Source organism: Agromyces litoreus (assembly GCF_040496015.1).
Lineage (GTDB): Bacteria > Actinomycetota > Actinomycetes > Actinomycetales > Microbacteriaceae > Agromyces > Agromyces litoreus.
In genome coordinates this window covers 1-56,976 of sequence record NZ_JBEPKA010000002.1, presented here as the reverse complement: position 1 = coordinate 56,976, position 56,976 = coordinate 1, and the positions used below count along the sequence as shown (strand labels likewise).

Sequence of the window (56,976 nt, the reverse complement as noted above, 5' to 3'; positions counted from 1 at the left end):
CGGGGCTCTGGTCGATCATGCGGCGCTGCTGCACGACGTCCTGCAGGCCGTAGGCGAGCCACGCGGTCGAGGGCAGCCCGTCGCGGCCGGCGCGGCCCGTCTCCTGGTAGTAGCCCTCGACCGACTTCGGCAGGTCGACGTGCGCGACGAACCGCACGTCGGGCTTGTCGATGCCCATGCCGAACGCGATGGTGGCCACCACCACGACGCCCTCCTCACGGAGGAAGCGCTCCTGCGTGCGGCGGCGGGTCTCGGCGTCGAGTCCCGCGTGATACGGCATCGCGTCGACGCCGTTCGCCGCGAGGAAGCCGGCCAGCTTCTCGGTGCTCGCGCGGGACAGCGCGTACACGATGCCCGCGACCGGGTCGCCGTTCGCGTCGCGCCCCTCGGTCCGGACGAAGTCGAGCAGCTGACGGCGCACGTCGAGCTTCGGCGCGATGCGGTACTGGATGTTCGGCCGGTCGAAGCTCGAGACGAAGTGCCGCGCGTCGCCGAGCGAGAGCCGATCGGTGATCTCGCGATGCGTGGCCTCGGTCGCGGTCGCCGTGAGCGCGATGCGCGGCACGTCGGGCCAGCGCTCGGCGAGCTCGGCGAGCGCGAGGTAGTCGGGCCGGAAGTCGTGGCCCCACTGGGCCACGCAGTGCGCCTCGTCGATCGCGAACAGCGCGATCGTGCCGCGCTCGAGGAACCGCTTGGTCTGCTCGGAGCCGAGCCGCTCCGGAGCGACGTACAGCAGGTCGAGCTCGCCCGCGAGGTACGCCCGCTCGACCGCGGCCCGCTCGGCGGCGGTCTGCGAGGAGTTCAGGTACCCCGCGCGCACGCCGTTCCGCACGAGCGCGTCGACCTGGTCGTGCATCAGGGCGATGAGCGGCGAGACGACGACACCCGTGCCCTCGCGCAGGAGCGCGGGGATCTGGTAGCAGAGGCTCTTGCCGCCACCGGTGGGCATGAGCACGACGGCATCGCCACCGTGCGCCACGTGGTCGATGACCTCGCCCTGCTCGCCGCGGAACGCGTCGTACCCGTAGACCTCGCGCAGCGCCTCCGCGGCGGTGCGGAAGCTCGGCCGGGCCGCGGCAGGCGCGGGGGCCGCGGATCCGCGCGATGCGGCGGGGCCGGTGACCGCGGGGTCATCCGGCGCGGGGGGCGCCCAGTCGTCCTCCGGCGGCTCCAGCTGCTCGGGATCCCACGGCACGTCCTCCTCCCAGGGGGGAAGGACGCCGGGCTCCGCGTCATCGCTCCAGGTCACCCGACGACCCTACCCGCGCGCAGGGACACGGGTGCCCGTGCCGGCGTGCGAACGGCGCCCTCCGAGCTGTGGAGGACGGCCGGGACGGCGGTGCGAGTGTCCTGTGAACCCGCGGCCCGCGGCATCCGCCCGGTCTAGTCTCGCGGGCATGACCCAGATCGACGGCACCCGCGCCCTCGTGGTCGGCGCCACCGGGGCGCTCGGCACGCTCATCGCCGAGCGGCTCGCGGAGCGCGGCGCCCGGCTCGCGCTGCAGGGGCGGGACGCGTCCCGCCTGGCGGAGTCGCCGGGGGCCGTCGAGACGATCGCGATCGACCTCACCGACGAGACGGCACCCGAGGAGATCGTCGAGCGGGCGCGCGAGGCGCTCGGCGGACTCGACCTGATCGTGCTCGCCGCGGGCGTCGTCGGCTTCGACACCGCCGAGGAGACCGGGCCGCAGGATCTCGAGACGTTGTTCACCGTGAACGCCCTCGCGCCGATGCGCATCATCTCGGCGAGCGTGCCGGCGCTGCGCGGCTCGGCCGCCGACGGCCGCGGGCCGGTGGTGCTCGCCCTCACGGGCATCGTCGCCGAGCTTCCGACCGCGGGCCTGGCGAGCTACTCGGCCTCGAAGGCCGCCCTGGCCGCGTACCTCACCGCCGCCGGGCGCGAGCTGCGTCGCACCGGCATCCGACTGCTCGACGCGCATCCCGGGCACATCGAGACCGGACTCGCCGACCGGCCGCTCTTCGGCGTCGCCCCCCGGTTCCCGCAGGGTCACGACCCCGCCGCGGTCGCCGACCGCCTGGTCCGCGCGATCGAGGACGACGAGACGTCGCTGCCTCCTGCCGCGTTCAGCGGCACCTGAACCACGATTGCGGGCACGGGCGCCGCTGCGCCCGCGCCCGCCGTCGGATCCGCGCGCCCGTCAGGCCCGGTCGGCGCCGTCCGTCCCGTTCGGGTCGGCTGCGGGCCCGTCCGGGTCGGACGGCCGGCCGGCGGCCGGTGCTCCGCCGTCGGGCGACGCGCCCGTGGGCGGCACCTCCCCGGCGTCCGGGGTCGGCGCCGGGCGCCGGACCAGCAGGAACGCGACGGCGGCCACCGCGAGGACGACGACGAGTCCGCCCCCGATCCACAGGAGGTCTCCCGCCAGGGCGGTCGACCCGCCGTCGGCGGACGCCGCGGCATCCGAGTCGTCCGACGCCTCGCCGGACCCCGTCGTGGCGCAGGCCGGCTCGTCGGTGCCCTCGGCGGTCGGCTGGCCGTCGGCCGGCTCCCAGTCGAAGGCGAAGTCGCCCGAGATCGGGTGGCCGTCGGCGGAGACGACCCGCCACACCACGGTGTACTCCCCGGCCGGGCCGAGCTGGGCCGGGACGCTCGCGACGGCGCCCGAGATGCTCGCGCAGTCGGTCGCGTAGTGACGCCCGTCGGGCCCGACGACGTCTATCGCGCCGGCGCCCTCGGCGACCAGGAGCGCGTCGTTCGTCTCGAGCCACACCGTGCCGGGCTGCTCCGTGACGGCCTCCTCGCCGTCGGGCGACACCGCGACGACGGTGTTGTGGGCGAACGCGGGCAGCGCCGGGCCCGCCACCGCGGCCGCGACGGCGAGCGCCGCCCCGGCCGCGGCGAGCGGCAGCCTCCGTGCGGTGGCCATCGCTAGGCCTTCGTCCCGCGACGTGCGGCGACGGCGACCACGAGGCCCGCCGCGCCGACCGCGATGCCGGTGATCCCGAGCACTCGGCCGAGCACGTCGACCGATCCCTGCGTGGACGCGGTGGCCTCCGCCGCCTCGGCGTGCTCGTCGGCGTGCTCGTCGCCGTGCTCGTCGGACTCCTCGGCGGCGCCGTGACCGTGGCCGTCGCCAGTCGACTCCGTCACCTCGATGGCGGGCGCGGGGTGCTCCGGCTCGACGCCGTCGGCGCCGGCCGACTCGTTCCAGTTCGTCGAGCCCTCCTCGCAGGTCTGCAGCACGGGGAACTCGAGGCGCTCGCCCGCGGCGTCCTCGGGCAGGAGCACCTGGACCGAGAACGTCTCGCGGAAGCCGTCGGGCTGGGGCGTGTCGGCCGTGTACACGACCTGGCCGACACGCTCGGCGACGACGTCGCCGTGTGCACCCTCGACGGGCTCGTCGAGGTCGACCATGACCTTCTCGACCTCCCACCCGGTCTTGAGGGTGGGCGTCACCGACAGGATCGACTCGGGGATGTCGATGGTGTACGACGTGGTCGACGAGCCGTCGCAGCCGTGGCCCGAGGCGAACTCGAGCACGGCGTACGAGCCTGCCGCGGTGGCGCTCGGGTTGACGACGACGTGGGCCTGGGCCGCGACGGGCGCGGCGAGGGCGAGCAGGGTGCCGGCGCCGAGGGCGGTCGCGGCGGCGGCAGTGGTACGGGTGAGGGATCGCATCAGGTCTCTTCTTCTCGATGGTGCGCGGACGCGCTGCCGGTTCGTCACGGCAGTGGTTCGGCGCCTCGGCGCGAATGGTTCGGGATCGTGACCGCTCAGGCGGCCGCGAGCCCGACCGGCGGCCCGCGATGCCGCAACGTGGAGAGGAAGACGAGCGAGAGGTCGGGCGGCCCGGTGCGACGGACGGCCGGCAGGCGACGGGTCGCGCGATACGGGACCGGGACGCCGGCGAGCACGGCGACGAGCAGGCGGATGCCGCGGGCGAACGCGTCGCCGAGCGTGGCGAGCGAGTCGAGCGAGCGAGCGAGCACGGCGAGGAACACGACGGTCAGGAGCGCGGCGGCCACGTGCGCCACGGGCATGCCGGCATGGCCGTGGTCGACCGCGACGAACGCGCCGATCGGGATGGTGCCGCCCGCGTGCAGGGCGTGCGGGTCGACGGAGGGCGCGGTCGCACCGAGCGGGGAGCCGACGGCGTACAGCAGGTGCAGGGCGGCCTGCGCGACGAGGGCCGCGGCGGTCGCGCGGCGCGGCGTGGTGCGTCGGCCGACCAGGAGCATGGTGACCGGCGTCGCGAAGGCGAGGGCCAGCACGATCGCGAGCACCCCGGGCGGGCTCCCACCGCCGACCGTGTGGGCGAGGGATGCCGCGAGCACGGCGAACGCGGCGATCGCCGCGCCGCGCATCGCGCGGGCACCCCGGGAAGTCACCCCACCAGCGTACCCGCGCGGTGAGACGGGGAACGGCCCCGGGCGGAGCGCCCGGGGCCGTTGCCGATGGATCGTGCGGCTCAGCCCACGTTCAGCGTGAACGACGTGGTCGTCCCGGTCGAGGGCACGAACACGTCGAACGTCGTCGGCCCGCTCGCACCGGCCGGCACCGTGATCACGACGCTCGCCTGTCCGACCTCGTCGTAGTTCGGCGTGTAGGACGTGTCGATCGGCGCGGAACCGACCTCCACGCCGCCGACGGACACGATCGCGACGTCGGCGTCGACCTCGTCGCGCGTGAAGTCGAGCGAGGAGAGCTCGACCGTGACCGAGGCGCCGGCCGAGACCGACGTGCCGCCCGGCAGGTGCACGCCGACCGCGCGCTGCATCACGTCGGGCGTCGCGGTGCCGAAGGCGTCGAACCAGTCGACCATCGACTCGAGGTCGATCTTGCCGCTGTCGGCCTTGTTCATGCCGTCGTCCAGGGTGAAGAAGTTGTCACCGCCGGAGGCGAGGAACGAGTTGACGCCGACCGAGTAGGTCGCGGCCGGGTCGATCGGCACGCCCGAGAGCCACATCTCGGTGATGTGCGAACCCTGCGCCGCAGCCGGGTCGTAGGTGTAGGTGAACTCCTCGTTGACGCCGAGCTTCAGGAAGGGACGGCTCGCACCGGCGGGCTGCCACTGCTCCTCGAGCACCGCCTTGATCTGCTCACCGGTCAGGTCCATGCTCACCAGGGTGTTCGCGAAGGGCTGCACGTTGGCGGCCTCGCGGTAGGTGACGTCACCGGCATCCAGGTCGGCGCGCAGGCCACCCGGGTTCATGAACGTGATCTGCACGTTCCGCGTGCCGTCGACGTTGAGCGCCCACTCCTGGACGTCGGCCACGAAGTTGCCGAGCACCGACTCGCCGCCGCGGTTCTCCGGGAACGGGATCAGCGACGGGTCGTCGCGGACGGCCCGGCCGAGCGCGCTGCTCGCGTCGCCGAGCACGACGTTGCCGAGTTCGTCGGCCACGGCCGTGGCCTCGGCGACGATCGGCACGAGCGCCGGGTCCGGCTCGTAGTTGTAGAAGCGGTTGCGGTCCGCGTCGGTGTACGACATGTCGTAGATCGTGTTCTTCATCCGCGCGATCTTGCCGCTCTTGACGTTGTACGTGATCTCCATGTTGGAGAACTTCTCGCCGTACTGGCCGCTCGAGATGACGGGGCGACCGTCGATCACGTGGTTGTAGGCGAGGTGCGTGTGACCGGAGACGATCGCGTCGATGTTGTCGTTCGCACCGAGCACGATCTTGCCGAAGCGGGAGTCGGGGTCGGTCGCCGACTCGACGCTGGTGGTCGCCGCACCCTCGTGCACGAGGAGGACCACGATGTCGGCCTCGCCGTTCGCGGCGTCGCCGTCGCTGAGCTGGTCGGCGACGCGGTTCGCCGCGTCGACCGGTGCGCCGACGTCGATGCTCGCGATCCCCGCGGGGCTCACCAGCGAGGGGAGCTCGTCGGTCACGGCGCCGACGAAGCCGATGCGGACGCCGTCGAACTCCTTGACCCAGTACTCCGGCAGCGCGGGGTCGGTGGTGCCCTTGTCGTAGATGTTCGCGCCGAGGTACTCCCAGTCGGCGAGCGGCATCACGCGGTCCGTCAGGTCGGACATGCCCTGGTCGAACTCGTGGTTGCCGACCGCGCTCACGTCGAGGCCCGCCTCGTTGAACGAGATGATCGTGGGCACGTCGTTCTGGATGAACGAGGTGAACGTCGAGGCGCCGATGAGGTCGCCCGCGGCCGCGAAGACGGTGTTCGGGTTGTCGGCCCGCAGCTCGTTGACCGCGGTCGACAGGCGCGCGATGCCGGCGGCGGCGCCGTTCTCCTCGATGCGGCCGTGGAAGTCGTTGACCGTGGCGAGGTTGATCTCGACGAAGGCCTTCGCCTTCGCCTTCGGCGGGAAGCCGTCCGGCGGGATGGCCTGCGCGGATGCCGCACCGCCGAAGGCGAGGGCGGCCGCGGTGACGCCGGCGAGTGCGCCGGCCGCCGCGCGACCGCGCGACCGACGTGGGGACGTGGCGCGCGGGTCCGCGCCGGGGGAACGTTGCTGCATTGCGTGATCTCCTCTGCCTGACGGATGCGGGAGATCGGCCCTGCGCTCCCCCGGCGTCGCACGTGCACGCCCCGGGTTGCAGGCGGACACTGCTCCGCAGCCTAGGATCCGAGCAGCGCGATCGGAAGGGTCTTGACCGATCCGTCACCGCCCGTTCAACGATTCGGCCCGATTTCGCTCGGATGAGCAGGGCTCCGTGCTCATCTGAGCACGCGTCGGTCGGTCGACGTAGGCTGGCGCCCATGCTCACCGCCGCCCTGGCGCTCACCGGCGCGCTCGTGTACGGCGCGGCCGATTTCCTGGGCGGCCTCGCCGCGAAGCGGATGAGCACCCTGCTCGTCACCGCGCTCGCAGCGGTCTCCGGCCTCGTCCTGATGATCGTCGCACTGCCCGTCCTCGGCGGGGCGTGGACCCAGGTCGACGTCGCCTGGGGCGCGGTCTCCGGGGTGATCGGCGCGGTCGCGATCGCCCTGCTGTACGCGTGCCTCGCGATCGGCCCGATGAGCATCCTCTCGCCGCTGACCGCCCTCATGTCGGCCGTGACGCCGATGCTCTGGGGCACGCTGGTCGGCGCGGAGCGGTTCGGGGCACTGGGGGCCTGGGGGCTCGGTGCCGCGCTGGTGGCCGTCGTGCTCGTCGGATTCGTGCCCGAGCGCGGTGCGGTCCGGCCGAGCGCGCGCGGGCTCCTGCTCGCGGTCGGCTCGGGGCTCGCGATCGGCGGGTACTACATCGCGATCTCGCACACCTCGGAGGCCTCGGGCGTCGTGCCCCTCGTCGCGAACCGGGTCGTCTCGGCCGCGCTGCTGTTCGCCGCGTTCGGCGTGGTCGCGCTCGTCGCGGCCCGCAGGCGGATCGTCGCGACGCCGGAGTCGGCGCTCGCCCGGTCCTCGGACGCGGTGACCGACCATGCGACCGCGGGACCCGGCGGACCGATCCGGGTCGGCGGCTCCCCCGTCGTTCCGCCGCCGGCTCAGGGCGCCGGCCCGCGCTCGGACGAGCGCACGCCGCGCGCATCGCCGCGTTCCGGCCTCGTGCTCGCGCTCGCGTGCGGCCTGGTCGACGCGACCGCGAACGTGCTGCTGCTGCTCGCCATCCGCTCGGGCGACCTCGCGGTCGCGGCGGTGCTCGGCGCGATGTACCCGGCGGGCACGATCCTGCTGGCGGCGCTCGTGCTGCGCGAGCGGATCGCCCCGGTGCAGTGGGCCGGACTCGCGCTCGCGCTGGTGGCCGCGGGCATGCTCGCGCTCGCCTGAGCAGCCGTCGCCGGCCGGCTACAGCCGCACGAGTCCCGTGATGCGCACGACCGCGGTGCCCTCCTCGGCGGAGGCGGCGAGGTCGACCTCGCCCCGGATGCGCCAGTCGTGGTGCCCGGCGGGGTCGTCGATCACCTGCTCGACGCGCCAGGTGCCGTTCGCGGCATCCGACTCGTCGATCGTCACGAGCCGCGGCGAGCGCGCGGGCCCGCCCGTCGGGATCTCGTCGTGCTCGTCGTAGTACGCGTCGAGCGCGGCCGGCCAGTCGACGTCGGGGTCGAGCTCGGCGAGCTCCTCGTCGCGCTCGAGCGCGGCGAGCTGCACCCTGCGGAACAGCTCGTTCCGCACGAGCACGGTGAACGCGCGGCGGTTCGTCACGACCGACGGCGGCGCCGGCGGCACGACCGGCGCCTCGTCCTCCGGGAGGTGCGCGCCGGGGTCGACGAGCTCGGCCCACTCGTCGACGAGGCTCGAGTCGACCTGGCGCACCAGCTCGCCGAGCCACTCGATGAGGTCGAGCAGCTCCTCGTCCTTGTGCTCGTCGGGCACGGTCTGCCGGATCGCGCGGAACGCGTCGGAGAGGTAGCGCAGCACGAGCCCCTCGCTGCGCTGCAGCTGGTAGAAGGACACGTACTCGCCGAACGACATGGACCGCTCGAACATGTCGCGCACCACGGCCTTCGGGCTGAGCTCGAAGTCGCGCACCCACGGCTGGCTCGAGGCGAACGTCTCGAACGCGTGCGCGAGCAGCTCGTCGAGCGGCTTCGGCCAGGTCACCTGCTCGAGCAGCTCCATCCGCTCGTCGTACTCGATGCCGTCGGCCTTCATGGCCGCGACCGCCTCGCCGCGCGCCTTGTACTGCTGCTGCGACAGGATCGGGCGCGGGTCGTCGAGCGTCGACTCGATGATCGACACGACGTCGAGGGAGTAGTGCCCGGTGCCCTGCTCGCTGGTCTGCGGGTCGAGCAGCTCGATCGCGGCGAGCGCGAACGGCGAGAGCGGCTGATTCAGCGCGAAGTTCGGCTGCAGGTCGACCATGAGCCGGAGCTCCACACCGAGCGCGGTGCTCGGCGCCTCGAGGATCTCGACGACGTCGGCGTCGCGCAGCGTGCGGAGGATCCCGAGCGCCCGGCGGGCCAACTCGAACTGCCGGGCGCGCGGCTCGTGGTTGTCGAAGACGAGCGAGCGGATGCCGCCGACCGCGTCGCCGCCGCGCCCGATCACGTTGATGAGCATCGCCGCCGAGAGCGTCAGCTGCGGCACGAGCGGCTCCGGCTCGGCGTCGACCAGGCGCTCGAAGGACCCCTCGCCCCAGGTGACGAACCCGGCCTGCGGCTTCTTGCGGACGATCTTCTTCAGCTTCTTCGGGTCGTCGCCCGCCTTGCGGATCGCGGTCTCGTTCTCGATCTCGTGGTCGGGCGCGAGCACGACGACGGTGCCGGCGGTGTCGTAGCCGGCCCGGCCCGCCCGCCCCGCGATCTGGTGGAACTCGCGCGCGCTGAGCTGCCGCATCCGCTGCCCGTCGTACTTCGACAGCGCCGTGATGAGCACCGAGCGGATCGGCACGTTGATGCCGACGCCGAGGGTGTCGGTGCCGCAGATGACGCGGAGCAGGCCACGCTGCGCGAGCGTCTCGACGAGGCGGCGGTAGCGCGGCAGCATGCCGGCATGGTGCACGCCGATGCCCGCCCGGACCAGGCGCGAGAGGATCTTGCCGAACCCGGTCGTGAAGCGGAACCCGCCGATCGCCTCGGCGATCTCGTCGCGCTGCTCGCGCGTGACCACCCGGATCGACGAGAGCGCCTGCGCGCGCTCCATCGCGGCGGCCTGCGAGAAGTGCACGATGTAGACGGGTGCCTGCTTCGTCTCGAGGAGCTCCTCGACGGTCTCCTGGACCGGCGTCTTCGCGTAGGAGAAGTGCAGGGGAACGGGGCGCTCGACGCCCGTGACGCGCGCGGTCTCGCGCCCCGTGCGGCGGGTCAGGTCATCGGCGATGTCGGTGACGTCGCCGAGCGTCGCGGACATGAGCAGGAACTGGGCGTGCGGCAGCGTGATGAGCGGCACCTGCCAGGCCCACCCGCGGTCGGGGTCGCCGTAGTAGTGGAACTCGTCCATGACGACCTGGTCGACCGCCGCATCCGCGCCCTGGCGGAGCGCCAGGTTCGCGAGGATCTCCGCCGTGCAGCAGATGATCGGCGCCTCCGCGTTGACCGAGCTGTCGCCAGTGACCATGCCGACGTTCTGCGCCCCGAAGATCTCGACGAGCTGGAAGAACTTCTCGCTCACGAGCGCCTTGATCGGCGCCGTGTAGTACGTGCGCCCCCACGGCCGGCCCGCGTCCCGGTCGGCGGCGGTCCGGGCGACGGATGCCGCGTGCGCCGCGACCGCGACGAGCGACTTGCCCGTGCCGGTGGGCGTGGAGAGGACCACGTTCGCGCCGGACACCAGCTCGATGACCGCCTCCTCCTGCGCGGGGTAGAGCGCGAACCCGCGATCCGCCGCCCAGTCGACGAAGGCGTCGTACATCGTGTCGGCGTCGTACGGCTTCGGGGCGGCGTCGAGGAGGCTCGGGGTCACCCGTTCGAGTCTGCCCCATCGCGGGCCGGTGCGCTCGCGGGCAGCGCCCGCGGGGCCCGGAGGAAAGGGGGAGCCGGCTCGCGCATCCCGTCGGGTCGGGTTCCAGCGCGGCCGGCTCTCCGGTCGACACCGCGGGGACAGTTCCCCCTGCGTGTCCGCGATGTGCGACCGGGAGAAACGATACGGACTCTCCGCATCGCGTGGATCAGGGAGAGCCCTGAACGCGGGCCGCAGAGGCGGGTCGGGTCAGCCGGCGTCCCCCAGACGCGCGACGATCCGCTCGACGATCACGTCGACGGGCTGCGCGGCATCGAGCGTCATCCCGGTCTCGTCGGCTTCGAGCGGCTCCAGCGTCGCGAGCTGGGAGGCGAGGAGCGCCGGGGGCATGAAATGGCCGACGCGCGCCCGGGCGCGCCCCCGCAGCGCGGCCTGCGAGAGTTCGAGGTGGACGAAGGCGGTGCCCGGCGCGCTCGTGCGGATCCGGTCGCGGTACCAGCGTCGCAGCGCGGAGCACGCCACGACGATCCCGGAATCCGCGCCGCGTACGAGCGTTGCGGCCACCCGGTCCAGCCATGGGGCGCGATCGGCGTCGTCGAGTGGGACACCCGCACGCATCTTCTCGACGTTCGACGCCGGATGCAGGTCGTCACCGTCGACGAAGGGCACTCCGAGCCGCTCGGCGAGCCTGGTCCCGACGGTCGACTTGCCCGAGGCGGAGACCCCCATCACGACGAGGGGACCCGGTGCGCCGATCGGGGTCATCGCGCGTCCGCATCCGGGTTCGCGGACACCGCCGCGCGCACCGTCGGCCGGACGACGTCCCGTGCGTCGCCGCCGACCAGGACCTCCACGACCGCCTCGACCGCGCGGAACACCCCGATCGCGAGCAGCTGCACCAGGAGCACGGGACCGAGCAGGGCCAGCGGGTAGGTCAGCGTGATCACGAGTCGCGCGAGCGCGCCCCACGGCAACGCCGCGAGCGCGGGCGCGAGCGCGAGCAGCAGCCACGCCGGATGCCACTGGATGCCGAGCACGACCGCCGCGACGATCGCGATCACGCCCAGCGCGACCTGGCCGAGCAGGAGCCATCCGCGCCATCCGCCGTACTCGCGCTCGCGATCGGCCGAGACCCACGCCCACATCAGCCGAGCACGCAGGGCGGGCACCCCCTGCTCGCGGAGCGCCCGGTGGAAGACGTCGTCGTCCTCCCGTCGCCGGACGAGGGCCACGGCCGGGTCGTCGAGCGATCGCGCCGCGAGCGACTGCGCATCGTGGAGCACGGCGGGCGCGGACTGCCGCCCGTAGCTCGCGATGAGTCCCCACAGCGGCGTCGGCACCGAGGCGAGGTCGGTCGTGCCGGAGGGCGGCGGAGCCTCGCCCGCCGCGGGGGCGCGGTAGGCCCGGCCGGACGGCACGTCGACGTAGCGCACCGCGGCGCGCAGCTCGAACCGGTAGCCGTCGGCGGGGCGCTGCTCGAGCCGCAGCCCCTCGAGCGGGGCTCCGGCGTCGTCAAGGAAGGGCATTCGGGTCTCCTCGGGTGCGCGTGTGCGCCCATCCTGCCCCGCGCCCACGGCATCGCGCAGGGCGGCGTGCGGCGCGGGGCCGTTCCATCCGCGACGTCGACCGGCTCAGCCGAGCAGCAGCGACACCGCGAGGAGCACCGGCACCGACCCGACGGTCGTCAGGAACACGGTGTCGCGCGCGACGAGCTCGGCCGTCTCGTAGCGCTGCGCGAACACGAACACGTTCTGCGCGGTCGGCAGCGCCGCGAGCACCGTCACCGCGTAGAGCTGCTGACCCGACAGCCCGAACGCGAACGCGCCGACCGCCCACGCCAGAGCGGGCATCGCGAACAGCTTCAGCACCGACGCGACGAGCACGTCGCGCAGCCCGGTGCCCGGCTCGAACATGCGCTGCCCGTGCAGCGACATCCCGTACGCGATGAGCATGAGCGGCACCGCCGCGTGCCCGATGAGCTCGATCGGGTCGAGCACGATGGGCGGCAGCTCGACGCCGGTGACCGACACGAGCACGCCGAGGAGCGAGCCGATGATGATCGGGTTGGTGAACGTCGAGCGCAGAATGGCGCCGGCCGAGGTCCGCCCCTCCACGCTCGCCCCGAGCACCGCGAGCGCCACCGGCGCGAACAGCAGCAGCTGCAGCAGCACCACCGGCGCCGAGAACGCGGCGTCGCCGAGCAGGTAGAGCGCGATGGGGATGCCGATGTTGTTGCCGTTGACGTACCCGGCGGCGAGGGCGGCGATCGTGGCGTGCGCGACGCCGCGCCGCAGCACGGCGAGGGAGACGGTCGCCGAGATCGCCAGCATCGCGATCGCCGCGATCGCCGAGACGGGGAGCAGCGCGGAGAAGAGCTCGCGCACGTCGGCGGTCGCGAGCACCGAGAACAGCAGGAACGGGGCGAGCACGTTGAAGTTCAGCCGCGCGAGGACCGGCCTCGCACCCGGGCCGACCGCACCGGTGCGCGCCGCGACCCAGCCGACGACCACGGCGAGCGCGATCACGGCGAAGCCCGTGAGGATGTCGATCATCCCGACGCCCCCGACCGGGCCACGAGCGGGATGCGTGGTGCGCGCCGGATCTGGCACAGTACCGTGACCCCATGCGCCGATTCCGCTCCGCGATCGCCGTCGCGACGGCCGCCGCGCTCGCCCTCGCCGGGTGCGCCCCCGACGGCGACTGCACGCCCGATGAGTCGGCGCGCACCCTCACCGTCCGGGCCGCGAAGCCCGGGACGGCCGAGGTGCAGTGCTGGTCGGGCTGCGCCGACGGGACGAGGCTGCTCGAGCACGCGGACGACGCGCACTGGACGGTCCCCCTCGCGGACGGCCGGCCCGACACGGTCACGCTCGCGGCGCGCGCCGACGACGGCTCGCTGCGCTTCGCACAGCGGTTCCACCTCGACTGGACGGGCTGCCCGGCCGCGCCGAGGGAGTCGGAGCTCGTGCTCTTCCGCCCGGAGGGCGGGAGCTGAGCCCGTCGAGGTCACCAGCGGTGATGCACGGCGGCGCGGATCTCGCGGTCGTACAGGTCGCGCACGGCGTCGTCGAACGACGCGGGCAGGTCGAGCGAGCCCGCTTCGGCGTTCGCGCGCGCCTGCTCCGGGCTGCGCGCGCCCGGGATCACGGTCGACACGCCCGACCGGCCGGCGACCCACGCGAGCGCGACCTGCGCGGGCGTGGCATCCGGCGCGGCCTCGCGGGCGAGTTCCACGAACTCGGCGGCGGCACGGACCCCCGTCGGGTAGTCCACGCCCGAGAAGGTCTCGCCGACGTCGAACGCCTCGCCGTGCCGGTTGAAGGAGCGGTGGTCGTTCGCGGCGAACTCGGTCTCGAGCGTGTAGCGGCCCGACAGGAGGCCGCTCGCGAGCGGCACGCGGGCGATGATGCCCACGCCGTACTGCTCGGCGACGGGCAGCACCTCCTCGACCGGCTTGAGGCGGAACGCGTTGAGGATGATCTGCACGGTCGCCACGTTGGGCCGGGCGATCGCCGCGAGCGCCTCGTCGACCTTCTCGACGCTCACGCCGTACGCCGCGATCGCGCCCTCGGCCACGAGCGTGTCGAGCGCGTCGTAGACGGCGTCGTCGCCGAAGACCGAGGTCGGCGGGCAGTGCAGCTGCACGAGGTCGAGCGTCTCGACGCCGAGGTTGCGCCGCGACCGGTCGGTCCAGGCGCGGAAGTGCTCGAGGGAGTAGTTCGCGTGCTCCTGCGGCATCCGCCGGCCCATCTTCGTGGCGACGGTGACGCCGGAGCCCGGGTTCGCGGCGAGCCACGTCCCGATGATCGACTCCGAGCGTCCGTCCCCGTAGACGTCCGCCGTGTCGAACATCGTCACCCCGGCCGCGTGCGAGGCGTCGAGCACGGCGAGCGCGTCGGCCTCGTCGACCTCCCCCCAGTCCGCGCCGAGCTGCCAGGTGCCGAGTCCGATCACGGAGACGGTGCGGCCGCTCCGGCCGAGCGTTCGGGTCTGCATCACGTGGTCCTCCTCGCCGGGATGTCTCGTCCGAGCCTAGCGACGGGGGCGTATCGTGGAGGAGCATGGACGGGACGCCCACGACCATGCCCCCCGACTCCAACGGCCGCCGGCGGCTGCGATTGCCGAAGACGTCGATCGAGCGATGGGTGTTCTGGCCCGCCGCGATCGTCGTGATCGCGTTCAGCGGGTTCGCGCTCCTGGCCCCGAACCTCGCCGAGGCGTTCTTCGGCGCGGTGCAGTCGTCGATCGTGAACGCGTTCAACTGGTACTACGTGCTCATCGCCGCGTTCTTCGTCGCGTTCAGCCTGTTCGTCGGGTTCAGCCGGTACGGCGACATCCGGCTCGGCGAGGACGACGACAAGCCGGAGTTCTCGCTCGGCGCGTGGTTCTCGCTCCTGTTCGCGGCCGGCATGGGGATCGGCCTCGTCTTCTACGGCGCGAGCGAGCCGCTCAGCCACTTCGTCTCGCCCCGACCCGGCATCGAGGGGACGCCCGAGCAGCTCGCCTCGGCCGCCCTCAGCCAGACGTACCTGCACTGGGGCATCCACGCCTGGGCCATCTACGTCGTCGTCGGGCTCGGCCTCGCGTACGCCATCCACCGGCGCAAGCGCCCGATCTCGATCCGGTGGACGCTCGAGCCGCTGCTCGGAAAGCGCGTGCGCGGGGCGTGGGGCAACGTCATCGACGTCGTCGCCCTCGCCGGCACCCTGTTCGGCGTGGCCACCTCGCTCGGCCTGGGCGTGCTGCAGATCAGCGCCGGGCTCGATGCCGCCGGCATCGTCGACCCGACCGAGACGACGCAGGTGGTGATCATCATGGTGATCACGGTCTTCGTGCTGGCGTCGGTGCTCTCGGGCGTCACGCGCGGCATGAAGTGGCTGTCGTCGACCAACCTCGTGCTCGCCGGCGTGCTCGTGCTCTACCTGCTCGTGTTCGGGCAGACCGAGTTCCTGCTGCGCGAGTTCGTGCAGTCGATCGGCACGTACATCCAGAACTTCATCGGGCTCTCGTTCAACGTCAGCGCCTTCCAGGGCGCCGACGGCGAGTCGTGGCAGGCGTCGTGGACCTCGTTCTACTGGGGCTGGTGGATCTCGTGGGCGCCCTTCGTGGGCATCTTCATCGCGCGCATCTCGCGCGGTCGCACGGTGCGGGAGTTCGTCGCGGGCGTCATCATCGTCCCGACGCTCATCGGCATCCTCTGGTTCAGCGTGCTCGGGGGTTCGGCGCTCTACCTCGAGCTCACCGAGCCGGGCAGCCTCGTCGGCGCGGACGGCGCGGTGGACATCGAGGGCACCCTGTTCGCGCTGCTGAGCTACTTCCCCGGCTCGACGGTGCTCACCTTCGGCGTCATCCTGCTCATCACGATCTTCTTCGTGACCTCGTCCGACTCCGGCGCCCTGGTGATGGGCATGATCGCGACGGGTGGGCAGATCAACCCGCGCAAGTGGGTGCGCACCTTCTTCACCCTGACGACCGCGCTGCTGTCGATCTCGCTGCTGCTCGCGGGCGGCCTGGGCGCGCTGCAGACCGCCGCGATCATCATCGCGCTGCCGTTCAGCGTCGTCATGCTGATGATGTGCTGGTCGACGATCATCGCGTTCAGCCGGGAGCGCCGGGCCTACGAGCTCGCGCGACGCGCGCAGCTCGTCGACCAGATCGGCGAGTACTACGGGCTCGAGGTCGAGGCGCCGCTCGAGGCCGGCGCGATCGGCCGCGGGCCGAGGTGGATGCGGCAGCTCCAACGCCGGCTCGGCCTCCGCCAGGACCTGCCGACCGTGCCGGTCCAGAAGGTGCCGGGTGCGGCAGAGCCGCCGCTGCACGCCGTGCTCACGCGGATCGACGGCGACCTGGTGCCCCGGCACGCGTCGCAGCGCGCGATGGACGCGCTCAACGCGGAGTCGACCGGCGTGCCGACCGACGACGTCGACGGCATCGTCGACCACGACCCGAGGGCGCGCGGCGACGTCGCGGACGTCCCGGACCGGACCACCGACGACGACGGGCGGGATCCGCTGCACTGACCGCGACGACCGGCGACTGAGGAGACGACGTGACCACGGCCGAGATCTACGTCCAGGCATTCATCGCGATCTTCATGATCGTCAACCCGATCGACCCGGTGAAGATCGTCATCTTCAACGACGTGGTCGAGCGGCAGGGCCTCGCCCGGCGCGGCGGCGTTCCGCGTCGCGATCGTCGTGTTCGGCATCCTCGCGGTCAGCGCCCTCGTCGGCCGCGAGCTGCTCCAGCTCATCGGGATCGACCTCGGCGCGTTCGGCGTGGTCGGCGGCCTCATCGTCGCCGCGATGGGCGTCGAGATGCTCTACGGCGGTGCACCGAGCAGGGCGCAGGGCGGGGCGGCCGCGCAGCAGCGGCCCGCGGACGAGAACGGGCTCGTCCTCCCGCTCGCGACGCCGCTCATGGCCGGCCCGGGCGGCATCACGACCGTGATCGCCGTGTCGACGTTCCAGGACGGCTGGACGAGCCTGTTCGCGGCGCTCGTGGGCGTGGCCGTCGTGAGCGTGCTCGTGTTCGTCGGGTTCGCGTTCCTCGGCACCGCGTTCGCACGGCTCAGCGACTCGGCCGCGGCGATGCTCACGCGCTTCGGCGGGCTGCTCCTCGCGACCATCGGCGTGCAACTCGCCCTGTCCGGGCTCCGCACGTTCTACGGGTTCTGACCGAGGTCGCGCTCAGGCGATCGGCACCGCCGATCCGCTCACGACGATCCCGCCCGCGGCCGGCACGTCGACGACGAGCTCGCTCGGGCGACCGACGTGGCGGCCCTGCGAGATGACGACGCGGGCCGGCGGCACGACCGCGCCGAGCCCGCGCAGGTACCCGCCGACCGCCGCGGCGGCGGCCCCCGTCGCCGGGTCCTCGACGATCCGGCCGACCGGGAAGATGTTGCGCGCCTCGAACCGCAGGCCGCCGTCGGCGGCATCCTCCTGCCGGTGCAGCACCGTGATCGTGGCGGGCCAGCCGTGCTCGTCCATGAGCGCGCGGGCGCGCGCGGGATCGAACGCGAACCCGTCGAACACGCCCGCGTCGGCGACGACGAGGACGGGATGCCGGTTGCCGGCGAAGGCGATCCGCGGCGGGTGGCGCCGGTCGAGGGCGTCGACGTCGAGCCCGACCAGGTCGAGCAGCTCCGCCAGGACCTCGGCCGGCATCGACTCGACCCGCGGCTCGACGCTGGTGAACGAGGCCACGAGCCGCCCGTCGACCACGGTGGTCCGCATCGCGACCTCGCCGACCGGCGTGGCGAAGCGGATGTCGCCCGGTCCGTCGCGCTCGGCGAGCGCGACGGCCGTGGCCACCGTCGCATGCCCGCAGAAGGGCACCTCGGCGATGGGCGAGAAGTAGCGGATGTCGCGGACGCCGCCACCGCCGCCGGTCACGAACGCGGTCTCGGCGTACCCGACGTCGGCCGCGATGCGTAGCATGTCGGCCGCGTCGAGGTCGGCCGCGTCGAGCACGACGCCGGCGGGGTTGCCGCCGGCGGGGTCGGTGGTGAAGGCGGCGTAGCGGAGGATCTCGGGGAACTCGGGCACGCTCCCATGCTCGCGCGCGACCGCCGGCTCGTCGCGGTCCGATTCCGGTCCGGTGGCCTGCCCGCGACGGGTCGCGAGATGACGCGAACTGCTCGACGAGGAAGCCGGCGGAGCAGTTCGCGTCATCTCACCGTCGGTCGGCAGGGGTGGCAGGGTCGGCAGGGACTTCATCGCCGAACCGGGCTCGCGCCTCAGGCGGGATCAGCGGCCGCTCGGCCCTGGCCCGGATCTGCTGCACGACCCAGGTGTTGCCGTACGGGTCGGCGAAGCCGAAGAGGGTGCCGCCGTCGCGCGGGTCGATCACCCGGACGGGGCCGGCGTCGACGCCGCGCGAGACGAGCTCGGCCCTGGCCGCCTCGGCGTCGGCGACGACGAGCTGCACGCCCTTCAGCGAGCCCGGCGCCATCTCGGCCTGCGCCGGCAGGGTGCCGATCACGATCGAGCAGCCGGAGCCGGGCGGCGTGAGCTGGGCGAAGCGGTGCTCGCCGGCGTGGGTGTCGTGGTCGAGCACGAAGCCGACCCGGTCGCGGTAGAACTCGATGGCACGGTCGAGGTCGTGCACGGGCACGATGACCACTTCGAGGGTCCAGTCCATTGGTCAGGTCCTTCCGGTTCGATCAGCCGGGTCGCGTGGCGGACCGCCGGGTCCGGTCGACATCGTCCACGTCGGAGACGTCGGCGGTGCCGAGCGCGCCGCGCTCGACCGTCTCGGAACCCTCGGCCGTCGCGCCGGTTCGGGCACGGCGCGACGGCAGCCCGGCCACGACGACCCAGGCGGCGAACGCCGCGACGGACACCCGGCCGGCCAGCCCCGCGAACGTCCCCGGACCGAACTCGCCTCCCGCGGACGCGGCGGAGGCGATGAACGCGAGCTCCGCGGCGAGCGCCAGTCCGGCCAGCAGGCCGAGTGCGAGGCGCCGCGTGCGCCATCCGGCCGCGCGGCGGAGCCCGATGGTGATGAGCACGAGCGCGTAGGGCGTCAGGTTGAGGGTCGCACCGACCGCGTGCAGGGTGCCGGTCGCCGTGCCGTCCTCGAGCGGCACCTCCGCCGGGTCGGCAGGGAACGCGGCCGCGATCACGAACCCGAGGGCGCTGAGCCCTGCGAGCACCGCGCCGATGCGACCCACGACGCGACCGGCGGACCAGCCGATGACCGCGGCGCCGGCCGCGGCGGCCGCGGCGCACAGGAAGCCGACGGCCATCAGCCACCCCGCGTCGCCCCGTGCGTACTCGCTGAGGAACGTCCAGGTCGGATCGAGATCGGACCGGATCACGAGGAACAGCGCCAGCAGGGCGAGCAGGATGGCCGCGGCCGCGGCGGCCATCGTGCCGGCGCGCCGCACGAACGGCCCGGCCGCCGTGACGCCGGGTCGTGCCGGTGAGGCGACGCCGGAGCGCGGCCGGATCACGACGGCGTCCGCCCGGCGAGCAGGGCGTCGAGGCGCGCGTAGCCCTCGACGACGCCGCGCTCCATGCCGTGCTCGACCATCGCGTCGCGGGCGTCGAGGCTGGGGTAGACGGCATGGCCGCGCAGGCGCGTTCGACCGTCGCCCAGGTCCTCGAACGTCATCGACTCGACGCTCACGACATCCGGCGCGCCCTCGAACTCGAAGGTCTGGACGGCGAACTCGTCCTCGCGGATCGAGTGGAACGTGCCGTTGAACGCCCAGTGGTTGCCGTCGGGATCGATGTGCACGTACCGGTAGCCGCCCTGCGGCCGGAAGTCCCAGCGCTCGATGCGCATCTCGTAGCCGTCGGGGCCGAGCCACTGCCGGACCTTCTCGGGGTCGCGGTGCGCGTCGAAGACGGCGGAGACGGGCGCGTCGAAGACGCGCTCGATGTCGACGTACGGAAGGCCCTCGGGCGCGTCGATGGTGACGGGGTTGGCGGTCTCGGTGGTCATGATGATCGGTCCTCCGGTTCGGATGCCGCGGCGTCGGCGCCGTCGGCGGCGGCGAGCAGCGCGTCGAGGCGACGGAACCGCTGCTCGGCGATGAGGCGGTAGCGGTCGATCCACTCGGTGAGCGTCTCGAGCGCGGCCGCGTCGAGGTGCACGGGGCGACGCTGCGCGTCGCGGCTCCGGGTGACGAGTCCGGCGGACTCGAGCACCTGGATGTGCTTCGACACCCCCTGCGTGGTGATGTCGAACGGTTCGGCGAGTTCGGTGACGGACGCCGGCCCACGGCTGAGCCGGGCGACGATGCGACGGCGGACCGGGTCGGCCAGCGCCATGAAGGCGCGGTCGAGCCGGTCGTCGGCGTTCGTCGCATCCATTATTCAACCGATCACTTGTTCAACTGATTGGTTGTTAACGTAGACCCGCCGAGAGGGGTCGTCAAGACCCCTTCCCGATGTCGCCGGCGAGGGGCATGATCGCCCTGCGGGGCCGTCGCCCCGCCCCACCGACATCGAGGAGACGCCCATGTCCGTCACGCTCAACCCGTACCTCAGCTTCCGCGACGAGGCGCGCGAGGCGATGGAGTTCTACCAGTCCGTGCTCGGCGGCGAGCTCACGCTCACGACGTTCGCCGACTACGGCATGGGCGACGAGGCGACCGAGGCCGAGAAGATCATGCACGGCCAGCTCGAGGCCGACGGGCTCACCCTCATGGGCGCTGACACGCCGAACGAGATGCCGCGGGAGCACGCCGGCACCTTCGCGATCTCGCTCAGCGGAGGACCGGAGGACGACGAGACGCTGCGCGGCTACTGGGAGGGGCTGTCGGAGGGCGGCGACGTCGTGATGCCGCTCGAACGGGCCCCCTGGGGCGACGACTTCGGGATGCTGAGGGACCGATACGGGGTGCAGTGGATGGTCAGCATCGCGTCGGAGGGGCCGTCGGCGTCCTGAACTGTCCAGAATCGGAACGAGATCGCCGCGGATTTCGCTAGACGGTCTAGTTACTGGATAACCTTGCGTCGACGTACTTCACCTCACGACCGCGTTCTGCGGCCGAAACCGACGGAGGGACACGATGGGACGACTCGCCTACGGCACCGACGGGCACCACTACGAGATCGACGACGCCACGCTGCGCCACGTGCGCGCGGCCACGCTCGCGAAGCTGCGCCGGCGCGAGCCCTTCGCACTCACCCTGCACGGCGCGACGCCCGGGGGCATGGTCGAGACCCTGTGGGTGCAGCCGTCGATCCCGCTGCGGTTCGTGTTCGAGAGCGCGGATGCGGGCGAGCTCGACCGGGAGCGCCTCGAGAAGCTCGTGGCCGCGGCGAACTCGGCGGGCGGCATGCACATCGAGCTCGAGCCGTCGGCCCCGGCGCTCGCGATCGCCGTCTGACGCACCGCGCCATCGCGCGAACGGGCCCGCCCGGCATCCGCCGGCCGGGCCCGTTCCGTTCCCCCGGACGACGCCGGCCCCCATCCGACGCGACGCTAGAGTGACCGGGTGCCGAACGCCGAGCCCGTCCCTGCCGCCCCCGCGCCCGAGCCGGCACGCCCCGCGATCTGGCGGCTGGCCGTGGTCGGCGTGCTCGGCGGCCTGCTCTCGGGCCTCTTCGGCGTCGGCGGGGGCCTCATCATGGTCCCCCTGCTCATGGTCCTGGCCGGGATGGACCAGCGCCGCGCCTCGGCCACCTCGCTCGTGGCCATCGTGCCGACCGCGCTCGTGGGTTCGATCGCGTACCTCGTGAACGGGCAGGTCGACCTCGTGGCCGCGCTGCTCGTCGCGGCGGGCGGCATCGTGGGCGGATGGATCGGAGCCGGCCTGCTCGCCCGGCTCCCCCTCGAGTGGCTGCGCTGGCTGTTCATCGCACTGCTGGTCGTGGTCGCCGTCCGCCTCGCGCTCGGTGCCCCGGAGCGGGTCGCCGAACCCGTGCCGCTGGAGCCCGGGCCCGCGATCGGCCTCGTCGCGCTCGGCCTCGTCGTCGGCATCGCCTCGGGCCTGTTCGGCATCGGCGGCGGGCTCGTGATGGTGCCGGCGTTCATCGCGATCTTCGGCCTCGGCGACCTGATCGCCAAGGGCACCTCGCTCGTGGCGATGATCCCGACCGCGGTGAGCGGGTCGATCAAGAACCTGCGCGGCGGCCTCGTCGACCTGCCCTCGGCGGCGGTCGTCGGACTCGCGGCGGCGGCGGCCTCGCTGCCCGGCGTCGCGCTCGCATTCCTGCTCCCGCCCGCCGTCGCGGGCTGGCTGTTCGCCGCGCTGCTGCTGTTCGCGGCCGTGCAGCTGTCGGTCCGCGCCATCCGCGCGCGCCGCGCGCGCTCCGCCTGACCGCTCGCGATCAGCCTCCGCCCGCCGCCTTCGCCTCGAGGTGGCGGCGCTCGGTCGCATTCAGCGCGAGCCCCGCGGCGCGGGCGAACTCGGCGCGGGCCTCGGCCGTCCGGCCCGCCCGATCCAGCAGGTGCGCGCGGACCGCATGGACGCGGAAGTGGCCGGCGAGCGCGGGCTCGAGGGCCACGGTCTCGAGCTCGCGCAGTGCGACATCCGGCCCGCGCACCATCGCGACCGCGACGACCCAGCCGAGCTCGACCATCGGGCCCGGCCGCTCGCGCCGCAGCAGCTCGTAGAGGGCGAGCACCTGCACCCAGTCGGTCTCGTCGGTCGAGGGCGCCTCGGCGTGCACCGCGGCGATCGCCGCCTCGAGCTGGTACGGGCCCGGGGCGCCGTGCGCGAGCGCGTGCTCGACGAGCCGCACCCCCTCGGCGATGAGCTCCCGATCCCAGCGCGAACGATCCTGCTCGTCGAGCGGCACGAGCTCGGGGCCCCCGGTCGCCCGCGGCCGCAGTCGCGCCGGACGACGGGCCTCCGTCAGCAGCATGAGCGCGAGCAGCCCCTCGGTCTCGCCGTGGCCGTCCGCGTGGGCGGGTTCCACCTCCCGCAGCAGCCGCGTGAGCCGGATCGCCTCCGCCGAGAGGTCGGGGCGCAGCAGGTCCTCGCCCACGGTGGCGGTGTGCCCCTCGGTGAACACCAGGTGCAGCACGTCGCGGACCGCGTCGAGCCGCTCCGGCAGCTCGTCGGCCGTGGGCGCGCGGAAGCGTCCGCCCGCCTCGCGGATGCGCCGCTTGGCCCGCGAGATGCGCTGCGCGACGGTCGCCTCGGGCGCGAGCAGCCCGCGCGCGACCTCCGCGGTCGTGAGTCCGCCGACGGCGCGCAGCGTGAGCGCGAGCTGCGAGGGCCGCGGCAGCGCCGGATGGCAGCACAGCACGAACAGGGCGAGCGAGTCGTCGCGCTCCGAGACGGCGGGGGCGTCCTCGCCCGGTCGTTCCAGCAGGGCGTCGCGATCCTCCCGCCGGCGCCGCGCGGCCTCGCTGCGCACCGCCTCGACCCACCGCCGGTGCGCGACGGCGACGAGCCAGGCGCGCGGGTGGTCCGGCACGCCGTCCCGCGGCCACTGCACGGCCGCCGCGAGCAGCGCCTCCTGCATCGCGTCCTCGCTCCCGTCGAAGTCGCCCACGCGACGGGCGAGCACGGCGAGCGCCGAGGGGGCCGTGGCGCGCAGCACCGACTCGATGCCGCGCGCCGGCTCCCCCGGCGGCTCGCGCGTCACGCGACCGAGACGTCCGGTTCGGCGTCCTCGGCGAGGATCGGATGCAGGCGGATGCCGCCCCACTCCGCCTCGGGGAGGCGCGCCGCGATCTCGACCGCGCGCTCGTGCGACGCGACGTCGACGAGGTAGTAGCCGGCGAGGTACTCCGTGGTCTCGGCGAGCGGCGCGTCGGTGCCCCCGCCCGCCGTGCGGGTGACGGCGCGGGCCGTGTCGACGCCGGCGAGCTGCTCGGCGTCGACGAGCTCGTCCGATGCGCGCAGCTCGTCGACGAGGCCCGTGTAGAGGGCCATCCCCTCCGCCGCCTGCTCGGGCGTGAACGACGCCCACCGGGCCGACCACTCGGGGTTGGACTGGATCAGGATGAGGTACTTCACGGTTCGCTCCTTGCCTCGCTTCGTCCGGGGGCGATGCCCGCTCCCCTCAGTATGTCGACGCCGACCCCGCGTTCTCGACCGCGACGTCGGATCGGGTAGCAGAGGCACCCGTCGCTGACAAGGGCTGTCGCCGCGATCGGGGCCGTACGTAACGTGGCCATCGACGTCGCACCCGAACGCGACGCACGATCGGAAGGGGGTCCCTCATGGGAGAGTCCGAGAAGATCAGCAACAAGGCCGAGGAGCTCAAGGGCGAGGCGAAGGAGGCCGCCGGCAAGGCGACCGACAACGAGCGCCTGGAGGCCGAGGGCCGGGGCGACCAGGCCAAGGCCAACCTCAAGCAGGCCGGCGAGAACGTGAAGGACGCCTTCAACTCGTAACGGTCACCAGACTGATGGGGCGCGCATCGCGGGGGTGCGCGTCCCATCGGCATGTCCGGGGCGCAGGTGCCGCCGCGCCGCCCCGGGCGATTCCGCCCTGAGCGATATCCGCCGACCTCGGATGTCGGCGGCGAGTGGTTCGATGCAGACTTGACGGGCGCGTTCCGCGACCAGGCCCGAACGCCCCGCCGCGCGAGATCGATCGCGCATCCTGTTCACTCACTCGCCGCGGAGATCGCATGCTCGGCAGACTCCTGTTCCGTTCACTCAGGCCGTACGCGTGGCTGCTCGTCGGCGTACTGCTCTTCCAGTTCGCGTCGGCCGTCGCCACGCTCTACCTGCCCACCCTGAACGCCGACATCATCGACCAGGGCGTCTCGCGCGGCGACACCGACTACATCTGGTCGACGGGCAGCGTCATGCTCGCGATCTCGCTCGGCCAGATCGTGTGCGCGGTCATCGCCACGTACTTCGCGGCGAAGGCGGCGATGCGGGCCGGGCGCGACATCCGCAACGAGGTGTTCGACCGGGTCAGCTCGTTCAGCGAGCGCGAGGTCTCGCAGTTCGGTCCGGGCTCGCTCATCACCCGCAACACCAACGACGTGCAGCAGGTCCAGATGGTCGCGATGACCGGCGGCACGATGCTCGTCAGCGCCCCGATGCTCGCGATCGGCGGCGTCGTCATGGCGCTGCAGCAGGACGTCGGCCTGAGCTGGCTGATCTGGGTGTCGGTGCTGACGATCCTCCTCGTCGCGGGTCTCGTGATCAGCCGGATGGTGCCGCTGTTCCGCAGCTACCAGAAGCGGCTCGACGTCGTGAACCGGGTGCTGCGCGAGCAGCTGACCGGCATCCGCGTCGTGCGCGCCTTCGTGCGCGAGCCCATCGAGCAGGAGCGGTTCGAGGGCGCGAACCACGACATCATGGACGTCGGCCGGCGGGTCGGCACCCTGTTCATCACGCTCTTCCCGCTGTTCATGCTCGTGCTCAACGTCACCGTCGTGGGCGTGTTCTGGTTCGGCGCGATCGAGGTGGACGCGGGCACCGTGCAGGTCGGCACGCTGCGGGCGTTCATGCAGTACGTCGGCATGATCCTCGGCGGCGTGCTCATGGCCGCGTTCATGACGATCATGATCCCCCGGGCGGCGGTCTCGGCGGAGCGGATCACCGAGGTGCTCGACGCCGAGTCGACGCTCCCGCGTCCGGAGCACCCGCGGTCCGACCTCCCCGAACCGGGCACGGTCGAGTTCCGCGACGTCGCCTTCGCCTACCCGGGCGCCGACCACGCCGTGCTCGAGGGCGTCGGCTTCCGCGCCGAGCCGGGCGAGACCGTCGCGATCGTGGGCTCGACCGGCGCCGGCAAGAGCACGCTCGTGTCGCTCATCCCCCGGCTGTTCGACGTGACCGGCGGCGCCGTGCTCGTCAACGGCGTCGACGTCCGCGAGGCCGACCTCGACCTGCTCTGGACGACCATCGGCCTGGTCCCGCAGCGGCCGTTCCTCTTCGCCGGCACGGTCGCCTCGAACCTGCGGTTCGGTCGCGAGGAGGCCACCGACGACGAGCTCTGGCACGCGCTCGAGATCGCCCAGGGTCGCGACTTCGTCGCCGCGATGGAGGGCGGGCTCGACGCCCGGATCGCCCAGGGCGGCACCAACGTCTCGGGCGGGCAGCGCCAGCGGCTCGCGATCGCGCGGGCCATCGTGCACCGCCCGCGCATCCTCGTCTTCGACGACTCGTTCTCGGCGCTCGACCTCACGACGGATGCGAGGTTGCGGCAGGCGCTCTGGCGGGACCTGCCGGACGTCACCAAGGTCGTGGTCGCGCAGCGCGTCTCGACGATCACCGACGCCGACCGGATCGTGGTGCTCGAGGACGGCCGCGTGGTCGGACTCGGCCGGCACGAGGAGCTGGTCGAGACGTGCCAGACGTATCGCGAGATCGTCCAATCCCAGCTCGGAGTGGAGGCCCAGGCATGAGCCGCGACGACATCGGACGGCGGGGACTGCGCGGCCGCGCCGCGGCGGCGACCGCGGCGGCCGAGCAGCCGACGCTGGAGGAGCTCGAGGAGCACCGGCTCGCCGAGGAGGCGCGCATCAACTCGGGCTCGTGGGACTCGGTCGCCCCGGGCAAGGCGCAGGACTTCGGGCGCAGCTTCCGCCGCATGCTCGGGCTGCTGGCGCCGTGGAAGTGGTCGTTCGCGTTCGTCTCGGTGCTCGGGGCGCTCGGCGTCGTGCTCACGGTGATCGCGCCCCGCGTGCTGGGCGAGGCGACGAACCTCATCTTCGAGGGATTCATCTCGCTGCAGATGCCGTCCGGCGTGACGCAGCAGCAGGTGGTCGACCAGCTCCGCGCCTCGGGCCAGGACGACCTCGCGAACATCGTGGCCGCGGCCGACCTGGTGCCCGGCGCGGGCATCGACTTCGTCCGCCTGAGCCAGGTCATCATGGCCGTGCTCGCGCTCTACGTCGTCGCCTCGGTGCTGTCGTGGATCCAGGGCTACGTGATCAACGTGATCATGGTGCGGGCGATGTACGGCCTGCGCGAGCAGGTCGAGGCGAAGGTGCACCGGCTGCCCCTCAGCTACTTCGACCGCACCCAGCGCGGCGAGCTCATCTCGCGGGTCACCAACGACATCGACAACATCACCCAGACGATGCAGCAGTCGCTCTCGAGCGCGCTCACGAGCATCCTGACCGTCATCGGCGTGCTCGTCATGATGTTCTCGATCTCGTGGCAGCTCTCGCTGGTGGCCCTGGTCGCCCTGCCGCTCATGGCCGTGATCTTCGGCGTCATCGGCCCGAAGTCGCAGGCCGCCTTCGGCGTGCAGTGGCGCAAGGTCGGCCGTCTGAACGCGCGCGTCGAGGAGTCGTTCTCGGGCCACGCGCTCGTGAAGGTCTTCGGTCGCGAGCGCGACGCGAGCGAGAGGTTCCGGGCCGAGAACGAGGAGCTGTACGAGGCCGCGTTCAAGGCGCAGTTCCTCTCGGGCATGATCATGCCGGGCATGCAGTTCGTCGGGAACCTCACCTACGTGGGCATCGCGGTGCTCGGCGGGCTCATGGTCGCCGGCGGGCAGCTGCGCCTGGGCGACGTGCAGGCGTTCATCCAGTACTCGCAGCAGTTCACGCAGCCCCTCTCGCAGCTCGGCGGCATGGCCGCGGTCGTGCAGTCGGGCACGGCCTCGGCGGAGCGCGTGTTCGAGCTGCTCGACGCCGACGAGGAGGAGCCGGATGCCGCCGACGCCCCCGCGCCGGTCGAGGGCCGGGGCGTCATCGAGTTCGAGCACGTCTCCTTCTCGTACTCCCCCGAACGACCGCTGATCCGCGACCTGTCGTTCCGGGTCGAGCCGGGCCAGACCGTCGCGATCGTCGGCCCGACGGGCGCCGGGAAGACGACCCTCGTGAACCTCGTCATGCGGTTCTACGAACTCGACGGCGGCCGCATCCTCATCGACGGACAGGACATCGCCGAGCTCACCCGCCACGACGTCCGTGCGCGCACCGGCATGGTGCTGCAGGACCCGTGGCTGTTCGGCGGCACGATCCGCGAGAACATCCGGTACGGGCGACCGGATTCGACCGACGACGAGATCATCGAGGCCGCGACGGCGACCTACGTCGACCGCTTCGTGCACTCCCTCCCGCACGGCTACGAGACCGTCCTCGACGAGGACGCCTCGAACGTCTCGGCGGGCGAGAAGCAGCTCATCACGATCGCGCGCGCCTTCGTCGCGCAGCCGAGCGTCCTCATCCTCGATGAGGCGACAAGCTCGGTCGACACCCGCACCGAGCTGCTGCTCCAGCACGCGATGGCCGCGCTGCGGCAGGGCCGCACGTCGTTCGTCATCGCCCACCGGCTCTCGACGATCCGCGACGCCGACCTCATCCTCGTGATGGAGCACGGCGACATCGTCGAGCAGGGCACGCACGACGCGCTCATCGAGGCGAAGGGCGCCTACTACCGGCTCTACAGCTCGCAGTTCGAGCAGGCGGCGTACGACGTCGACGCCGAGCTCGAGATGGAGGGCGACACGGTCGTCGGCCTGCCGACCGGCTCGATCGCCGCGTTCGGAGGCGACGCCGAAGACGCGCCCGTGAGCTGACGGCTGGCGGTGGTCGGCACGGGCCGCGGACTCAAAGGTCGCCCGTGCCGCGCCACCGGGCGGCCGGGTAGCCTCGGAGTGCCGTGACGACCCCTGCTCCCCTTCCCATCGCCCCCACCTGGCGCCTCTGGCTGGTGTGGGGCGTCGGCGTCGCGGCCTACATCCTCTCGGTGACCAACCGCTCGTCGCTCTCCGCCGTGGGCGTCGACGCCGCGCTGCGCTTCGACGCCGACGCCTCGACCCTCTCGATGTTCGCCGTCATCCAGCTCGCCGTGTACGGCGGCATGCAGATCCCCGTGGGCCTGCTGCTCGACCGGTTCGGCGCGCGCCCGATCATCACGATCGGGATGGCGCTCATGGCCGTCGGCCAGCTGGTGCTCGCGTTCGCGCCCGATGTCGGCTGGGCGATCTTCGCGCGCATGCTGCTCGGTGCGGGCGACGCGGCGGTGTTCCCGAGCGTGCTGCGCGTGATCGCCGTGTGGTTCCCGGAGCAGCGGGCCCCGCTCATGGTGCAGCTCACCGGACTCATCGGCCAGTCCGGGCAGATCCTCGCCGTGCTGCCACTCGCGGCACTGCTGCACGCCACGACCTGGTCGATCGCGTTCGGATCGCTCGCGGGGCTCGGCGGGCTGTTCACGGTCCTCACGTTCGCGGTCATCCGCAACCGCCCGCCCGGGCGCGTCGAGGACGTCTCGGTCGACACGATGACCGGCGCGATCCACGTCGTCCGGTCGTCGGCCGACCTGCGGCAGGGGTTCCGCGAGTCGTGGGCGCATCCGGGAACGCGACTGGCGTTCTGGTCGCACTTCACGACGCCGTTCTCGGGGACCGCGTTCGTGCTGCTGTGGGGCTTCCCGTTCCTGACCGTCGGCGAGGGGCTCTCGACGGGGACCGCGTCGCTGCTGTTCACCGTCTACGTCGTGTTCGGGCTGCTCGTGGGCCCGGTCATCGGCGCGCTCTCGTCGCGGCATCCGACCCGACGGTCGCGGCTGCTCGTGCTGCCGGTGATCGGCATCCAGGTGCTGGCCTGGCTCGTGGTGATCCTCTGGCCGGGCCCCGCGCCGCTCTGGCTGCTGTTCGCGCTCGCGTTCGCGATGAGCACCGGCGGGCCGGGGTCCATGATCGGCTTCGACCATGCGCGCACCTTCAACCCGAGCCACCGGCTGAGCACCGCGACCGGCATCACGAACGTGGGCGGGTTCCTGGCGGCGCTGCTGGCGATCCTGCTCATCGGCATCGCGATGGATGCGCAGGGCGCGGGGACCCCGGACACGTACTCGCTCGAGGCGTTCCGCATCGCGTTCCTCACCCAGCTGCCGCTCTGGGCGATCGGCACGCTGTTCATCGTGATCGAACGGCGCCGCACCCGCATCCACATCGGCCTCGACGAGCCGCGCTCCCGCCGCCGCGACCGCGGCACCGATCGCTTCATCTGACGCGGTCGCCGATCGGGCGCGTTCCGTCGCCTCCGACCGCAGCCGGGCGACGGATTCCGTCCGAACGCCGGGGCCCACGACGCGGATGCGGCGGGCCGGACCGGCTCCCCCGTCCGGGGGCGGCGGCGCGCGCCGCCTCGACGGAGCGCGGGTGCCGCACTACCGTTCAGGCATGGACAGCGCGCTGAGGGCGATCGCGGACTGGATGCCCGGGCAGCGCTGGTTCGGCGGCAAGGCGCGCGCGCCCGAGCTCCGCAGGGTCGGGGCGTGGGAACTGCCGGTCGCCGAATCCGGCGTGCGGGCGCTCTCGCTGCTCGTCATGGACGACGCGGCCGAGCCGCCGGTGCTCTACCAGGTGCCCGTCGTCGAACGCGCCGACGCGGTGCCGGGCGCCGAGGCGAACCTGATCGGCGTGCTCGAGGACGGCACCCGCCTCTACGACGGCCCCTACGACCCGGCGTTCACCGACGCGCTGCTGGCCCTCATCCGCGGCGGCGGGCGCGCGGTCGCCCACGGCGCCACGGCCGTCGGCCACCCCGCGGCGCCGGCGGGCGACGCGGGCGACCGCGGCACGGATGCCGCCCCGGGACCGGGCCACGTCCCGGCGACGGTGCTCACCGGCGAGCAGTCGAACACCTCGATCGTCTACCGACCCGAGGACGTGCCGCCGGTCATCTGCAAGGTGTTCCGCCAGCTCCACCACGGCGACAACCCCGACGTCACCCTGCAGACCGCCCTCGGGCGCGCCGGCTCCCCGCACGTCCCGCCCGTGATCGGCGACGTCCTCGGCGAGTGGGACGACGTGGGCCGCGTCGAGGGCCGGGCCCGCGGTCACCTGGCGTTCGCGCAGGAGTTCCTGCCGGGGGTCGAGGACGCGTGGAGGGTCGCCCTGCTCTCGGCCGCGAACGGACAGGACTTCGCTGAGGAGGCCAACGCGCTCGGGGTGGCCGTCGCCGGGGTGCACCTGGCCCTGCGCGACGCGTTCGACCATCCGCCCGCGTCCGACGAGCTCATCGAGGCGGTCGCGGCGGCCTGGCGCCGACGCCTGGCGATCGCCGTCGCCGAGGTCCCCGACCTCGAGCCGCAGCGCGCCCAGGTCGAGGCGTTCTACGAGCGGGCTCGCGCCGGTTCCTGGCCCGACCTGCAGCGCGTGCACGGCGACCTCCACCTCGGACAGGTGATCCTCGCGCCCGAGCGGGGCTGGTTCCTGCTCGACTTCGAGGGCGAGCCCATGCGCCCCATGGTCGAGCGCCGCCGGCCGGACCTGCCCGTGCGCGACGTGGCGGGCATGCTGCGCTCGTTCGACTACGTCTCGGGGGCCACCGAGCTGGTGCACCCCGAGCGCGCCGACGAGGCGCGCGCGTGGGCGTCATCCGCCCGCCAGGCCTTCATCGACGGCTACGTCGCCGCCTCCGGGATGGACCTCGCCGAGTACCGCGACCTGCTCGCGGCGTTCGAGCTCGACAAGGCCGTCTACGAGGCGATCTACGAGACGCGGAACCGCCCGGACTGGGCGCCGATCCCGCTCCGCGCGATCACGCGGCTGCTCGCGACCGGTCCCCTCCGCGCGTCGACGGACGACGGCGGCGGTGCGGTCGTCCCCTAGCGGCGCCGGCGCGGATGCCGCGTGGCGGCGAGGTCAGCGGATGCCGCGGGCCCAGAGCAGCAGCGGGGTGCGGTCGGCGTACTCGAGGTAGGCGTCGCCGAACCGGTCGAGGAGTCGATGCTGCTCGAGATGCGCCTTCACCACGAGCACGACCGCGAGCAGCGCCCAGACGACGATGAGCTCGATCCTCCCGCGGAAGACGACCCAGCCGGCCGTCGCGATCAGCAGCCCCACGTAGATCGGGTTGCGCGTGAGCCGGTAGGCGCCGCCGGTCCGGAGCGTCGCGCCCTCGCGGGGGGCGACCCAGGGCACGAGGTCCCGGCCGAGCGCGAACGCGCCGGCGCCCGCGAGCACGAGGCCCGTGATCATGAGCAGCACGGCGAGGACCGTCGCCTGCTGGCCGGCCCAGAGCGGCGGGCCCGGCAGCAGGAGCAGGGCGAGCAGCACGAACTGCGCCGCGACGAGCCAGTTCGCGCGATCCCTCATGCCGCCATCCTGCCCGCTCGGCCGGGCGCGCGCGAGCCGTCGGATCGGTCGGCCCCGTCGGTGCGGCCGGACCGCTGGACTCAGGCCCGGGACAGGATGGCGTGCACGTCGACCCCGGGCGGCAGTGCGCCGTACATCGTCCCGCCGTCCCCCTCGAGCCTCGAGCGCACGAACGCGTCGGCGACCGCACCGGGCGAGTGCTGCAGCAGCACCGACGCCTCGAGCACGAGCGCGAGCCGCTCGGCCAGTTCCCTGGCGCGGAACGCCGCGGTCGGGGCATCCGCGTCGGCGACCTCGCCGACGACCGCACGCGCCTCGGCGAGCGCGAGGTCGAACCCGGGGTGCTCCCCCGCCGCCTCGCCGACCACGTCGAAGAAGGCCAGGAACGCCTCGGGCTCGCGATCGAGCACGCGCAGGACGTCGAGCGCGATCACGTTGCCCGATCCCTCCCAGATCGCCAGCAGCGGCTGCTCGCGGTAGCGCCGCGCGAGCGGGAACGCCTCGGTGTAGCCGTTGCCGCCGAGGCACTCGAGCGCCTCCGCGGCGTGCTCCGGTCCGCGCTTGCAGACCTGGAACTTGGCGACCGCGGTCGCGAGGCGCCGGAACGCCTGCTCGGACTCCGAGGCGTCGGCGTCGTAGGCGCGAGCCAGCCGCATCGCGGTCAGCGTCGCGGCCTCGGACTCGAGGGCGAGGTCGGCGACGACCGCGGCCATCGCGGGCTGGTCGACGAGGAGCGACCCGAACGCCCGGCGGTGACGCACGTGCCAGGCCGCCTCGGCGACCGCCTGCCGCATGCCGGCGGCCGTGCCGATCACGCAGTCGAGCCGGGTGCGGGTGACCATCTGCACGATCGTCGCGACGCCGCGCCCCTCCTCGCCGACGAGCCATCCGGTCGTGTCGTCGAACTCGACCTCGCTCGACGCGTTCGAGCGGTTGCCGAGCTTGTCCTTCAGTCGCTGGATGCGGAATGCGTTCCGCGACCCGTCCGGCAGCACGCGCGGCACGAACACGCACGACAGGCCGCCGGGCGCCTGGGCGAGCACGAGGAACGCGTCGCTCATCGGCGCGCTGCAGAACCACTTGTGGCCGGTCAGGCCGACCTCGACACCCCACTCGGGCCGGATGCCGCCCCCGGGGCGCGGCACGGCGCGCGTCGTGTTCGCGCGCACATCCGAGCCGCCCTGCTTCTCGGTCATGGCCATGCCGACGAGGGCCGAGCGCTTGGCGGCGGTCGCCGCACCGCCGTCAGCGGCGCCGAGGCCGGGCTCGTACTCGCGACTGAGCAGCCGCGGCATCCACTCGGCCCGCAGCCCGTCGGCGGCGTGCTCGAGGGAGGCGACCGCAGCGTGGGTCATCGAGATCGGGCACGCGTGCCCGGGCTCGACCTGGGCGAGCAGGAGGAACGCCGCCGCCCGGTCGACGCTCGCACCGGGTCGGGGGTCGGCCCAGGCCGACGTGTGCGCGCCCGACCCGACGGCGGTCGCCATGATCCGGTGGTACGACGCGTCGAAGTCGACCTCGTCGATCCGGCGACCCCAGCGATCGTGCGTGCGGAGCTCGGGGACGCGGGTGTTCGCGAGCTCGGCGTCGTGCTGGAAGGACCGGGAGCCGACCCGGCGACCGAGGTCGTGCAGCGTCTGCGAGGCATCCGCGGTCCCGGTCCCCCACCGGACGACCGACTCGACGAGCGGGGCGTTCGCCGCGAACTCGTCCACGCCCTCGCGCGGGGGGACCTGGTTCTGCACCTCGTGCGTGATCATCGTCGACCTCCGGCTCCATTCTGCTGTGCCGGGCGCGGGCGCGGGGCTAGGGTGTGCGGCAGACGAGTTCCCGAGGGGGTCCGGTGAGCATCGACACGCAGCCGCAGGCACCGCAGTCGCACGAGGGCGGAGAGGACGGGGAGGAGGGCACGGCCTGGTGGGCGCTGTCCGCCGACGCGGCCGTCGCCGAGGCCGGGGGTGACCCGGCCCGGGGGCTCGGCGACGCCGAGGCCGCGGAACGATTGGCGAGCGTCGGACCGAACGCGCTGCACAGCGCCCCGCCGCCGAGCGCGTGGCGCATCGCGCTGGTGCAGGCGACGCAGCTGATGACGCTGATGCTCATCGCGGTCGCCGTGGTGTCGCTGCTGATCGGGCAGGTGTCGACCGCGATCGTCGTGGCCATCCTGGTGCTCTACAACGTCATCAGCGGCACGCGGCAGGAGCTCAAGGCCCGGCGCAGCGTCGACGCGCTCGCCAAGCTGCAGACCCCGCAGGCGCGCGTGCTCCGCGACGGGTCGATCCGGCAGGTCGACGCGACCGACCTCGTGCCGGGCGACCTCGTCGACCTCGAGGCCGGCGACCTGGTGCCCGCCGACGGCCGCCTGCTGCGAGCCGCGACCCTCGAGACGCAGGAGTCGGCGCTCACGGGCGAGTCGCTGCCGATCGCGAAGAGCCCGACGCCGAACGAGCCCGACACGGCCCTGGCCGACCGCACGTCGATGGTGTTCCAGAACACCTCGGTCACGCGCGGCACCGGGCGGATGGTCGTCGTCGAGACGGGCATGCGCACCCAGATGGGCCGCATCGCGTCGATGCTCACCGAGGTCGGTTCCGGGAAGTCGCCGCTGCAGCGCGAGCTCGACTCGCTCACGAAGGTGCTCGGCCTCATCGCGTGGGGCGCCGTGCTCGTGATCATCGTGATCGGCGCCGTTCTCGGGCAGAGCATCCAGGAGCTGCTGTTCCTCGGCACGGCGGTCGCGATCTCCGCCATCCCGACGGGCCTGCCGGTCTTCGTGCAGAGCCTGCTCTCGTGGGGCGCGTCGAAGCTCGCCGACCAGCGCGCGATCGTGGCATCGCTGAACGACGTCGAGACGCTCGGCGCGACGAGCGCGATCTGCTCGGACAAGACCGGCACGCTCACGATGAACGAGATGACGGTGCGGACGGCCTGGATGGGCGGCGACCACTTCCGCGTGACGGGCGAGGGGTACTCGTTCGACGGCCGCATGCTCGGCGCGACCGACGAGCCCGTCGAGGCGGCGACCCTCGGGCTCGCGATCAGCCTGCCCAACGATGCGACCGTGTCGGCCGACGGCGTCGTGGTCGGCGACCCGACCGAGGCCGCGCTCATCGTCCTCGGCGCGAAGCTCGGCATCGACGCCGACATCGCCCGTCGCGACCATCCGCGCCTGGCCGAGGTGCCGTTCGACTCCGACTACAAGTTCATGGCCACCCTGCAGCGGATGCCGGTGCGCGGCGAGGAGCGCCTGGTGCTGCTGGTGAAGGGAGCGCCGGATGTCGTCCTCGGCCGCTGCACGACGATGCTGACCACCGATCGCGAGCTCGTGCCGGTCGATTCCGATGCGGCGACCGCCGAGCTCGAGGACATGTCGTCGACGGGCCTGCGGACCCTCGCGTTCGCGGCACGCTTCGTCGACGACGCCGACGAGGGCCGGGTGGCGGCCGATCCGATGTCGTGGGTTGACGACCTCGCGCTGATCGGGCTGGTCGGCATCGTCGACCCGCTCCGCCCTGAGGCGAAGTCCGCGGTCGAGGTCGCCTCGAGCGCCGGCATCGAGGTGCGCATGATCACGGGCGACCACGCGGTGACGGCCGGCGCGATCGGGCGCGAGCTCGGGCTCGGGACGGGCGCGGTGAGCGGCGCCGACCTGAAGGCGATGAGCGACGAGGAACTGACCCGGCGCCTGCCCGACCTGCACGTGTTCGGTCGCGTCACGCCCGACGACAAGCTGCGGCTCGTGCGACTGCTGCAGGCGCAGGGCGAGATCGTCGCGATGACCGGGGACGCCGTGAACGACGCGGCCGCGATCAAGCAGGCCGACGTGGGCGTCGCGATGGGCTCCGGCTCGGAGGTCACCAAGCAGGCCGCGAAGCTCGTCCTCACCGACGACGACTTCTCGACGCTCGTGCACGCGGTCGAGCTGGGCCGGATCGTGTACGCGAAGATCACCGCGTACCTGCGCTTCCAGATGACGCAGCTGATCAGCCTGATCCTGCTCTTCCTCGCGGCCAGCGCGTTCCAGATCGCGGAGGGCGTCGCGCTCTTCCCGTCGCAGGTGCTGTTCCTGAACTTCTTCGTCACGCTCTTCGCGGTGCTCGGCATCGCCGCCGATGCCGCGCCGCCCGCGACCATGCAGGAGCCGCCCCGGGACCCGAGGCTCGGGATCGTGAACCCGCACTCGGTCGGCGAGTGGCTCGGCTACGGCGCCGTGATCTTCCTGATCTCGCTGGTGCCGCTGGTCTGGGGTCCCGACGAGCCCAGCCCCGACGGCCCGACCGCCTCGATGACCATGGCCTACGTCGTCGTCGGCCTCGCGACGGTGCTGAGCGCCCTGCTCATGCGGCGCTCGCCCGAATCGGGCCTCGTGCCGCCGATCGCCGCGGTCGCGAAGTTCCTGGTCTGGCCCGTCGTCATCATCGTGCTCTCGACCGAACTCGGGTTCCTGCAGCGCCTGCTCGGCACGGTCTCGCTCACCGGATGGCAGTGGCTCGAGTGCATCGTGCTGCTGCTGTTCCTCGTGGTCGCGGTCGAGGGCGACAAGTGGATCCGCCGGTTGCGCGCGGCCGATCGGGCCCGGGCCGCGGCGACGACTCGCGGCTAGTCCTCGAGCAGGCCCCGGAGGTCGGCGGCGTCGAGCCGCGCGTCGCCCAGGCCGCCGTCGCCGTGGTCCGCGAGCACGGATGCCACGAGCTCGCCCTTCCTCGCCTTCAGCTCCATGACCTTCTGCTCGATCGTGCCGGCCGCCACGAGCCGGTAGACCATGACCTGCTTCTCCTGGCCGAGCCGGTGGGCTCGGTCGACCGCCTGCTCCTCGCTGGCCGGGTTCCACCACGGGTCCATGAGGAAGACGTAGTCGGCCTCGGTGAGGTTCAGGCCGAACCCGCCGGCCTTGAGGCTGATGCAGAACACCGAGGCCTCGCCGGCGCGGAACCGCGCGACCTCCTCGTCGCGCCGGCGGGCGGGGGTCGACCCGTCGAGGTGCGCGAACGGCACCCCGTCGGCCGCGAGCCGCGCGGTGACGCGGTCGAGGAACGAGGTGAACTGGCTGAAGACGAGCGCACGGTGCCCCTCGGCGAGCACGTCCTCGAGCTGCTCGAAGAGCGCGTCGAGCTTCGCCGACGGGATCCCCGCGTGGCGCTCGGCGTCGACGAGGCTCGCGTCGAGCGCGAGGAGCCGGAGCAGCGTGAGCGAGCGGTAGACGATGAACCGCTGCCGGTCGAGGTCGTCGATGAGGCCGAGCAGCTTCTGCCGTTCGCGCTGCAGCACCACGTCGTACAGGCGCCGGTGCTCCGGGGCGAGGTCGACCTCGAGCACCTGCTCCTGCTTGGGCGGCAGTTCCGGAGCGACGGCCTCCTTGGTGCGCCGCAGCACGAGCGGGCGGATGCGACGTCGCAGCCGGTCGAGCCGCTCGCGGTTGCCGTCCTCCTCGATCGGCCGGCGGTACCGCTCGTCGAACGCGCGCCGCGACGGGAACAGCCCGGGCGCCACGATCCGCAGGATCGACCACAGTTCGCCGAGGTGGTTCTCGAGGGGGGTCCCGGTGACGGCGACCCGGAACGGCGCCCGGATGCCGAGCGCGGCCTCGTGCACCCGCGTCGCCGCGTTCTTCACGAACTGCGCCTCGTCGAGGATGAGCCCGGCCCACTCGACGTCGGCGAAGGCGCCGGCGTCGAGGCGGAGCACGGCGTAGGTGGTCACGACGAGGTCGGCGCCGGCCGCGACCTCGGCGAGGGACCGACGCCGCGTGGCGCTCGTCGCGGTGACCGACGACACCCGCAGGCCCGGCGTGAACCGCGCGGCCTCGTGCGCCCAGTTCGAGGCGACCGACGTGGGCGCGACGACGAGGAACGGTCGCGCAGGGGCTGCCTCCGCCGCCGTCGTCGCCCGTTCGAGTGCGTGCTGGACGAGCGCGAGGCACTGCACGGTCTTGCCGAGCCCCATGTCGTCGGCGAGCACGCCGCCGAGCCGGTTCGCGTGCAGGAAGGCGAGCCAGCGGAATCCGTCGAGCTGGTACGGCCGCAGCGGGAGCGCGAGCCCCGCGGGCGGCGCGACCTCCGGCACCTCGCCGTGCTCGAGCCCGGCGACCGTGGCCCGCCACGCGACCGCGGGCTCGGCGACATCCGCGAGGTCCTCGAAGTCGGACCACAGGCTCGACCGGCTGCGGTGGATGCGGACGCCCGTCTCCCACTCGTCGAGCGAGCCGGCCTCCTCGATGAGTTCGCGGAGCTCGTCGAAGACGGGCTGCGTCAGCGAGAGCGTCGTCTTGTCGACGAGCAGCATCCTCCGGCGGCCGGTCGCGAGCGCACGGAACAACGGCATGAACGGCACCGGGCGACCGTCGACCGTGACGACGACGCCGAGGTCGAACCAGTCCCGCTTGCGGCTCTCGACCAGGGAGACCGCGAGCTGCGGTCGCGCGGTCGCCTCACGGTAGTCGGGCCGCTCGCCGCGGACGTCGATGCGGAGCGGCCCGCGCTCGGCGAGCGCCTCGAGCCGCGGCATCCGCTCCATCGTGAACTCCGCGGCGTCGATGCCCCGCAGCACGACGGCCTCGAACGGCACCCAGCCGAGCTCGTCGGCGACGCGTGCGACGAGGTCGTCGTCGAGCTCGGGATCGGCCTCGGCGTCGAGGTCGACGTCGCTCGTCCGGCCGTCGGCGTGCTGCCAGCGCCACGCCAGGCGGAGCACGTCGTCGGGCTCGAAGCGCGCGTCGAGGACGAGGGTCGCGGGCGGGCGGGCCGGCACCTCGAAGGTGCCGTCGCGGCTCGCGATCGCGAGGGTCCGGGCGAGCGGATGCACGTGCGCGTCGAGGAACTCGGCGACCTCGGCCTCGGGAACGCGGATGGTGCGGGCGCCGTCGAGGAGCGCGAGCTCCGCGGCCCGGAGCCCGCCGGGCACGGGAGCGAGGTCGAGCCGCCCGTCGTCGAGGTCGAAGCGGGCGACGCCGTGCCCGGCGATCGGCCGGACGCCGACGGAGGTGCTGCCGTCGAGCGCGTGCGCGACCCCGCCCACCGTCAGCGTCGGCACGAGCGTCAGTCCGCCGTCGGCGCGAGACCCGTCGAACCCGACGGACGCCGCGGCGTGGACCTCGACGGCGGGCGTCGCGCCGGATCCGACCAGCGCGATGCCGAGCCGGCGCGCCTCGTCGAGGAGCGCCCACAGCAGCGGGCTCTCGAACTCGTCGAGCGTGATCCACTCCGAGCCGTAGACGTGCACCGACGGCGCCGTGCCCTTCAGGAGCGCGAACTGCGCGAACCATCGCGACTGGGCCGGATCGACGCGGGCCGACGACGCCTGGTAGGCGATGTTCTGCCAGGTGAGGCCGTGCTTGCCCCACGCGCCGCGGGCGCCCCGCGTGACCGGACGCACCCCGATCCGGTCGACCCCGGAGGCCCGCCGCGCGGGCTCGTCGCGGGGTCCGCGCCACTCGCCGTCGCGTCGGGGCACGCGACGCCGGAGCTGGAGCTGGAGGCCGAGCGGACGGAGACCGCCGTCGCCCGGCGCGGCGGCGCCACCCGCTCGCTCGTCCCGCCGGCCGCTCGCGGTCGCGACGGCCGCGTCGAACCCGGCGAGCGCGGCACGCCAGTCCTGGGGGCGTTCGGCGGGCATGCCGTCCATGCTCGCACGGGCACCCGACACGGCCGATGCTCGCCGGCGACGACCAGCGGGGCGTCGGCTAGCGTGGCGGGATGCAGGTGACCCGGCTCCGCGTCTACCCGGTGAAGTCGTTCGCGGGCCGGGACGTGACCTCGGCGCTCGTGCGGCCGTGGGGGCTCGAGGGCGACCGGCGCTGGGGCGTCGTCGATCCGGACGGCACGCCGGTGACCGCGCGCGAGCGGAACGCGCTGCTCGGCCTCACCGCGGAGCCGCTCGCCGACGGGAGCCTGCTCCTCGCGGCACCCGGCGACCCCGAGCCGCTGCGCGTCGACGTGCCGTTCGACGCGACGCCCGTCGCCGTCGGGCACTCGCGCCAGCGCGAGGCACTGCCGGCCGGCGAGGAGGCGGACGCCTGGCTGAGCGCGCGCCTGCGCACCCCGCTCCGGCTCGTCTGGCAGCCCGATCCGCTGCGCCGGCCCGTGAACCCCGCGCACGGCGGGCTCCCGGGCGAGGGGCTGACGCTCGCGGACGCCGGACCCCTCCTGCTCGCGAGCGAGGCGTCGCTCGCGCAGCTCGACGCCTGGACGCCCGACGACGTCGCGCCGCTGGACGTCGTGCGGTTCCGCCCGAACGTGGTCGTCGACGGCGACGAGCCGTTCGCCGAGGACGCCTGGAGCCACGTTCGCCTCGGCGGCATCCGGTTCCGGGTGACCGAGGCCTGCGACCGGTGCGCGATGACGCTGGTCGACCCCACCACGCTGGAGCGAGGGAAGGAACCGATCCGCACCCTCGCCCGGCACCGCAAGTGGGACGGTGCGACCTGGTTCGGCATCCGGATCGTCCCCGAGCTGGAGGCGTCCGGCCCGCACCGCCTCGCCGTCGGGGACGTCGTCGAGGCGGAGGCGGCCCCGGATGGCGGGGCCGTGTCGACGCGGGTCGAACGGGGCGCGCCCGCGGACTGACCCGTGGGCGGGCTGACGCCGCCGGGCGGCGGCGCACGCGCGTCAGGCGCGCGGCTCCCCGGTCAGCGCCGCACGGTTCGCCGCGTAGTCGCGACGGCCGACGAGCCGCCAGGCGATCCGCCCCGGCACGGGCATGTGCTCGCGCAGCCACTCGTTCCCACCGTCGGGCTGCGCGGCGAGGATGGCGCCGAGCTGCTGCCACGTCTTGCCCTTGGGGGTGGACTTCCGCCCGTGCTCGCCGGCGGCATCCACCTCCTTCTGCGTGAGCACGGTCTCCATCACCGGCACGATGTTGGCCTCCTCATCGGGGAGGTGGACGGCGAGCGCCTCGTTGATGCCGTGCAGGGCGGCGAGCACGGGCACCGCGTCGCGCGCCCGGCCGTGCGCCCGGAAGTCGGGGAGCGCGGCGTCGAGCTCGCGCAGGTGCACGAGCATCGCGGCGTGCTGCTCCTTCATCCGGTCGACGTGGGCGGCGCACGCGGGCGCGCGCTCGTCGAGCGTGTCCCAGAGGTTGGCGTCCTCGAACTCGTGATGCGCGTGGAGGCTGCCGGAGATGAGCGACAGGTGGTCGCCGACGACGTCCGCGTGCGCGGAGTCGCCCTCGGCCACGCGCCCGACGAGTTCGGGGCCCTCGGCGAACTCGGCCCGGAACATCCGATGGATCTCGATCATGCCTCGCGCGTCGCACGTCTTCGCCGCCGTGCCGGCGCGGTCTCCGGGACGTTCGCCGCTCGGCGGCAGTGCGGATGCGGCCATGTGATCCCCCGATCATCGGCGACGGATGCTGCTGAGCGAGACGCTACGACCGTCGAGGGCGGCGGGCAATCCCCGCGCTGACCCGCATCCGGGTGGCATCCGTCACCGCGCGACGATCCCGTCCGCGTGCCCGGCGATCCACTCCACCAGCGGGAGCATCCGGTCCATGAGCCCGCGACCCAGGTCGGTGAGGGCGTACTCGACGCGCGGCGGCACCTCGGGATGGCTCGTGCGGGAGACGAGCCCGTCGGCCTCGAGCGTCCGGAGCGTCGAGGCGAGCATCTTCTCGCTGATGCCCTCGACCTCGCGTCGCAGTTCGCCCCATCGGAGCGTGCCGTCGGTGAGCGCGAGGAGCACGAGCACGCCCCACTTGCTCATGACGTGGTCGAGCACCACCCGGGTCGGGCAGCCGTCGGTGAAGACCTCGCCCGAGGTCTCCCGGATCTGCGCAAGACTTACCACCATGTGGGTACCTTACTTCAAAGTGGGTACCGATGAAATGGAAGATATCGGACGACGCTCGGGTTGGGCCCGGTGTACCGAATCGGAAGGGATTCCCACCATGACCATCCTCGTCACCGCCGCATCCGGCCACCTCGGCCGCCTCGTCGTCGAGTCGCTGCTCGAGCGCGGCGCCGCCGCGTCCGACCTGGTCGCCGCCGCCCGCGACACGTCGAAGCTCGCCGACCTCGCCGCCCGCGGCATCCGCACCGTCGAGCTCGACTACGCGCGCCCCGAGACGATCGCCCCGGCCCTCGAGGGCGTGCACGCGATGCTGCTCGTGTCGGGCACCGAGTTCGGCGAGCGCGTCGCGCAGCACCGCAACGTGATCGAGGCGGCCGCGGCGGCCGGTGTCGCGAAGCTCGCGTACACGAGCGGCCCGAAGGCCGACACCAGCGAGCTCGTGCTGATGCCCGAGCACCGGGGCACCGAGGCGGTCATCGCCGAGGCGGGCGTGCCCGCGGTGATCCTGCGCAACAACTGGTACACCGAGAACTACGCACCGGACGTCGAGCGCGCGGCCGAGACGGGCGTCATCGCCGCCGCGACGGGAGCCGGCCGGGTCGCGTCCGCGCCGCGCCGCGACTACGCCGAGGCCGCCGCGGTCGTGCTCCTCGAGGAGGGCCACGTCGGCGAGGTGTACGAGCTGGGCGGCGATGCGCCGTGGACGTTCGCGGAGCTCGCCGCCGCGGCATCCGAGGTGCTCGACCGCGACGTCGCATTCGTCGACCAGACGCCCGCCGAGCGCGAGGCATCCCTCGTCGCGGCCGGCCTGGACGAGGGGACCGCGGGCTTCGTCGCCGCGATCGACGCCGGCATCGCGCGCGGCGACCTCGCCGACTCGGACGGCACGCTCTCGCGCCTGATCGGCCGCCCGACGACCGCCCTCGCGGAAGCGCTCCGCGGCCTCGTCGGAACGCGGCGCGTCGCCTGACCGCATTCGGCGATCACGCCCGAGGTCGCACGAATCGACGTCCGCGTGCACCGCACCCGCGGTTCGTGCGACCTCACGTCGCTGGGGCGGCGATGCTGCGACGGACCCATGCGCGATTGATGAGGCTTCGTCAAGACCCTTCGGCACTCTTCCCCCCGTCCGGGGGTGCGTGTTAGCGTCCCTCTCACTTGCCCGGGAATCCCGGGCGAATTCCCTGTAAGGAGAGCACGTGACGTCACGCACGCGCGGATTGCTCGCTGTCGCCGCAGCGAGCGCGACGATGGTCGCCGGAGCCGCATTCGGACCGGCCGCGATCGCCGCCCCCGCCAACGATTCACCCTCGGCCGAGGCGCGAGCGGCCGAGGCCCGACCCGACAACCGACCCGGCCCGCTCACGGAACGGCAGAACGAGCGCCGCAAGGCCGCGCAGCGCCTCATCCTGTCGGGCCAGGCCGCGCCCGGCGAGGACGGCACCGTCCAGCTCGCCGACGACAAGTACTACCAGGCCGCCGTCACAGGCACCGGCCAGGTGTTCACGATCCTCTCCGAGTTCGGCGACCAGGGCAGCGGCAAGCTCGGCACCGAGCCCGGCCCGCTGCACAACCAGATCCCCGAGCCCGACCGCACGGTCAACAACAGCACGCACTGGCGCAGTGACTTCGACCAGGCGTACTACGACGACCTCTTCTTCGGCCCGGGCGAGTCGTTCGCGGACTTCTACTCGAAGCAGTCCTCCGGCAACTACACGGTCTCCGGCGAGGTCAGCGACTGGGTGCAGGTGCCCGGCAACGCGTCGACCTACGGCGACAACTCCGTCGAGGACTACGGCGGGGCCTGGCAGTTCATCGAGGACTCCGGCAACGCGTGGTACGACGCGCAGGTCGCGGCCGGCAAGAGCCTGGCCGAGATCGAGGCCGAGCTCGCGAGCTTCGACGTGTGGGACCGCTACGACTACGACGGCGACGGCGACTTCGACGAGCCCGACGGCTACCTCGACCACTTCCAGGCCGTGCACGCCGGCGAGGGCGAGGACGCCGGCGGCGGCCTCCAGGGCGACGACGCGATCTGGTCGCACCGCTGGTACGTGAACTCGACCGACTTCGGCAAGACCGGTCCGACCGTCGGCGGCACCCAGGTCAAGTACGGCGGCGCGCAGATCGGCGACACCGGCTTCTGGATCGGCGACTACACGGTCGAGCCCGAGAACGGCGGGCTCGGCGTGTTCGCCCACGAGTACGCGCACGACCTCGGCCTGCCCGACTTCTACGACACCGCCGGCGGCGAGAACTCGACGGGCTTCTGGACCCTCATGTCGAGCGGCTCGTGGCTCGGCGAGGGCGGCGACGACATCGGCACCAAGCCGAACTACATGGGCCCGTGGGAGAAGCTCCAGCTCGGCTGGCTCGACTACGCGGTCGTGAGCGAGGGCGAGTCCGGCGACTACACGCTGAGCCCGGCCGCGCTGCAGTCCGTCGGCCAGGAGCAGGCGCTCGTCATCGACGTGCCCGACTCCGGCATCACCACCGAGTACACGACGCCCTACTCGGGCGCGAACGCCTGGTGGACCGGCAGCGCCGACGACCTGAACACGACCCTGACGCGCACGCTCGACCTCACCGGCGTGAGCTCGGCGACCGTCACGGCCAAGGCCTGGTACGACATCGAGGCCGGCTACGACTACCTGTACGGCGAGTACTCGACGGACGGCGGCGCCAACTGGACCCAGATCGGCCAGCCGCTGGACGGCTCGTCGAACGGCCGCTGGTCGACCCTGCGATACAGCGTCCCCGGCGGCGCCGAGGTGCAGTTCCGATTCCGCTACCAGACCGACGGCGGCGTGCACTACGCCGGCGCGTTCATCGACGACATCGTGGTCAAGAGCGGCGGCACCACGCTGCTCACCGACAAGGTCGAGTCGGGTGACAACGGCTGGACGGCCGCCGGCGGCGGCTTCAAGCGCAGCACCGGCACCGAGACGAGCATCGGCGACCGCTACTACCTCGTCGAGAACCGTACCTACGTCGGCTACGACGCCACGCTCGAGCACGGCCCGTACCAGTTCGACCGCGGCTACACGATGCCCGACCACGTCGAGCACTTCCCGTTCCAGGACGGCATGCTCGTCTGGGCGATCGACGAGGCCTACGGCGACAACAACACCATCGAGCACCAGGGCCACGGCCTCGCGCTGCCGGTGGACTCGCACGCGGCCAAGTTCACCTACGCCGACGGCTCGGCGCCGAGCAACCGCCGCCAGCCGTACGACGCCACCTTCGGCCTGCAGACCATCGACGCGGTGACCCTGCACAAGGAGGTCCTGGTCGGCAAGGGCAAGAGCCAGAAGGTGGACTACATCGGCGCCACCGGTTCGGACGGGACGACGCAGCAGACGGCGACCTTCTCGGACGCCGACCCGAACGCGTTCTTCCACTCGTCGAACCCGCTCGGCGGCGTGATCGTCGCCGGCCACGGCGTCGAGGTCACCGTGACCTCGCAGACCACGGGCGGCACGATGACGGTCCACGTCGTCAACCCGTGAGCTGAGGCCGCACCCATCCGGAACGGATGACACGACGGGCCCGTCCCCTTCCCGGGGGCGGGCCCGTCGCTCGTTCCGTGCGCTGCGCGCGTCGCCGCGACGACGCGTTCAGTGCGCGCCGCGCAGGTATCCGAGGTGCAGGCGCTCGCGCAGCCCCAGGCCGACGGACGGCCGGCGGGTCGGCGCGGGGCCGGCGGTGCGCTCCGCCGCCCGCGCCCGCGCCCGGACGCGGCGCTCGGCGACGGACTCGGCGAGACGCTGGTCGTGCGTCGTGATCTGCTGTGCGAGGAAGCCGTGTGCGAGGTCCATGATCCCGTTCCCTTCGTGTGCCGGTGGCTGACCACCTGCATCCAGATTCCTCGCTGAGGTGGGCACGCCGGATCGGGAGGGTGCCCTATCTTCGGGCGCCGAGGCGCCTCGGATCGGCCTGAGGTACCTCAGGCCGCGTCGGCCGACGCCTGAGGCAGGCCGGCCGGTCGCGACTGGCTCGGGTGCGGCTCGTCGCCGAGCCGGGCCTGCTCGAGCCACATCGCTCGCTCGAGCTGCTCGCGCACCTCGCGGTACGCGGGGTCGTGGGCGACGTTGCGCAGCTCCTCGGGGTCGCGCTCGAGGTCGTAGAGCTCCCACTCCGGCGGGTACGTGAACGGCCCGGTGCCGGGCAGCCCGAGTCCGTCGTTGTAGAAGTAGATGAGCTTGTACCGGTGCGTGCGGTAGCCGTAGTGCGCGGGCGCCTTGTGGAAGGCGTCGTCGTGCTCCCAGTACCGGTAGTACATGCCATCGGCGGGCGGCGCCGCCGGCTCGCCGACGAGGTCGGGCCAGAAGCTGCGGCCCTGCATGCGCTCGTGCGACGGCGCGCCCGCGGCATCCAGCAGCGTCTGCGCGAAGTCGACGTTCGTGACGATGCCGTCGAACACCCGACCGGCCTCGAGCACGCGCGGGTAGCTCAGCAGCATCGGCATCCGCAGCGACTCCTCGTACATGAACCGCTTGTCGAACCAGCCGTGCTCGCCGAGGAAGAAGCCCTGGTCGCTCGCGTACATGAGCAGGGTGTCGTCGAACTCGCCGCGCTCGCGCAGGCGGTCGATGACCCGGCCCACGTTGTCGTCGACCGAGGCGACGCAGGCGAGGTAGTCCTCCATGAACCGCTGGTACTTCCAGAGCGCGAGCTCCTCGTACGACAGCCCCTCGGGCGGCGCGACCTTGAGGTCCTCCTCGTTCAGGTTCTCCGCGAGGCGCACGAGCGCGCGCCGCGTCGACGACGAACGGGTGTCGTAGTCGTCCCAGAACGTCGAGGGCACGGGGACGCGGTCGCGGAAGCGCTCGGCGTCCTCGGGCTTCGGCTCCCACGGCCGGTGGGGGGCCTTGTGGTAGATCAGCACGCACCACGGGTCGTCGCCCTCGAGCGAGTCGAGCCAGTCGAGCGCGAGGTCGGTGATGCGGTCGGTCGCGTAGCCCTCGACGATGCGCTCCCCCTCGGCCGAGCGGAACAGCGGGTCCCAGTACTCCCCCTGGCCGTCGTGGCCCACGAGGATGTCCCAGTAGTCGAAGCCCTGCGGCGTCGACCCCTCGTGCTCGCCCATGTGCCACTTGCCGACCATCGCCGTGCGGTAGCCCGCGGCCCTCAGCTGCGAGACGAAGGTCGGCTGGCTCGCGTCGATGGGCGTCACGAGCGTCGAGACGCCGTTGACGTGGCTGTAGGTGCCGGTGAGGATCGAGGCGCGGCTCGGCGAGCAGAGCGCGTTCGTGGCGAAGCAGTTGTCGAAGCGCCATCCGTGCTCCGCGATCTCGTCGATGCGCGGCGTCGCGTTCAGCACCGACCCGTAGGCGCCGATCGCCTGCGACCCGTGGTCGTCGGTCAGGATCATGACCACGTTCGGACGGCGCCCGGACATCAGGCGGTCCTCCGCTCGGGCTCGACCGCCTGGTACGTCGTCTCGTCGAGCCCGCTCTGCGTCGGGTCGTAGTCGACCTCGCCGACGTCGTACATCGTCGTCATCCAGTGGTAGAAGTTGTCGCCGCGGTCGCGGAGCAGCCCGTAGAGGCGCTGCATCATCGTGTTCCGGACCGGGCTCATCTCGGGGTGCTCGTAGACGTTCCGCAGTTCGTCGGGGTCGCGTTCGAGGTCGTACAGCTCGTTGACCGAGTCGGGGTTCACGACGAGCTTGTACCGGTCGTTGCGGAGCATCCGCTGCGGGTACGGGAAGTGGTGGCCGTGGAACTCGCACACGATGTCGTCGGCCCATTCGGGGTGCTCGCCCGCGGCGAGCGGCACCAGGCTGCGGGAGTCGACGGCCGGCGCCGGGTCGATGCCGGCGAGCTCGAGGATCGTCGCCGTGCAGTCGAGCAGGCTGACGAACTCGGTGCGGACCTGACCGGCGGGGCCGCCGGGGATCCGGAGGATGCCCGGGGTGCGGTAGATGTCCTCGTACATCGCCGGCCCCTTGTCGTGCAGGCGGTGCGACCCGGTGAACTCGCCGTGGTCGCAGGTGAAGAACACGGCGGTGTCGTCCACGAGGCCGAGGCGCTCGACCGCCTCCATGACGCGGCCGATCTGCTCGTCGATGAGGGCGACGTAGCCCCAGTAGACCGCGATGAGCTTGCGCGTCACCTCGATCGGCATGGTGTCGAACGTCCAGTGCGCGCTGTAGTTGCGCTGCACGGGGGGCTTTCCCTCGAAGGTCTCGGCGATCGAGCGGGGCAGCTCGACCTCGGCCGGGTCGAACCGGTCGAAGTACTCGTCGGGGACGATGTACGGCAGGTGCGGTCCGAAGAAGTTGAGCTCGAGGAAGAACGGACGGTCGTCGCGGTCGGCGTCGGCGGCGTAGCGCTCGAGCAGTTCGATGGTGCGCGTCGCCAGGTAGTACTCGAAGGTCGCCTCCACCGGCTGGTGGAGCCGGGCAGCCAGCAGGTTGCCCGGCCCACCGTTCGGCAGGGTGCCGCGGATGCGGTCGCTGATCGCGTACGGCGGCAGGCCGCGCTCCGCCAGGAAGCCGAGGTAGTCCTCGTTCTCGACCGGGTTGTGCCAGCCGGGCAGGTCGGGGCCGTCGAACCCGAAGTCCGCGGCGTCCCTCTCCGTCCCGGCGTGCCACTTGCCCACGAGCCCCGTGTTGTAGCCCTTCTCGCGCAGCGCCTCCACGAAGGTGAAGGTGCCCTCGGCGAGGTCCTCGAGGTAGCCCACGTTGCGCTCGTGGTTGGCGAGCACGCGGTGGCGGAAGGGGGCCTGGCCGGTCAGCAGGCTCGCGCGAGCCGGCGTGCAGATCGCGGTCGGCGTGTACCAGCGGTCGAACCGCGTGCCCGTGCGGGCCAGCTCGTCGAGCACCGGCGTCGCGGCCGTCGCGTTGCCGTACGCCCCGAGCGTGTCCGCCCGGTGCTGGTCGGTCATGAGGAAGAGGATGTTGCTCGGCTTCATGGCTGGACTACTCGCCTGCCTGCACGAACAGGTCGCCGGTGTAGAACGAGGTGTCGACCGCGCTGTCGAGCTTCCCGGAGCCGACGAAGTAGTCGACCATGCCGGTCAGCCACGAGTCGACCGTGCCGTCCTCGGTGAGGGTGTCGAGCTCGTCGAGCGAGAGCACCTTGTTGTTCGCGGCGTCCGCGGCCACGGCGTCCTCGTCGAGCGCGTTGTACGCGGCGGTGAGGGCGATGGCCTCGTCGGGGTTCTCGTAGCGGAACGTGATGGCGTCGCGCAGCGCCTTCAGCACGCGCTCGACCTTCTCGGGCTCGTTCTCGACGACGTCGTTGCCGGCGACGAAGGCGGTCGGGAACGCGACCGTGTCCTCGAAGTCGGAGTTCTGGGCGATCTCGACGAGGTCGGGCACCTGCTCCTTGACGGTCGCGAGGGCGGGGTACCAGAACCCGGCGCCGTCGACCTGGCCCGAGGCCAGCGCCGAGACGATCGCCGACGGCTCCATCGGCACCAGCTCGACGTCGTCCTTGGTCATGCCCGCCTCGTCGAGCGCGAGCGTGAGGATCATGTCGCCCGAGGTGCCCTCGGGAACGGCGACGGTCTTGCCGCGCAGGTCCTCCATCGACTCGATGCCCGGCTGGCCGACGACGCGGTCGGACTGGCCGAGGGTGTTCATCGCGACGATCTTCGCCTCGCCGGTCGCCGGCAGCCAGAAGGCGCCCGGCCCGATGTAGCCGAAGTCGAGGTCGCCCGTGCCGAGCGCCTGGATCTGCAGCGGGCCGTTGGTGAACGACGGCGTCTCGACCTCGAGGCCGTACTTCGCCCAGTAGCCCTGGTCGGCGGCGACGGCCAGCAGGCTCGTGCCGTTGAAGTCGGGGATGTACCCGAAGTTCACCTTCAGGACGTCGTCGTACTCGCTGTCCGCGGCGGCCGAGGCGCCACCGCCGGAGTCGGCGGCGCATCCGGTGGCGAGGAGGGCGACGGCGGCGCCGACGGCGGCCGCGCCGAGGAGCTTCCTGGAGAATCGCATGGCTGTGCTTCCCTTCATCGGGGTTCGGTGATTTCGGTGCTGGGTGGGTGATGGACGGAACGGCGCCGCGTCAGTGCGACGCGCCCCCGGCGACGACGCCGGGCTCCTGGTGGTACACCGCGTGCCAGACGCGGTTGCGCAGTTCCCCGAACTCGGGGCTCAGGCGCACGTCCTCCGTACGGGGGTACGGCAGGTCGACGTCGATGACCTCGTAGATCCGGCCGGGCCGGGCGGCCATGACGACCACCCGGTTGGCGAGGAACACGGCCTCGTCGACGTCGTGCGTGATGAACATGACCGTCCGCTTCTCGCGGCTCCACGTGTCGAGCAGCTGCTCCTGCAGCTTCACGCGCGTGAGGGCGTCGAGGGCGCCGAACGGTTCGTCCATCAGCAGGATCGAGGGGTCGACGGCGTAGGCGCGGGCGATGGCGCACCGCTGCTTCATGCCGCCGGAGAGCATCTTCGGGAGGGCGTCGGCGAACTGCTGCAGCCCGACCATCTCGATGAAGTGGTCGGCACGCTCGCGGCGCTGCGCCTTCGGCACGCCGTTCACCTTGAGCCCGAACTCCACGTTCCTGCGGACCGAGAGCCACGGGAACAGGGCGTACTGCTGGAAGATGACGCCGCGCTCGGGGCCGGGCCCGGAGACCGCGCGTCCGTCGACCAGCGCCTCGCCCGAGGTGGGCGTCTCGAGGCCGGCGAGCACGTTCATGAGGGTCGACTTGCCGCAGCCCGAGGGTCCGACGACGGTGACGAACTCGTTGTCGGCGATGTCGATCGAGACGCGGTCGAGGGCGGTGAACTCCTCGCCCTTCAGCGGGAAGGTCTTGGTGACGTCGCGGACGGAGATCTTGGCGTCGGTGGTCGTGGTGGTCATCGTCGTTCCTGCCATCCGGTCAGCTTGGTCTCGGCGAAGAGGAGCAGGCGGTCCATGACCAGGCCGAGGATGCCGATCAGGACGATGCCCACGAAGATGGTCGCCAGGTCGTAGTAGATCTGCGCCTCCTGCATCCGTCGCCCGAGGCCGGCCTGCGCGGCCAGCAGCTCGGCGGCGACGAGCGTGGCCCACGCGGAGCCGAGGCCGACGCGCATCCCGACGAGGATGAACGGGGTCGACGCGGGGACCACCACGCGGGCGAAGATCGTGCCGTCCTTCGCACCGAGCACGCGAGCCGCGTTGATCAGCGTGCGGTCGACGCTCACCACGCCCTGGTACGTCGAGATGACGCAGGCGAGGAAGGCCGCGAGGAAGATCACGACGACCTTCGGGATCTCGCCGATGCCGAGCAGCACGAGCACGAGCGGCAGCAGCGCGAGCGGCGGGATGGTGCGGAAGAACTGGATCCACGGTTCGAAGAGCCCTCGGGCGACCGTGTACCAGCCCATGAGGAATCCGACGGGGATGGCCGCGGCCGAGCCGAGCAGGAAGCCGGCGAGCACGCGGCCGAGGCTCGCGAGGATGTCCTCCTGGAGGATGCCGGCGTTCCAGAGCTGGACCGCCTTCTGCACGACCTCGGGCGGCGTCGGCAGCTGGAAGCCGTTCAGCGCGAGCAGCCACCAGATCGCGATGCCGCCGATGATCGAGACGGCGTTGAGGAGGAGGAGCTTGGCGCGGGTGCCGAGCTTGCGGCGCGTGCGCCGCCCGGCCGGACGCGGCCCGTCGGCGGGCAGGTTCTCGTGGACGGCGGTCGAGGTCATCGTGAAGGGCTGGATGTCCGCGCGGGACGGCGCGTTCCGTGGGTGCACCTGGGTCATGGCCGACCCCCGGCGCCGAGGCGGGATGAGGCGTTCACAGTGCGCTCCTTTGCTGCGGTGCGAGTTCGGCGGATGCCGCGGGGTCGGGGTATCCGGCGAGGAGTGGGGACTGGTGGAAGATCGCGGCGATGGCGCCGAGCGCGCCGTCGCTGTCGCGCAGCTGCGCCGGGCGCAGGATGTGCGGCTGGTCGGAGGGGATCGAGTAGAGCTCGTAGCGCAGGGTGGCGGCGGCCTGCTCGACGAGCACGGGCGCGATGCGCACGATCTCGCCGCCGATGACGACCTCGCGGGGGTTCAGCGTCATGGCCGCGGCGCCGAGCACCCGACCGACCGTCGTGCCGACCTCGCGCAGCACGGCGTCGACGGCGGGGTCGCCCTTCGCCACCGCCCCGGCCAGGTCGGCGAGGGTGTCGACGTCGGCGCCCGCGGCGCGGCAGGCGCGGAGGATGGCGGGGACCGAGGCGATGGTCTCGAGGCATCCGCGCTTGCCGCAGCGGCACGGGGCGCCCGCGGCGTCGGCGGTCACGTGCCCGAGCTCGCCCGCGAACCCGCGCGACCCGGTGACGAGCCGTCCGTTGACGACGAGTCCGCCGCCGACGCCGTCGGAGAGCCGGACGTAGATGAGGTTGTCCACCGCGTCCGGCCGGTTGATCGCCTCGGCGAGCGCAGCGAGCCGGGTGTTGTTGTCGACGACGACCGGGGCGCCGAACCGCTCGGCGAAGGCCGCGTCGACGCCGTCGGGCGCGAGCTGCTTCTTCCAGCCGACCGCGGGGATGCCGGGGCGGGCGCCGTTGTAGGGACCGGGCACGCCGATGCCGATCGACTGCAGGGCGCCGAAGTGCACCCCGGCGTCGCGGCCGACGCGGTCGATGAGCTCGAACGCGAGGTCGAGCCGGTCGGCCCAGGCGGTGTCGTCGTCGTAGCGCTCGACGCCCTGGGCGATGACCTCGTGCGCGGCGTCCGCGACGGCGACGTGCACGCGGCGGTGGCCGAAGTCGACGCCGAGGAACTGCCCGGACCCGGGGTCGAGCGCGAGCCGCTCGGCGGGGCGTCCACTGCCGGCGCGGGTCGCGGCATCCGTGTCGGCGACGATGATCGCGCCCCGCTGCAGCAGGCTCGCGGTGATCTCGGAGAGCGTGGTCCGGCTGAGCCCGATCCGCTTGGCGAGCTCGCCGCGGCTCATCGCGCCGTGGGTGCGGAGGGCGGCGAGCACGCGCTCCTCGTGGGTCCTCCTCACGAGGGCGTGGACTCCGGTCGTCGTCGACATGCCAGCAAGGTTCGCAACCTCGAATTTTTCCGTCAACACCCCGACAGAAAAACTTCTCGGATCGACCAGATCCCGGGCAGAACGGATGGCGCGCTCCGCCCGGCAACGGGGCGACCCGCGTCCCGGAACGCACGAAGCGGGGCGGATGCCTCGCATCCGCCCCGCTTCTGATGGGTCTCGGTCCGCCGCGCGCGACCGGGTCGGCCGGGCGGCGGCGCCGGATCAGCTGCCGCTCGCGACTTCCTTCGGCTCCTCGGCGCTCGAGCGCACCTCGACCTTGCGCGGCTTGGCGCGCTCGGAGACGGGGATGATCACGCTGAGCACGCCGTTGTCGTAGTGCGCGCTGATGCCGGCGGTGTCGATGCCGTCGCCGACGGTGAGCTGGCGCAGGAACGAGCCGCTCGGCCGCTCGTGCGCGAGCCACTGCACGTCGTCGTTGCGCAGCGTGCGCTCGGCGCGGATGGTGAGCAGCTGGCCGTCGACGTCGATGTCGATCGAGCCGGGGTCGACCCCGGGCAGGTCGGCGGACAGGACGTAGTGGTCGCCGTCGCGGTGCAGGTCGATCGGCATCATCCGCGGGCCCTGTCGCGTGTCGACGAGGCTGGCCGCGAGGCGGTCGAGGTCGCGGAACGGATCCCAGGTCATGGCCATGAGCGTCTCCTCTCGATGGAGTTCCAGAGTTGAGTCACCTTGACTCACGTTGAGTTCAGGTTAGCACTCTCGACACGAGAGTGCCAGCGTCGAACGGCCTCGGATCGGCACGTTGGCGGGCTGTTCGCCGAGGGCGAAGCGCCCGTCCAGGCACTCTCTGACTAGAGTCAGAGATATGGACGCCATCGCCAGGGTGCGCAGCTTCAACCGCACGGTCACCGAGCGCATCGGCGCGCTCGACGACGGCTACCTCGCCCGCGGGCGACCGCTCGGGCAGTCGCGACTCCTGTGGGAGATCGGCGACGACGGAGCCGAACTGCGCGACCTGCGCGACCGCCTCGACCTCGACTCGGGGTACCTCAGCCGGCAGCTGCGCGCGCTCGAGGCCGACGGGCTCGTGCGCGTCGAGCCCTCGCTCGACGACTCGCGCGTGCGCGTCGTGCGCCTCACCGACCGCGGCCGCGCCGAGCGCGGCGAGCTCGACCGGCTCTCCGACGCGCTCGTCGGCGGCATCCTCGACCCCCTCACCGACCGGCAGCGCACGCGCCTGCTCGAGGCGATGGACGAGGTGCGCCGACTCATGACCGCCTCGGCGATCGAGGTGCGCGTCGTCGGCCCGGCCGAGCCCGCCGCCCGCGCCAGCGTCGCCGCGTACTACGCCGAGCTCGCCGAACGGTTCGACCTCGGGTTCGACCCCGCCGTGACCCGGCAGACGCCCGACGACGGGTTCACCGAGCCGCGCGGCATATTCCTCGTCGCGTTCCTGCACGGCGAGCCGGTCGGCTGCGTCGGGCTCAAGCTGCACCCTGCGGCGCCCGCGGAGATCAAGCGCATGTGGGTCTCGCGCGAGGTGCGCGGGCTCGGGCTCGGCGGCCGGCTGCTCCGCGAGGTCGAGGCCGCCGCGCGGCGGCTCGGCGCGCGCGTCGTGCGGCTCGACACGAACCGGTCGCTCACCGAGGCGATCGCGATGTACCGCGCGCACGGGTACGACGAGATCGCCGACTTCAACGGCGAGCCGTACGCCGACTTCTGGTTCGAGAAGCGGCTCGGCTGAGGCGTCGCGAGCGCGAGCGAGGGCGCGAGGTCCGGCGCGGGCGCCTCGCTCGCGGTCCGCGGCCGTTCGCGAGAGGATCGCGGCATGGCCGGCGACGCGCACGGGCGACTCGCGGCGGCGATCAGGGCGATGCCGCTCGTCGACCACCACGTGCACGGCCTCCTCGCCGATCCGACCGACGCCGAGCTCGTCGGCGCGCTGAGCCAGGCCGCGCAGCCGAGCCCGGCCGACGCGTTCGACAGCCAGCAGGGGTTCGCGCTCCGCCGGCACTGCGCTCCCCTGCTGGGGCTCGACCCGTTCGCGCCGGCCGACGACTACCTCGCGCGCCGCCGCGAGCTCGGCGCCGACGAGGTCGCCCGTCGGCTGCTGGGCGCCTCGGGCATCGCCGCGTACCTCGTCGACGACGGCTTCCGCCCCGACCGGCTCATGCCCGACGAGCGGATGGCGCGGCTCGCCGCCGCCCCGACGTTCCGCATCGCCCGGCTCGAGCGCCTCGCCGAGGGCGTCATGGCCGAGAGCTCGTCGGGCGCGGACTTCGTCGCGCGGCTGACGCCCGCGCTCGAGCGCGCGGCGGAGGCCGCGGTCGGATTCAAGACGATCGCCGCGCACCGGTGCGGTCTCGACCTCGACCCCGAGCGACCGAGCGCCGCGGACGTGCTCGCGGCGGCGACCGCCTGGCATGCGCGCACCCGAGACGACGCGCCCCGCCTCGCCGAGCCCACGATCATCCGCCACCTCATCTGGTGGACGCTCGAGCACGGCCGCGTGCTGCAGGTGCACGCCGGGTTCGGCGACGCCGACCTCGTGCTCGAGCAGGCGAATCCCGCCCGGATGCAGGCGCTCGTGGCCGCGACGGCCGGCACCGGCGGGCGCATCGCGTTCCTGCACTGCCACCCGTACGTGCGCGAGGCGAGCTGGATGGCGCACGTGTTCCCGCACGTCGTCCTCGACGTCGGGCTCGCGGTCGGGTTCCTCGGCGCGAACGCCGACACCGTCGTGCGCGAGGCGTTCGACCTGGCGCCGTTCTCGCGCGTGCTGTTCTCGACCGACGCGTGGGGCGTGCCGGAGCGCGTGCTGCTCGGCGCGCGGCTCTGGCGGGATGCCGCGGCTCGCGTGCTCGCGGGCTACGTCGACGAGCACGGCTGGCCCGAGGCCGAGGCGGTGCGCGTCGCCGAGGGCGTGGCGTGGCGGAACGCCGAGGCGCTCTACGGCCGGACGTTCGTCACGGGATGATCCGATCGGCTCGAGCTCGGAGGACCGGCGGAGCCGTCGGACTACTGACCGCCGCCCATGTCGCCGCCACCGCCGCCGTCGAACCCGCCACCGCCGTCGAACCCGCCGAGGCCGTCGAACCCGGCGCCGCCCCCGCCGTCGTACGCCACGCCGCCGAATCTCGAGTGGTCCCAGAAGTACCCGCCCCGCAGGTCGGCCTGCCAGTACTGCTCGGTGAGCGGCACACCGAACCGCCCGTCGCCCGAGCCGCCGCCCCCGACGGCGATCGGCTGCACGAGCGCGTCCGACACCACCACAAGGCACGAGGCGACCCGATCGGCCCGGTACCCGTCCACGCTCGAATACCACCCGGGCGCGACGTCGCCGAGGCCGAGCACCTCGGCGCACCGGGCGACGAGCTCGCGCTGGTCGAACAGCACGGCCCACGGCAGGACCGCCTCGGCTGTCCCGGGATCGCGGACGTCGGTCGATGCGAGCTCCTCCCGACGACGCACGGCCGCCGTACGCAAGGCGAGGCCCGCGGCGTTCAACGGGATCCAGCGCGGCATCAGCGCCCGCGCGACGAGCGCGACGACCCCGATCGCCATCGGGATCCAGCCGAGCGCCTCGGTCTCCCCCTCACCGAGGAAGACGGCGAGCCAGCCGACGCCCACCGCGAGCACGCCGCCGACGACCGCGGCGCGGAAGCGCCCGGTCGGACGCGGGTCGCGATACACGGCGGCCGCCTGCCCGAACCGCCGGCGAGTGAGCCACATGAGCTCGCCGTTCCGGCCGACGACCCGGTCCGCGGCGACGCTCGCCCCGTGCGCGACCACGTCGCATTCCCCGGTCAGTCCCGGCGAGAACACGGCGATGACGAGGTCGACCGCGGCATCCGTCGACCCGTGCGCGTGGGCCGCGGGCAGGTCGGACCGATAGACCAGCCGGATGTCGCCCGCCGATCCGTCAGTCATGCCGGACCGTCGATCCTCGTACGTGATCGCTCCTGCGAGGGCGAGTTCGGCGACCGCGGCCGGGAGCCACCGGTTCGACGCGGCCCCGAGGACGTACCCGACCGGGAGCAGGCCGACGGTCGCGGGATCGGTCGTGCCGGGACGCACCTCGTCACGTGGAGGGGTCAGCCACGACACGACGAGCGACGCGACCGCACCGACGGCGACGAACGCCGCGGCGAAGGCGATGATCGGGAGGAGGGCGACCCCGAGACCTCCCCCGGAGGATGCAGCGAGTTCCATGCCCACGTTCCCGCCTCGGCGCGACGACCGCCGTCGAGCGCAAGCTACTCCCCTGCCGATTCGTTGCGGGATTCCCCCGAACGAGGGACGTCCCGAGGAGAGCGCGATCGCCGCGATCACCGCTGCGCAGTACATTGACGGGACGGGGCAGCCCGCCACGGCCCCGGACGGGCGACCGCGAGGAGGCGGCATGACCGCGACAGGCCGACGGTTCACGCGAGCCATGGACGAGCGGTTCTGGCGGGGCGTCCAGCTCGGTCCGCACGAGATCACCGTGCAGCGCGACCTGCGGACCCCGATGGACGACGGGGTCGAACTCCTCGGCGACCTCTACCGCCCGGTCGACGTGGACGA

49 protein-coding genes and 1 pseudogene (1 of these 50 only partly in view) are annotated in these 56,976 nt (G+C 72.8%); 19 read left to right on the top strand and 31 right to left on the bottom strand.

All coding sequences use genetic code 11. The features are described 5' to 3' along the window. Positions 1-1,249: the 5' portion of a DNA helicase RecQ gene (gene recQ, locus ABME01_RS01810; protein WP_353826655.1), read on the bottom strand. The gene continues 770 nt to the left of window position 1, outside the view; only the first 1,249 of its 2,019 coding nucleotides appear in the window; the start codon lies at positions 1,247-1,249; the stop codon falls past the left edge of the window. A 148-nt stretch (positions 1,250-1,397) separates the two neighbouring features. Between recQ and ABME01_RS01805 the strand changes: the two genes are divergently transcribed. Beyond that, the gene (locus ABME01_RS01805; protein WP_353826654.1) at positions 1,398-2,099 is read left to right on the top strand and encodes an SDR family NAD(P)-dependent oxidoreductase; all 702 of its coding nucleotides are present in this window, start codon (positions 1,398-1,400) and stop codon (positions 2,097-2,099) included. Between the two features lie 60 nt (positions 2,100-2,159). On the opposite strand, the gene ABME01_RS01800 is transcribed toward ABME01_RS01805, so the two are convergent. The 4 genes from ABME01_RS01800 to ABME01_RS01785 form a co-directional block, all read right to left on the bottom strand. Continuing rightward, a complete protein-coding gene (locus tag ABME01_RS01800) occupies positions 2,160-2,885 on the bottom strand; it encodes a copper resistance CopC family protein (protein ID WP_353826653.1) in 726 nt (241 codons plus the stop codon). A gap of 2 nt (positions 2,886-2,887) precedes the next feature. Further along, positions 2,888-3,637: a YcnI family copper-binding membrane protein gene (locus tag ABME01_RS01795; protein WP_353826652.1), complete on the bottom strand. Its 750-nt coding sequence runs from the start codon at positions 3,635-3,637 to the stop codon at positions 2,888-2,890. Positions 3,638-3,732: 95 nt separating this feature from the next. Then, on the bottom strand, positions 3,733-4,347 hold the full coding sequence (locus ABME01_RS01790) for a hypothetical protein (protein ID WP_353826651.1): 615 nt from the start codon (positions 4,345-4,347) through the stop codon (positions 3,733-3,735). Positions 4,348-4,427: 80 nt separating this feature from the next. Further along, complete coding sequence (locus ABME01_RS01785) at positions 4,428-6,440, bottom strand: bifunctional metallophosphatase/5'-nucleotidase (protein WP_353826650.1); 2,013 nt, start codon at positions 6,438-6,440, stop codon at positions 4,428-4,430. Positions 6,441-6,682: 242 nt separating this feature from the next. Here ABME01_RS01785 and ABME01_RS01780 point away from each other — a divergent pair, with 242 nt between their 5' ends. Continuing rightward, entirely contained in the window at positions 6,683-7,693 is a 1,011-nt protein-coding gene (locus ABME01_RS01780; RefSeq protein ID WP_353826649.1) for an EamA family transporter, read from the top strand. A gap of 18 nt (positions 7,694-7,711) precedes the next feature. On the opposite strand, the gene ABME01_RS01775 is transcribed toward ABME01_RS01780, so the two are convergent. From ABME01_RS01775 to ABME01_RS01760, 4 genes are all read right to left on the bottom strand, one after another. Continuing rightward, a complete protein-coding gene (locus tag ABME01_RS01775; RefSeq protein ID WP_353826859.1) occupies positions 7,712-10,219 on the bottom strand; it encodes a DEAD/DEAH box helicase in 2,508 nt (835 codons plus the stop codon). Between the two features lie 297 nt (positions 10,220-10,516). Next, positions 10,517-11,032, bottom strand: coding sequence for a gluconokinase (locus ABME01_RS01770; RefSeq protein WP_353826648.1), 516 nt, complete (start codon positions 11,030-11,032; stop codon positions 10,517-10,519). Further along, a complete protein-coding gene (locus ABME01_RS01765; protein ID WP_353826647.1) occupies positions 11,029-11,793 on the bottom strand; it encodes a DUF1353 domain-containing protein in 765 nt (254 codons plus the stop codon). Before ABME01_RS01765 ends, ABME01_RS01770 begins: the two co-directional genes overlap by 4 nt. A 105-nt stretch (positions 11,794-11,898) precedes the next feature. Further along, a complete protein-coding gene (locus ABME01_RS01760; protein WP_353826646.1) occupies positions 11,899-12,819 on the bottom strand; it encodes an AEC family transporter in 921 nt (306 codons plus the stop codon). A 71-nt stretch (positions 12,820-12,890) separates the two neighbouring features. Between ABME01_RS01760 and ABME01_RS01755 the strand changes: the two genes are divergently transcribed. Beyond that, positions 12,891-13,262, top strand: coding sequence for a hypothetical protein (locus ABME01_RS01755; RefSeq protein WP_353826645.1), 372 nt, complete (start codon positions 12,891-12,893; stop codon positions 13,260-13,262). Positions 13,263-13,273: 11 nt separating this feature from the next. Here the strand turns inward: ABME01_RS01755 and ABME01_RS01750 are convergent, their stop codons facing one another. Then, on the bottom strand, positions 13,274-14,263 hold the full coding sequence (locus tag ABME01_RS01750; RefSeq protein WP_353826858.1) for an aldo/keto reductase: 990 nt from the start codon (positions 14,261-14,263) through the stop codon (positions 13,274-13,276). Between the two features lie 65 nt (positions 14,264-14,328). Between ABME01_RS01750 and ABME01_RS01745 the strand changes: the two genes are divergently transcribed. Together ABME01_RS01745 and ABME01_RS01740 are read left to right on the top strand one after the other, a co-directional pair. Further along, a complete protein-coding gene (locus ABME01_RS01745; protein ID WP_353826644.1) occupies positions 14,329-16,287 on the top strand; it encodes a BCCT family transporter in 1,959 nt (652 codons plus the stop codon). A 165-nt stretch (positions 16,288-16,452) separates the two neighbouring features. Further along, positions 16,453-16,944: pseudogene (locus tag ABME01_RS01740) on the top strand (MarC family protein); the annotation flags it as partial. A gap of 12 nt (positions 16,945-16,956) precedes the next feature. Here ABME01_RS01740 and ABME01_RS01735 read toward each other — a convergent pair. The 5 genes from ABME01_RS01735 to ABME01_RS01715 form a co-directional block, all read right to left on the bottom strand. Further along, positions 16,957-17,817, bottom strand: coding sequence for a PhzF family phenazine biosynthesis protein (locus ABME01_RS01735; RefSeq protein ID WP_353826643.1), 861 nt, complete (start codon positions 17,815-17,817; stop codon positions 16,957-16,959). Between the two features lie 127 nt (positions 17,818-17,944). Beyond that, positions 17,945-18,412 carry a VOC family protein gene (locus ABME01_RS01730; protein WP_353826642.1) on the bottom strand — a complete coding sequence of 156 codons (468 nt, stop codon included), beginning with the start codon at positions 18,410-18,412 and terminating at the stop codon, positions 17,945-17,947. 22 nt (positions 18,413-18,434) lie between these two features. Next, a complete protein-coding gene (locus ABME01_RS01725) occupies positions 18,435-19,226 on the bottom strand; it encodes a DUF998 domain-containing protein (protein ID WP_353826641.1) in 792 nt (263 codons plus the stop codon). Next, positions 19,223-19,720, bottom strand: a complete 498-nt coding sequence (locus ABME01_RS01720; RefSeq protein WP_353826640.1) for an SRPBCC family protein — start codon at positions 19,718-19,720, stop codon at positions 19,223-19,225. Before ABME01_RS01720 ends, ABME01_RS01725 begins: the two co-directional genes overlap by 4 nt. Further along, positions 19,717-20,091 carry an ArsR/SmtB family transcription factor gene (locus ABME01_RS01715; protein WP_353826639.1) on the bottom strand — a complete coding sequence of 125 codons (375 nt, stop codon included), beginning with the start codon at positions 20,089-20,091 and terminating at the stop codon, positions 19,717-19,719. Before ABME01_RS01715 ends, ABME01_RS01720 begins: the two co-directional genes overlap by 4 nt. 148 nt (positions 20,092-20,239) lie before the next feature. Here ABME01_RS01715 and ABME01_RS01710 point away from each other — a divergent pair, with 148 nt between their 5' ends. The 3 genes from ABME01_RS01710 (at position 20,240) to ABME01_RS01700 (ending at position 22,046) form a co-directional block, all read left to right on the top strand. Then, the gene (locus ABME01_RS01710; protein WP_353826638.1) at positions 20,240-20,668 is read left to right on the top strand and encodes a VOC family protein; all 429 of its coding nucleotides are present in this window, start codon (positions 20,240-20,242) and stop codon (positions 20,666-20,668) included. 124 nt (positions 20,669-20,792) lie between these two features. Then, positions 20,793-21,113, top strand: a complete 321-nt coding sequence (locus ABME01_RS01705) for a DUF7882 family protein (protein ID WP_353826637.1) — start codon at positions 20,793-20,795, stop codon at positions 21,111-21,113. Between the two features lie 108 nt (positions 21,114-21,221). Beyond that, positions 21,222-22,046 (top strand): sulfite exporter TauE/SafE family protein, encoded by an 825-nt coding sequence (locus ABME01_RS01700; protein ID WP_353826636.1) that lies wholly within the window; start codon positions 21,222-21,224, stop codon positions 22,044-22,046. Between the two features lie 10 nt (positions 22,047-22,056). Here the strand turns inward: ABME01_RS01700 and ABME01_RS01695 are convergent, their stop codons facing one another. After that, on the bottom strand, positions 22,057-23,322 hold the full coding sequence (locus ABME01_RS01695) for an RNA polymerase sigma factor (RefSeq protein WP_353826635.1): 1,266 nt from the start codon (positions 23,320-23,322) through the stop codon (positions 22,057-22,059). Next, the gene (locus ABME01_RS01690; RefSeq protein ID WP_353826634.1) at positions 23,319-23,696 is read right to left on the bottom strand and encodes a YciI family protein; all 378 of its coding nucleotides are present in this window, start codon (positions 23,694-23,696) and stop codon (positions 23,319-23,321) included. The genes ABME01_RS01695 and ABME01_RS01690 overlap by 4 nt, the downstream gene beginning before the upstream one ends. Before the next feature lie 206 nt (positions 23,697-23,902). Between ABME01_RS01690 and ABME01_RS01685 the strand changes: the two genes are divergently transcribed. From ABME01_RS01685 to ABME01_RS01665, 5 genes are all read left to right on the top strand, one after another. Next, on the top strand, positions 23,903-24,076 hold the full coding sequence (locus ABME01_RS01685) for a CsbD family protein (RefSeq protein ID WP_353826633.1): 174 nt from the start codon (positions 23,903-23,905) through the stop codon (positions 24,074-24,076). A 239-nt stretch (positions 24,077-24,315) separates the two neighbouring features. Then, entirely contained in the window at positions 24,316-26,049 is a 1,734-nt protein-coding gene (locus ABME01_RS01680; protein ID WP_353826632.1) for an ABC transporter ATP-binding protein, read from the top strand. Further along, positions 26,046-28,172: an ABC transporter ATP-binding protein gene (locus ABME01_RS01675; RefSeq protein WP_353826631.1), complete on the top strand. Its 2,127-nt coding sequence runs from the start codon at positions 26,046-26,048 to the stop codon at positions 28,170-28,172. Before ABME01_RS01680 ends, ABME01_RS01675 begins: the two co-directional genes overlap by 4 nt. Positions 28,173-28,255: 83 nt before the next feature. After that, complete coding sequence (locus ABME01_RS01670; RefSeq protein WP_353826630.1) at positions 28,256-29,608, top strand: MFS transporter; 1,353 nt, start codon at positions 28,256-28,258, stop codon at positions 29,606-29,608. Between the two features lie 172 nt (positions 29,609-29,780). After that, entirely contained in the window at positions 29,781-31,214 is a 1,434-nt protein-coding gene (locus ABME01_RS01665) for a maltokinase N-terminal cap-like domain-containing protein (protein WP_353826629.1), read from the top strand. 33 nt (positions 31,215-31,247) lie between these two features. Here ABME01_RS01665 and ABME01_RS01660 read toward each other — a convergent pair whose 3' ends face one another. Beyond that, entirely contained in the window at positions 31,248-31,700 is a 453-nt protein-coding gene (locus tag ABME01_RS01660; protein WP_353826628.1) for a methyltransferase family protein, read from the bottom strand. An 80-nt stretch (positions 31,701-31,780) separates the two neighbouring features. Continuing rightward, positions 31,781-33,460: an acyl-CoA dehydrogenase family protein gene (locus ABME01_RS01655; protein WP_353826627.1), complete on the bottom strand. Its 1,680-nt coding sequence runs from the start codon at positions 33,458-33,460 to the stop codon at positions 31,781-31,783. A gap of 83 nt (positions 33,461-33,543) precedes the next feature. Between ABME01_RS01655 and ABME01_RS01650 the strand changes: the two genes are divergently transcribed. Then, the gene (locus ABME01_RS01650; RefSeq protein ID WP_353826626.1) at positions 33,544-36,303 is read left to right on the top strand and encodes a cation-translocating P-type ATPase; all 2,760 of its coding nucleotides are present in this window, start codon (positions 33,544-33,546) and stop codon (positions 36,301-36,303) included. On the opposite strand, the gene ABME01_RS01645 is transcribed toward ABME01_RS01650, so the two are convergent. Further along, a complete protein-coding gene (locus ABME01_RS01645) occupies positions 36,300-39,311 on the bottom strand; it encodes a DEAD/DEAH box helicase (RefSeq protein ID WP_353826625.1) in 3,012 nt (1,003 codons plus the stop codon). The genes ABME01_RS01650 and ABME01_RS01645 overlap by 4 nt on opposite strands. An 80-nt stretch (positions 39,312-39,391) precedes the next feature. Between ABME01_RS01645 and ABME01_RS01640 the strand changes: the two genes are divergently transcribed. Further along, complete coding sequence (locus ABME01_RS01640; protein WP_353826623.1) at positions 39,392-40,261, top strand: MOSC domain-containing protein; 870 nt, start codon at positions 39,392-39,394, stop codon at positions 40,259-40,261. 42 nt (positions 40,262-40,303) lie between these two features. On the opposite strand, the gene ABME01_RS01635 is transcribed toward ABME01_RS01640, so the two are convergent. Continuing rightward, positions 40,304-40,933 (bottom strand): hemerythrin domain-containing protein, encoded by a 630-nt coding sequence (locus tag ABME01_RS01635; protein ID WP_353826622.1) that lies wholly within the window; start codon positions 40,931-40,933, stop codon positions 40,304-40,306. Between the two features lie 186 nt (positions 40,934-41,119). After that, on the bottom strand, positions 41,120-41,482 hold the full coding sequence (locus ABME01_RS01630) for a winged helix-turn-helix transcriptional regulator (RefSeq protein ID WP_353826621.1): 363 nt from the start codon (positions 41,480-41,482) through the stop codon (positions 41,120-41,122). A 97-nt stretch (positions 41,483-41,579) separates the two neighbouring features. Between ABME01_RS01630 and ABME01_RS01625 the strand changes: the two genes are divergently transcribed. Both ABME01_RS01625 and ABME01_RS01620 read left to right on the top strand, forming a co-directional pair. Beyond that, entirely contained in the window at positions 41,580-42,452 is an 873-nt protein-coding gene (locus ABME01_RS01625; protein WP_353826620.1) for an SDR family oxidoreductase, read from the top strand. A gap of 229 nt (positions 42,453-42,681) precedes the next feature. Then, positions 42,682-44,991, top strand: a complete 2,310-nt coding sequence (locus ABME01_RS01620) for an immune inhibitor A domain-containing protein (protein WP_353826619.1) — start codon at positions 42,682-42,684, stop codon at positions 44,989-44,991. A gap of 108 nt (positions 44,992-45,099) precedes the next feature. On the opposite strand, the gene ABME01_RS01615 is transcribed toward ABME01_RS01620, so the two are convergent. The 8 genes from ABME01_RS01615 to ABME01_RS01580 all read right to left on the bottom strand — a co-directional run bounded on the left by ABME01_RS01615 (position 45,100) and on the right by ABME01_RS01580 (position 53,100). Next, positions 45,100-45,300: a hypothetical protein gene (locus ABME01_RS01615; protein ID WP_353826618.1), complete on the bottom strand. Its 201-nt coding sequence runs from the start codon at positions 45,298-45,300 to the stop codon at positions 45,100-45,102. A 128-nt stretch (positions 45,301-45,428) separates the two neighbouring features. Next, positions 45,429-46,883 carry a sulfatase family protein gene (locus ABME01_RS01610; protein WP_353826617.1) on the bottom strand — a complete coding sequence of 485 codons (1,455 nt, stop codon included), beginning with the start codon at positions 46,881-46,883 and terminating at the stop codon, positions 45,429-45,431. Then, positions 46,883-48,400, bottom strand: coding sequence for a sulfatase family protein (locus tag ABME01_RS01605; RefSeq protein WP_353826616.1), 1,518 nt, complete (start codon positions 48,398-48,400; stop codon positions 46,883-46,885). Before ABME01_RS01605 ends, ABME01_RS01610 begins: the two co-directional genes overlap by 1 nt. 7 nt (positions 48,401-48,407) lie before the next feature. Next, positions 48,408-49,427 carry an aliphatic sulfonate ABC transporter substrate-binding protein gene (locus ABME01_RS01600; protein ID WP_353826615.1) on the bottom strand — a complete coding sequence of 340 codons (1,020 nt, stop codon included), beginning with the start codon at positions 49,425-49,427 and terminating at the stop codon, positions 48,408-48,410. A 70-nt stretch (positions 49,428-49,497) separates the two neighbouring features. After that, on the bottom strand, positions 49,498-50,304 hold the full coding sequence (locus ABME01_RS01595; protein ID WP_353826614.1) for an ABC transporter ATP-binding protein: 807 nt from the start codon (positions 50,302-50,304) through the stop codon (positions 49,498-49,500). Further along, entirely contained in the window at positions 50,301-51,182 is an 882-nt protein-coding gene (locus ABME01_RS01590; RefSeq protein WP_353826613.1) for an ABC transporter permease, read from the bottom strand. The genes ABME01_RS01595 and ABME01_RS01590 overlap by 4 nt, the downstream gene beginning before the upstream one ends. Before the next feature lie 34 nt (positions 51,183-51,216). Next, positions 51,217-52,449 carry an ROK family transcriptional regulator gene (locus tag ABME01_RS01585; RefSeq protein WP_353826612.1) on the bottom strand — a complete coding sequence of 411 codons (1,233 nt, stop codon included), beginning with the start codon at positions 52,447-52,449 and terminating at the stop codon, positions 51,217-51,219. 222 nt (positions 52,450-52,671) lie between these two features. Next, positions 52,672-53,100 carry an Hsp20/alpha crystallin family protein gene (locus ABME01_RS01580; protein ID WP_353826611.1) on the bottom strand — a complete coding sequence of 143 codons (429 nt, stop codon included), beginning with the start codon at positions 53,098-53,100 and terminating at the stop codon, positions 52,672-52,674. Between the two features lie 175 nt (positions 53,101-53,275). Here ABME01_RS01580 and ABME01_RS01575 point away from each other — a divergent pair, with 175 nt between their 5' ends. Both ABME01_RS01575 and ABME01_RS01570 read left to right on the top strand, forming a co-directional pair. Then, positions 53,276-54,154: a bifunctional helix-turn-helix transcriptional regulator/GNAT family N-acetyltransferase gene (locus ABME01_RS01575; protein WP_353826610.1), complete on the top strand. Its 879-nt coding sequence runs from the start codon at positions 53,276-53,278 to the stop codon at positions 54,152-54,154. Between the two features lie 84 nt (positions 54,155-54,238). Next, positions 54,239-55,387 carry an amidohydrolase family protein gene (locus tag ABME01_RS01570; RefSeq protein WP_353826609.1) on the top strand — a complete coding sequence of 383 codons (1,149 nt, stop codon included), beginning with the start codon at positions 54,239-54,241 and terminating at the stop codon, positions 55,385-55,387. A 41-nt stretch (positions 55,388-55,428) separates the two neighbouring features. On the opposite strand, the gene ABME01_RS01565 is transcribed toward ABME01_RS01570, so the two are convergent. Further along, positions 55,429-56,622, bottom strand: a complete 1,194-nt coding sequence (locus ABME01_RS01565; protein WP_353826608.1) for a hypothetical protein — start codon at positions 56,620-56,622, stop codon at positions 55,429-55,431. Between the last annotated feature and the right edge of the window lie 354 nt (positions 56,623-56,976).

Bases quoted from the DNA above. Each gene is read 5' to 3' on its own strand.
- ABME01_RS01720 (WP_353826640.1), bottom strand. From the start codon at position 19,720: ATGACCACCGAGACCGCCAACCCCGTCACCATCGACGCGCCCGAGGGC.
- ABME01_RS01785 (WP_353826650.1), bottom strand. From the start codon at position 6,440: ATGCAGCAACGTTCCCCCGGCGCGGACCCGCGCGCCACGTCCCCACGT.
- ABME01_RS01615 (WP_353826618.1), bottom strand. From the start codon at position 45,300: ATGGACCTCGCACACGGCTTCCTCGCACAGCAGATCACGACGCACGAC.
- ABME01_RS01805 (WP_353826654.1), top strand. From the start codon at position 1,398: ATGACCCAGATCGACGGCACCCGCGCCCTCGTGGTCGGCGCCACCGGG.
- ABME01_RS01590 (WP_353826613.1), bottom strand. From the start codon at position 51,182: ATGACCCAGGTGCACCCACGGAACGCGCCGTCCCGCGCGGACATCCAG.
- ABME01_RS01705 (WP_353826637.1), top strand. From the start codon at position 20,793: ATGGGACGACTCGCCTACGGCACCGACGGGCACCACTACGAGATCGAC.
- ABME01_RS01780 (WP_353826649.1), top strand. From the start codon at position 6,683: ATGCTCACCGCCGCCCTGGCGCTCACCGGCGCGCTCGTGTACGGCGCG.
- ABME01_RS01765 (WP_353826647.1), bottom strand. From the start codon at position 11,793: ATGCCCTTCCTTGACGACGCCGGAGCCCCGCTCGAGGGGCTGCGGCTC.
- ABME01_RS01570 (WP_353826609.1), top strand. From the start codon at position 54,239: ATGGCCGGCGACGCGCACGGGCGACTCGCGGCGGCGATCAGGGCGATG.
- ABME01_RS01585 (WP_353826612.1), bottom strand. From the start codon at position 52,449: ATGTCGACGACGACCGGAGTCCACGCCCTCGTGAGGAGGACCCACGAG.
- ABME01_RS01800 (WP_353826653.1), bottom strand. From the start codon at position 2,885: ATGGCCACCGCACGGAGGCTGCCGCTCGCCGCGGCCGGGGCGGCGCTC.
- ABME01_RS01680 (WP_353826632.1), top strand. From the start codon at position 24,316: ATGCTCGGCAGACTCCTGTTCCGTTCACTCAGGCCGTACGCGTGGCTG.
- ABME01_RS01580 (WP_353826611.1), bottom strand. From the start codon at position 53,100: ATGGCCATGACCTGGGATCCGTTCCGCGACCTCGACCGCCTCGCGGCC.
- ABME01_RS01760 (WP_353826646.1), bottom strand. From the start codon at position 12,819: ATGATCGACATCCTCACGGGCTTCGCCGTGATCGCGCTCGCCGTGGTC.
- ABME01_RS01745 (WP_353826644.1), top strand. From the start codon at position 14,329: ATGGACGGGACGCCCACGACCATGCCCCCCGACTCCAACGGCCGCCGG.
- ABME01_RS01645 (WP_353826625.1), bottom strand. From the start codon at position 39,311: ATGCCCGCCGAACGCCCCCAGGACTGGCGTGCCGCGCTCGCCGGGTTC.
- ABME01_RS01635 (WP_353826622.1), bottom strand. From the start codon at position 40,933: ATGATCGAGATCCATCGGATGTTCCGGGCCGAGTTCGCCGAGGGCCCC.
- ABME01_RS01770 (WP_353826648.1), bottom strand. From the start codon at position 11,032: ATGACCCCGATCGGCGCACCGGGTCCCCTCGTCGTGATGGGGGTCTCC.
- ABME01_RS01715 (WP_353826639.1), bottom strand. From the start codon at position 20,091: ATGGATGCGACGAACGCCGACGACCGGCTCGACCGCGCCTTCATGGCG.
- ABME01_RS01630 (WP_353826621.1), bottom strand. From the start codon at position 41,482: ATGGTGGTAAGTCTTGCGCAGATCCGGGAGACCTCGGGCGAGGTCTTC.
- ABME01_RS01665 (WP_353826629.1), top strand. From the start codon at position 29,781: ATGGACAGCGCGCTGAGGGCGATCGCGGACTGGATGCCCGGGCAGCGC.
- ABME01_RS01625 (WP_353826620.1), top strand. From the start codon at position 41,580: ATGACCATCCTCGTCACCGCCGCATCCGGCCACCTCGGCCGCCTCGTC.
- ABME01_RS01575 (WP_353826610.1), top strand. From the start codon at position 53,276: ATGGACGCCATCGCCAGGGTGCGCAGCTTCAACCGCACGGTCACCGAG.
- ABME01_RS01795 (WP_353826652.1), bottom strand. From the start codon at position 3,637: ATGCGATCCCTCACCCGTACCACTGCCGCCGCCGCGACCGCCCTCGGC.
- ABME01_RS01750 (WP_353826858.1), bottom strand. From the start codon at position 14,263: ATGCAGACCCGAACGCTCGGCCGGAGCGGCCGCACCGTCTCCGTGATC.
- ABME01_RS01595 (WP_353826614.1), bottom strand. From the start codon at position 50,304: ATGACCACCACGACCACCGACGCCAAGATCTCCGTCCGCGACGTCACC.
- ABME01_RS01685 (WP_353826633.1), top strand. From the start codon at position 23,903: ATGGGAGAGTCCGAGAAGATCAGCAACAAGGCCGAGGAGCTCAAGGGC.
- ABME01_RS01730 (WP_353826642.1), bottom strand. From the start codon at position 18,412: ATGGACTGGACCCTCGAAGTGGTCATCGTGCCCGTGCACGACCTCGAC.
- ABME01_RS01710 (WP_353826638.1), top strand. From the start codon at position 20,240: ATGTCCGTCACGCTCAACCCGTACCTCAGCTTCCGCGACGAGGCGCGC.
- ABME01_RS01655 (WP_353826627.1), bottom strand. From the start codon at position 33,460: ATGATCACGCACGAGGTGCAGAACCAGGTCCCCCCGCGCGAGGGCGTG.
- ABME01_RS01610 (WP_353826617.1), bottom strand. From the start codon at position 46,883: ATGTCCGGGCGCCGTCCGAACGTGGTCATGATCCTGACCGACGACCAC.
- ABME01_RS01605 (WP_353826616.1), bottom strand. From the start codon at position 48,400: ATGAAGCCGAGCAACATCCTCTTCCTCATGACCGACCAGCACCGGGCG.
- ABME01_RS01600 (WP_353826615.1), bottom strand. From the start codon at position 49,427: ATGCGATTCTCCAGGAAGCTCCTCGGCGCGGCCGCCGTCGGCGCCGCC.
- ABME01_RS01660 (WP_353826628.1), bottom strand. From the start codon at position 31,700: ATGAGGGATCGCGCGAACTGGCTCGTCGCGGCGCAGTTCGTGCTGCTC.
- ABME01_RS01565 (WP_353826608.1), bottom strand. From the start codon at position 56,622: ATGGAACTCGCTGCATCCTCCGGGGGAGGTCTCGGGGTCGCCCTCCTC.
- ABME01_RS01640 (WP_353826623.1), top strand. From the start codon at position 39,392: ATGCAGGTGACCCGGCTCCGCGTCTACCCGGTGAAGTCGTTCGCGGGC.
- ABME01_RS01675 (WP_353826631.1), top strand. From the start codon at position 26,046: ATGAGCCGCGACGACATCGGACGGCGGGGACTGCGCGGCCGCGCCGCG.
- ABME01_RS01755 (WP_353826645.1), top strand. From the start codon at position 12,891: ATGCGCCGATTCCGCTCCGCGATCGCCGTCGCGACGGCCGCCGCGCTC.
- ABME01_RS01775 (WP_353826859.1), bottom strand. From the start codon at position 10,219: ATGTACGACGCCTTCGTCGACTGGGCGGCGGATCGCGGGTTCGCGCTC.